The 57,671-nt window shown below is 40.4% G+C and carries 49 protein-coding genes, 3 pseudogenes and 1 riboswitch (1 of these 53 running past the window's edge); of the genes and pseudogenes, 20 read left to right on the forward strand and 32 right to left on the reverse strand.

Annotation, left to right across the window (positions count from 1 at the left end; all coding sequences use genetic code 11):
* Positions 1-33: 33 nt before the first annotated feature.
* The 3 genes from VP97_RS13760 to VP97_RS13765 all read right to left on the reverse strand — a co-directional run bounded on the left by VP97_RS13760 (position 34) and on the right by VP97_RS13765 (position 1,257).
* Positions 34-369, reverse strand: coding sequence for a YflT domain-containing protein (locus tag VP97_RS13760; protein ID WP_050182424.1), 336 nt, complete (start codon positions 367-369; stop codon positions 34-36).
* A 103-nt stretch (positions 370-472) separates the two neighbouring features.
* Positions 473-616, reverse strand: a complete 144-nt coding sequence (locus tag VP97_RS24240; protein ID WP_172656769.1) for a hypothetical protein — start codon at positions 614-616, stop codon at positions 473-475.
* A 161-nt stretch (positions 617-777) separates the two neighbouring features.
* Entirely contained in the window at positions 778-1,257 is a 480-nt protein-coding gene (locus VP97_RS13765) for a site-2 protease family protein (RefSeq protein WP_050182425.1), read from the reverse strand.
* Between the two features lie 375 nt (positions 1,258-1,632).
* Here VP97_RS13765 and VP97_RS13770 point away from each other — a divergent pair, with 375 nt between their 5' ends.
* Positions 1,633-2,049 (forward strand): GTP pyrophosphokinase, encoded by a 417-nt coding sequence (locus VP97_RS13770; protein WP_050182426.1) that lies wholly within the window; start codon positions 1,633-1,635, stop codon positions 2,047-2,049.
* Positions 2,050-2,452: 403 nt separating this feature from the next.
* Here VP97_RS13770 and VP97_RS13775 read toward each other — a convergent pair whose 3' ends face one another.
* Both VP97_RS13775 and VP97_RS24245 read right to left on the reverse strand, forming a co-directional pair.
* Positions 2,453-3,892: a methyl-accepting chemotaxis protein gene (locus VP97_RS13775; RefSeq protein ID WP_050182427.1), complete on the reverse strand. Its 1,440-nt coding sequence runs from the start codon at positions 3,890-3,892 to the stop codon at positions 2,453-2,455.
* Complete coding sequence (locus VP97_RS24245; RefSeq protein ID WP_172656770.1) at positions 3,859-4,068, reverse strand: hypothetical protein; 210 nt, start codon at positions 4,066-4,068, stop codon at positions 3,859-3,861. The genes VP97_RS13775 and VP97_RS24245 overlap by 34 nt, the downstream gene beginning before the upstream one ends.
* Before the next feature lie 379 nt (positions 4,069-4,447).
* Positions 4,448-4,531, forward strand: a riboswitch (cyclic di-GMP riboswitch).
* A 23-nt stretch (positions 4,532-4,554) separates the two neighbouring features.
* Here VP97_RS24245 and VP97_RS13780 point away from each other — a divergent pair.
* Entirely contained in the window at positions 4,555-5,109 is a 555-nt protein-coding gene (locus VP97_RS13780) for a L,D-transpeptidase (RefSeq protein WP_050182474.1), read from the forward strand.
* A gap of 756 nt (positions 5,110-5,865) precedes the next feature.
* Here the strand turns inward: VP97_RS13780 and VP97_RS23890 are convergent.
* Positions 5,866-6,003, reverse strand: a complete 138-nt coding sequence (locus VP97_RS23890; protein ID WP_156153500.1) for a hypothetical protein — start codon at positions 6,001-6,003, stop codon at positions 5,866-5,868.
* Positions 6,004-6,541: 538 nt separating this feature from the next.
* Here VP97_RS23890 and VP97_RS13785 point away from each other — a divergent pair.
* A complete protein-coding gene (locus tag VP97_RS13785) occupies positions 6,542-6,763 on the forward strand; it encodes a hypothetical protein (RefSeq protein ID WP_050182428.1) in 222 nt (73 codons plus the stop codon).
* Positions 6,756-7,004 (forward strand): LexA family protein, encoded by a 249-nt coding sequence (locus tag VP97_RS13790; RefSeq protein WP_050182429.1) that lies wholly within the window; start codon positions 6,756-6,758, stop codon positions 7,002-7,004. Before VP97_RS13785 ends, VP97_RS13790 begins: the two co-directional genes overlap by 8 nt.
* A 579-nt stretch (positions 7,005-7,583) precedes the next feature.
* Here the strand turns inward: VP97_RS13790 and VP97_RS13795 are convergent.
* The 3 genes from VP97_RS13795 to purB form a co-directional block, all read right to left on the reverse strand.
* The gene (locus VP97_RS13795; protein WP_050182430.1) at positions 7,584-8,894 is read right to left on the reverse strand and encodes an NAD-dependent malic enzyme; all 1,311 of its coding nucleotides are present in this window, start codon (positions 8,892-8,894) and stop codon (positions 7,584-7,586) included.
* 249 nt (positions 8,895-9,143) lie between these two features.
* Positions 9,144-10,436, reverse strand: a complete 1,293-nt coding sequence (locus VP97_RS13800; RefSeq protein ID WP_050182431.1) for an SLC13 family permease — start codon at positions 10,434-10,436, stop codon at positions 9,144-9,146.
* Between the two features lie 283 nt (positions 10,437-10,719).
* Positions 10,720-12,087, reverse strand: coding sequence for an adenylosuccinate lyase (gene purB, locus VP97_RS13805; protein ID WP_050182432.1), 1,368 nt, complete (start codon positions 12,085-12,087; stop codon positions 10,720-10,722).
* Positions 12,088-12,430: 343 nt separating this feature from the next.
* Here purB and VP97_RS13810 point away from each other — a divergent pair, with 343 nt between their 5' ends.
* On the forward strand, positions 12,431-13,441 hold the full coding sequence (locus VP97_RS13810; RefSeq protein ID WP_050182433.1) for a LacI family DNA-binding transcriptional regulator: 1,011 nt from the start codon (positions 12,431-12,433) through the stop codon (positions 13,439-13,441).
* 567 nt (positions 13,442-14,008) lie between these two features.
* Here VP97_RS13810 and VP97_RS13815 read toward each other — a convergent pair.
* Positions 14,009-14,404, reverse strand: a complete 396-nt coding sequence (locus VP97_RS13815; protein ID WP_050182434.1) for an EAL domain-containing protein — start codon at positions 14,402-14,404, stop codon at positions 14,009-14,011.
* Between the two features lie 440 nt (positions 14,405-14,844).
* On the opposite strand from VP97_RS13815, the gene VP97_RS13820 reads away from it, so the two are divergent.
* Positions 14,845-15,468 (forward strand): DUF421 domain-containing protein, encoded by a 624-nt coding sequence (locus VP97_RS13820; protein ID WP_050182435.1) that lies wholly within the window; start codon positions 14,845-14,847, stop codon positions 15,466-15,468.
* Between the two features lie 310 nt (positions 15,469-15,778).
* On the opposite strand, the gene VP97_RS13825 is transcribed toward VP97_RS13820, so the two are convergent.
* The gene (locus tag VP97_RS13825; protein WP_050182436.1) at positions 15,779-16,105 is read right to left on the reverse strand and encodes a four-helix bundle copper-binding protein; all 327 of its coding nucleotides are present in this window, start codon (positions 16,103-16,105) and stop codon (positions 15,779-15,781) included.
* Positions 16,106-16,473: 368 nt separating this feature from the next.
* Here VP97_RS13825 and VP97_RS13830 point away from each other — a divergent pair, with 368 nt between their 5' ends.
* The 5 genes from VP97_RS13830 (at position 16,474) to VP97_RS13850 (ending at position 22,432) form a co-directional block, all read left to right on the forward strand.
* Complete coding sequence (locus VP97_RS13830; RefSeq protein WP_050182437.1) at positions 16,474-16,755, forward strand: hypothetical protein; 282 nt, start codon at positions 16,474-16,476, stop codon at positions 16,753-16,755.
* Positions 16,756-17,062: 307 nt separating this feature from the next.
* Positions 17,063-17,587 (forward strand): YetF domain-containing protein, encoded by a 525-nt coding sequence (locus VP97_RS13835; protein WP_050182475.1) that lies wholly within the window; start codon positions 17,063-17,065, stop codon positions 17,585-17,587.
* A 647-nt stretch (positions 17,588-18,234) separates the two neighbouring features.
* Positions 18,235-19,743 carry a glycine betaine uptake BCCT transporter gene (locus VP97_RS13840; protein ID WP_050182438.1) on the forward strand — a complete coding sequence of 503 codons (1,509 nt, stop codon included), beginning with the start codon at positions 18,235-18,237 and terminating at the stop codon, positions 19,741-19,743.
* Positions 19,744-19,962: 219 nt separating this feature from the next.
* Positions 19,963-20,955, forward strand: coding sequence for a sodium:calcium antiporter (locus VP97_RS13845; protein WP_050182439.1), 993 nt, complete (start codon positions 19,963-19,965; stop codon positions 20,953-20,955).
* 94 nt (positions 20,956-21,049) lie between these two features.
* Positions 21,050-22,432: an alanine/glycine:cation symporter family protein gene (locus VP97_RS13850; protein WP_050182440.1), complete on the forward strand. Its 1,383-nt coding sequence runs from the start codon at positions 21,050-21,052 to the stop codon at positions 22,430-22,432.
* A gap of 199 nt (positions 22,433-22,631) precedes the next feature.
* Here the strand turns inward: VP97_RS13850 and VP97_RS13855 are convergent, their stop codons facing one another.
* On the reverse strand, positions 22,632-23,009 hold the full coding sequence (locus VP97_RS13855) for a BCCT family transporter (RefSeq protein ID WP_342667324.1): 378 nt from the start codon (positions 23,007-23,009) through the stop codon (positions 22,632-22,634).
* A gap of 117 nt (positions 23,010-23,126) precedes the next feature.
* Between VP97_RS13855 and VP97_RS13860 the strand changes: the two genes are divergently transcribed.
* A complete protein-coding gene (locus tag VP97_RS13860; RefSeq protein WP_050182442.1) occupies positions 23,127-24,560 on the forward strand; it encodes a carbon starvation CstA family protein in 1,434 nt (477 codons plus the stop codon).
* A 722-nt stretch (positions 24,561-25,282) separates the two neighbouring features.
* Here the strand turns inward: VP97_RS13860 and VP97_RS13865 are convergent.
* Positions 25,283-26,680, reverse strand: a complete 1,398-nt coding sequence (locus VP97_RS13865) for a family 4 glycosyl hydrolase (protein WP_425388473.1) — start codon at positions 26,678-26,680, stop codon at positions 25,283-25,285.
* Between the two features lie 169 nt (positions 26,681-26,849).
* Here VP97_RS13865 and VP97_RS13870 point away from each other — a divergent pair, with 169 nt between their 5' ends.
* From VP97_RS13870 to VP97_RS24925, 4 genes and pseudogenes are all read left to right on the forward strand, one after another.
* Positions 26,850-27,686, forward strand: coding sequence for an AraC family transcriptional regulator (locus VP97_RS13870; protein WP_156153501.1), 837 nt, complete (start codon positions 26,850-26,852; stop codon positions 27,684-27,686).
* A 218-nt stretch (positions 27,687-27,904) separates the two neighbouring features.
* Positions 27,905-28,237 (forward strand): hypothetical protein, encoded by a 333-nt coding sequence (locus VP97_RS13875; RefSeq protein ID WP_050182445.1) that lies wholly within the window; start codon positions 27,905-27,907, stop codon positions 28,235-28,237.
* Positions 28,238-28,791: 554 nt separating this feature from the next.
* Positions 28,792-28,911: pseudogene (locus VP97_RS24920) on the forward strand (DoxX family membrane protein); the annotation flags it as partial.
* Between the two features lie 12 nt (positions 28,912-28,923).
* A pseudogene (locus VP97_RS24925) lies at positions 28,924-29,025 on the forward strand (oxidoreductase); the annotation flags it as partial.
* A 295-nt stretch (positions 29,026-29,320) separates the two neighbouring features.
* On the opposite strand, the gene VP97_RS13890 reads toward VP97_RS24925, so the two are convergent.
* The 4 genes from VP97_RS13890 to VP97_RS24745 all read right to left on the reverse strand — a co-directional run bounded on the left by VP97_RS13890 (position 29,321) and on the right by VP97_RS24745 (position 31,872).
* Entirely contained in the window at positions 29,321-30,118 is a 798-nt protein-coding gene (locus tag VP97_RS13890) for a fumarylacetoacetate hydrolase family protein (RefSeq protein WP_050182448.1), read from the reverse strand.
* A gap of 20 nt (positions 30,119-30,138) precedes the next feature.
* Positions 30,139-30,750, reverse strand: a complete 612-nt coding sequence (gene ttdB, locus VP97_RS13895) for a L(+)-tartrate dehydratase subunit beta (protein ID WP_050182449.1) — start codon at positions 30,748-30,750, stop codon at positions 30,139-30,141.
* Entirely contained in the window at positions 30,747-31,658 is a 912-nt protein-coding gene (ttdA, locus tag VP97_RS13900) for a L(+)-tartrate dehydratase subunit alpha (protein WP_245629893.1), read from the reverse strand. The genes ttdB and ttdA overlap by 4 nt, the downstream gene beginning before the upstream one ends.
* Positions 31,659-31,746: 88 nt before the next feature.
* Entirely contained in the window at positions 31,747-31,872 is a 126-nt protein-coding gene (locus tag VP97_RS24745) for a hypothetical protein (RefSeq protein ID WP_281175100.1), read from the reverse strand.
* Positions 31,873-32,512: 640 nt separating this feature from the next.
* Here VP97_RS24745 and VP97_RS13905 point away from each other — a divergent pair.
* Both VP97_RS13905 and VP97_RS13910 read left to right on the forward strand, forming a co-directional pair.
* Entirely contained in the window at positions 32,513-33,877 is a 1,365-nt protein-coding gene (locus VP97_RS13905) for a citrate:proton symporter (RefSeq protein ID WP_050182450.1), read from the forward strand.
* Positions 33,878-34,203: 326 nt separating this feature from the next.
* Positions 34,204-34,962, forward strand: a complete 759-nt coding sequence (locus VP97_RS13910) for a GntR family transcriptional regulator (protein ID WP_082220356.1) — start codon at positions 34,204-34,206, stop codon at positions 34,960-34,962.
* Between the two features lie 204 nt (positions 34,963-35,166).
* Here VP97_RS13910 and VP97_RS13915 read toward each other — a convergent pair whose 3' ends face one another.
* From VP97_RS13915 to VP97_RS13925, 3 genes are all read right to left on the reverse strand, one after another.
* Entirely contained in the window at positions 35,167-36,276 is a 1,110-nt protein-coding gene (locus VP97_RS13915; RefSeq protein ID WP_050182451.1) for a flavin monoamine oxidase family protein, read from the reverse strand.
* Between the two features lie 65 nt (positions 36,277-36,341).
* Positions 36,342-37,652 carry an MFS transporter gene (locus VP97_RS13920; protein WP_156153502.1) on the reverse strand — a complete coding sequence of 437 codons (1,311 nt, stop codon included), beginning with the start codon at positions 37,650-37,652 and terminating at the stop codon, positions 36,342-36,344.
* Between the two features lie 113 nt (positions 37,653-37,765).
* Positions 37,766-39,154 carry an aminotransferase-like domain-containing protein gene (locus VP97_RS13925; RefSeq protein ID WP_050182453.1) on the reverse strand — a complete coding sequence of 463 codons (1,389 nt, stop codon included), beginning with the start codon at positions 39,152-39,154 and terminating at the stop codon, positions 37,766-37,768.
* Positions 39,155-39,244: 90 nt separating this feature from the next.
* Here VP97_RS13925 and VP97_RS24930 point away from each other — a divergent pair.
* Positions 39,245-39,334: pseudogene (locus VP97_RS24930) on the forward strand (helix-turn-helix transcriptional regulator); the annotation flags it as partial.
* Positions 39,335-40,381: 1,047 nt separating this feature from the next.
* Here the strand turns inward: VP97_RS24930 and VP97_RS13930 are convergent.
* The 12 genes from VP97_RS13930 to VP97_RS13990 all read right to left on the reverse strand — a co-directional run bounded on the left by VP97_RS13930 (position 40,382) and on the right by VP97_RS13990 (position 56,665).
* Positions 40,382-41,809: a sugar porter family MFS transporter gene (locus VP97_RS13930; protein ID WP_082220357.1), complete on the reverse strand. Its 1,428-nt coding sequence runs from the start codon at positions 41,807-41,809 to the stop codon at positions 40,382-40,384.
* Between the two features lie 379 nt (positions 41,810-42,188).
* Entirely contained in the window at positions 42,189-43,334 is a 1,146-nt protein-coding gene (locus VP97_RS13935; RefSeq protein WP_050182454.1) for a Gfo/Idh/MocA family protein, read from the reverse strand.
* A 971-nt stretch (positions 43,335-44,305) separates the two neighbouring features.
* Positions 44,306-45,511, reverse strand: a complete 1,206-nt coding sequence (tnpB, locus tag VP97_RS13945; RefSeq protein ID WP_050182456.1) for an IS200/IS605 family element RNA-guided endonuclease TnpB — start codon at positions 45,509-45,511, stop codon at positions 44,306-44,308.
* 284 nt (positions 45,512-45,795) lie between these two features.
* Positions 45,796-46,824: a LacI family DNA-binding transcriptional regulator gene (locus VP97_RS13950; protein WP_050182457.1), complete on the reverse strand. Its 1,029-nt coding sequence runs from the start codon at positions 46,822-46,824 to the stop codon at positions 45,796-45,798.
* Positions 46,825-46,886: 62 nt separating this feature from the next.
* Positions 46,887-48,053 (reverse strand): MFS transporter, encoded by a 1,167-nt coding sequence (locus VP97_RS13955; protein WP_050182458.1) that lies wholly within the window; start codon positions 48,051-48,053, stop codon positions 46,887-46,889.
* An 84-nt stretch (positions 48,054-48,137) separates the two neighbouring features.
* Positions 48,138-48,989: a class II fructose-1,6-bisphosphate aldolase gene (gene fba, locus VP97_RS13960; RefSeq protein WP_050182459.1), complete on the reverse strand. Its 852-nt coding sequence runs from the start codon at positions 48,987-48,989 to the stop codon at positions 48,138-48,140.
* A gap of 136 nt (positions 48,990-49,125) precedes the next feature.
* On the reverse strand, positions 49,126-51,036 hold the full coding sequence (gene iolD / locus VP97_RS13965) for a 3D-(3,5/4)-trihydroxycyclohexane-1,2-dione acylhydrolase (decyclizing) (protein WP_050182460.1): 1,911 nt from the start codon (positions 51,034-51,036) through the stop codon (positions 49,126-49,128).
* Between the two features lie 29 nt (positions 51,037-51,065).
* Positions 51,066-52,049 (reverse strand): 5-dehydro-2-deoxygluconokinase, encoded by a 984-nt coding sequence (gene iolC / locus VP97_RS13970; protein WP_050182461.1) that lies wholly within the window; start codon positions 52,047-52,049, stop codon positions 51,066-51,068.
* Positions 52,050-52,075: 26 nt separating this feature from the next.
* The gene (gene iolB / locus VP97_RS13975) at positions 52,076-52,891 is read right to left on the reverse strand and encodes a 5-deoxy-glucuronate isomerase (protein ID WP_050182462.1); all 816 of its coding nucleotides are present in this window, start codon (positions 52,889-52,891) and stop codon (positions 52,076-52,078) included.
* A 73-nt stretch (positions 52,892-52,964) separates the two neighbouring features.
* Positions 52,965-54,425: a CoA-acylating methylmalonate-semialdehyde dehydrogenase gene (locus tag VP97_RS13980; protein ID WP_050182463.1), complete on the reverse strand. Its 1,461-nt coding sequence runs from the start codon at positions 54,423-54,425 to the stop codon at positions 52,965-52,967.
* A gap of 104 nt (positions 54,426-54,529) precedes the next feature.
* Positions 54,530-55,420 (reverse strand): sugar phosphate isomerase/epimerase family protein, encoded by an 891-nt coding sequence (locus VP97_RS13985; RefSeq protein ID WP_050182464.1) that lies wholly within the window; start codon positions 55,418-55,420, stop codon positions 54,530-54,532.
* A gap of 99 nt (positions 55,421-55,519) precedes the next feature.
* Positions 55,520-56,665: a Gfo/Idh/MocA family protein gene (locus VP97_RS13990; protein ID WP_050182465.1), complete on the reverse strand. Its 1,146-nt coding sequence runs from the start codon at positions 56,663-56,665 to the stop codon at positions 55,520-55,522.
* 181 nt (positions 56,666-56,846) lie between these two features.
* On the opposite strand from VP97_RS13990, the gene VP97_RS13995 reads away from it, so the two are divergent.
* Positions 56,847-57,671: the 5' portion of an AraC family transcriptional regulator gene (locus VP97_RS13995; protein WP_050182466.1), read on the forward strand. Its footprint extends 6 nt past the window's final position; only the first 825 of its 831 coding nucleotides appear in the window; its start codon is at positions 56,847-56,849; its stop codon lies beyond the right edge, outside the window.

Genomic DNA, 57,671 nt, shown 5'->3' on the forward strand with positions numbered 1-57,671 from the left:
TTCGAAGCGTTTTAGCTATTAGGTATTCACGAATTAAAGAGTAATTGTTTCACTTTTAGAAATTAATAGAATTTTACCTTGATCTAGACGCTGTTCATAAATATCTGCCTCTGCTGAACTTAATCCGATTTCTTCCATCTTAGCTCGAAGTTGATCACCTGTACTTCGAAACATATTTTTCACAGTTGTTCCAAGCCCTGTTTCATCCATACCAATTTTTTCTGCATTTGATCGGTCGGCTATTTCATCCGTAACATCTGAATCGTGAGCCAGCACATATACTTCTTCTTCTGAGATACCACGCGTATACAAGCTGTTTGCTGCTTGAACTGCACCCTCGATTGTTTCATATTCTTTTACTGCTGCCATGCTAATCTCTCCTTTTCATTTGTTTCTATATATTTTTCTCACTCAATAAAAAGAGTTTAAACATAAAAATTGTAAGACGGATTTTATAGAGAAATCATTATTTTTATTGTTCCTCTTCTGCAGGATCATTCTCTGGGTCCACCTGATCATCTACTTCACCATCATCAATGCCGTTATCCTGGTCACCTTCATCTCCACAACCAGCTAATCCACCAATTGTTAATATAGCTGCCATCCCACTGGCCATTAATTTCTTTTTCCATTTGAGATTCGTATATATCTCCGCCTCCCTTAATTTATTCTGGTATTTAGTGTGTGGAATACCCTCGACTCTAAAACTTAAACAAAAAAGACCATTTAAATATTGTATACAGCTACAAGTTATGAACCAGAGAATTACAACTTCTTTTAATTGAATTCTTTATATATTTTCCCATATCTCATTACATCGTAAATAGCTTTTCCGTCGCTTGGATTATTTTCTCCATAATCGATTGGAATGAGCGCAAAAAATACAAGATATACAGAAAAGTAAACAAACTGGTAAAAAAACAAATGTGCAGGCAGTATATTTGCATGAATAAGTCCGTTAACGATTAAAATGGAGGCAATATTAAAAATCGGTCCCCCTGCATAAATCAATGCGTGTTTCCAACGTCTATCTTTTCGCAGCTGATCATAATAGCAGGCTGAATCAATAAAGTAGAACTTCCGAATTTCAATATTTTTCACCTTAAGCAGTTTGCCGCCGCGACCAATTGTTAAAGAAGTTTTTCCGCCAAACAAATAAGCAAAAAAAGCATGTCCGCCTGAATGAATAAGCAGTGTTAAGGGTAATACGATAAAGAAAGCCCAGGCGAACGTTCCCATGTCATCAAAGCTAAACAATCGGTTCACATCCTTTTCCTAAAATTAAAACGCATGCTAAAGATTGCAACCAATAAAAGTGAAGTTCCAAAAGCAGACTGGTTATAAGCAAGTTTTGTACATGCGAACATATTCGGATCAATAGAATGCTCTTTCACTTTCACCTTAACAAGCAAACGATTTAATTTTTAAATGTTGTTTTTGGGTAATCTCAGTCTCTGCCCATTTAAACTATCAACCAATATGTATTTTGCCTATTGGCCTAAAGGATAAACAAGTTTTATTACTCTAATCCAGCGATAAGAATGCTTAAAGGAAAGATAAACATTTCTGCTTAATCCTATTAATCCTAAAACGGGCTGAGAAATTATTATTCTATTAACTGGAGGGAATTAAATGAATATAGAACGGGCAATTACCATTGCAGCTAACAGTCATGCCGGACAATCTCATAAAGGTGTAGAAGCTTTTATTCTGCACCCTTTAAGGGTCATGATGGCTATGCCGAATGATGAATTAAAAACGATTGCTGTTCTTCATGATGTTATCGAAAAAACAAATATAACAATAGAAGATTTGCAGCATGAGGGTTTTTCTGAAAAAGTCATCATTGCACTTGATTCCCTTACGAAACGAGAGAATGAACCATACATGGACTTTATTCGACGGGCTAAAAAGAACGAACTGGCGAAAGTAGTAAAGATTGCAGACATTAAAGACAATAAAGAGGTCACTTTGTCACCTACTCCATCTGAAGAAGATGAAGAGAAAATCAAAAAATATGATCAAGCGCTAGAAGAATTATTGTCATGAAGAAGATAGAAGTAAGCAATCTGGGTTTACATTGGCTAATACTTTAAAAAAACAAAACAAAAAAAGGGTTTATATCGATTAAATTTATTACTTGCAACGTTCTTCATTTTAAGCTGATTATACAAAATTATGTGTTTTCAGCACGGGCAAGCATAAATGTTTTAGTTTTAAATGAATTGATGAGGTTGACACTTCCACGGCTGAAGCCGCAAGCCGTGAGAGTGTCAATTGATTAGTGTAATTAACTCCTTCCTCTATAGAGCCTATTAATTAGAGAAAAAATAATCTAACTCTATTATTCTTACTATCTCAATTTTAGCTATTCAGATAAGTATGTCGGCATTCCTCAGGAAAATAAAAAAGGAAAAAGACTATGCTTTTTCCTTTTTTTATCTGTGTTCACTTACAGTTTAAACTTTCGCACCAAGTCATTCAGTGTTTCAGCATGTTGAGCAAGCAGATCTGCACTTGCTGAAACCTCCTCCATCGAGCTGTTGCTTTGCTGTACGGAAGCGGAGGTTTGCTCAAGCCCTGTCGCTGCTTCCTCAGAAATAGACGCAATATTTTCTACCGACTGGCTGACAGTTACGCTGTTATTTGAAACTTTCTGTAAGACTGTAGAAGTTGCGCTGATCTCATCACCCATAGTTTTAACTGCTTCATTAATTTCATTAAATTTTGCACCTGAAAGATTTATCTGATCTATTCCATTTCTAACCTGATCATACCCCTCATCCAGTATGCTGATTACGGTTCTTGATTCTAATTGGATATTCCCTACAATTTGAGTGATTTCTCCTACAGAAGCAGATACTTGTTCCGCTAGATTCCGGACTTCCTCTGCCACAACAGCAAAACCTTTTCCGTGCTCCCCAGCTCTCGCGGCTTCTATAGCCACGTTTAATGCCAGCAAATTCGTTTGGTTAGCAACATTCTGAATAACATCCACCAGCTTAGATATATCAAGTGATCGTTCGGCAAGACCGTTTACCTTTTCCACAGACTCTTTTACAATACTATCAATCATATTCATTTGATTCATTGAGTTTTCCATCAATGCAACCCCATCATCGGTTAAGTGTAAAACCCCAGCAGACATTTGTTCAATCTGTTCTCCACTTGTTCTAGCACTTTTTATGTCCTCATTTTGACTGGTTACCACTTCAGAAATACTGCTTACTGAGGAAGCCTGCTGTTCTGCTCCAGCCGCGAGTTCTTGAACAGTGGAAGCGACTTGCTCGCTGCCCTGCTGCACTTCTCTGGAAGATTGTGATAATTCCTCACTTTGACTGCTCACGCTGTCTGAAATATACACCATTTCGTTTACCATATCTTTTAAGTTACTGCTCATTTTATTAACAGCTGTAACCAGTTGCCCAATTTCATCATTCCCTCTATAGTCCAGAATATCTACGTTCAAGTTTCCTTCGGAGACTTGTGTTGCCAGATTTACGATATTTTTCAGATTCTTAATGATCAATCTGCTCACTATAATAATCAGAAAACTGCCTAGAAGCATAGAGACAATAATAGAGACGATCAATATTATTTCAGAACTGTGGATAGCATTATTAGCATTTTTAATCGCACGGACTCTCTCGTCATAAGAACCTGTCCGGATTTCCGTCAAATCCGCGACGGTACTATCAAGCATCCTTTGTGTTTGAACCCTAAGTTCTCTAACTTTTTGATGTTCTTCTTTTTCAACGGCCGGCACAATTTGCTCTAAAAACAACTGATTAATTTTATGGTTATTGGCTTTCACCGTTTTAAATAATTCCTTTTGTTTATCGGTAGATAGCTGTGGCTCTAACTTAAACTCCAGCTCCGCGAATTGCTCCATTCGATTTTAAATTCATTGATAGATTTTTCGTCCTGCAGATAAATATAATCGGCAATTCGAATATCCATCCCGCGAATGGTAAACACCATTAGAGTAAAATCAACTGAGCGTGTTGCCTCTCTGTCTATATCATCAATAGAGTGGCTTACACCCTCTAGCCGAAAGAATACAATCAAAACAGACACCACAAATAATAGAAGAGTTATACCGAAAGCAATTCCGTACTTTCTAGCTAATCCTGATGTTTCGCCACTTTATACTATTAAACATCATTTTCTCCTTACTGCATAATACTTTTAAGTCTTTAGTCACAAACAAATCCTTAAAAATCAATTTTATAGGGATTTTTCATTTATAACATGTATATATTTTACCTGTTTTAAAAAGGTAAATCTATTTTTTATTTCAAAAAAAGGAGGCCTTTTTACCTTTTGATTCTGAGTTATCTTCTCGAGATAGTTATTTTTTACATAAATGTAATTATTATTTACAGCGATATTTCGTTACTTTTGAAAAGTTTGTAATATAATTGTAACAATATGTTTTTTAATGTTAAAAAGATAAAGGCAAACCATTCAAAAGATTGGGACGCAAAGCTACAGATCTAAGGTTTTAAACTATGATGGCTGGGTTGCAAAATCATAGGAGTGATATATTTGTTGATGAAGAAGTTATTCAAAAATCTATTTGTGGTATTAACATCATTAGCATTGGGCTTAAGTATTCTATCTGTGAAAACGGAAGCTAGTAATGAAAAAAACCATGACCTTATCATAGTCAACAAAGCCTATAATAAGATGGTGTTTATTAACGATGGGTTTATTGAAATGGTTGCACCAGTAGGAACAGGTCGCACATGGGATCTCACTCCTGTCGGGCGCTTTAAAGTGGTGAATATGGTCAAAAATAGACCTTATTACAAAAAAAATATCTCTGGTGATTCACCAAACAATCCTCTTGGCGCACGATGGATTGGCTTTAGTGTACCGGGAAATTGGGGAACGGAAACAGGAAATGTATTTGCACTCCACGGAACCAATCAACCGGCCTCTATTGGTGGTTACGTTAGTTCTGGATGTATCAGAATGTATAACAACGACATTATTAAGCTATATGATAAAGTTGCTAACGGAACACCCGTAACAATTACTTATTCATACAAATCATTTCAAGAATTGGCAAAAATGTATGGCTATTCGATAAAAGGTTTTAGATAATTCTAGAGCGACTTATATTTAAGTCGCTCTAGACTGTAGACAAATGATTGATAACCGTCACATAAATGGGATAGATTGGCGGCGTCCGAGCAGCTCCGCTTTCCATGGGGCAGGCGCTGAACCCACAGGAGTCTACGCTGCCCTCCTGCCGCCAAGTGGCTTGCAACAAGATTGTATAGGGCTATAAGGTCGTATTTTTTCTTTTTAAAAGAAGAGAAAATCTCTATCTGGTCCCTGGCTGATTGATCCTCAACACCACTTATCGGCTCTTTTTTTTGAAAAAGACAGACTATGTCTACACACTGGAGCGACTTATATTTAAGTTGCTCTTTTTGTACGTTCTTCCTTTATTTTCGGGCGGAGGATGGAATTATTATTCGCTTGCTTTAAGAAATATCGTTTTCTTCCATTGTCTCCTCCGATTCCAACTCTACATTACATTAAGATACTGTGATCACCACATATCTGCCACCTGTGTATCCTCTTCCATCGTGTATAGAACGTTAATCATTTCGATTAGCGTTCTTTATACTGAAATTGGACTAAATTCCAAAACGAACATAAGTTTAATCCTAAGGCTGCGTTAAACTGCACATTAGTTGAAAAAGAAAAGATGGAGTAAAAATAATCCCATTTATACGTACCTTCTGTTTTGTACCTAACCTTTAAAGATAATACATTCCGCTATGTATATTCGTATTGACTTACGTGAATAGTCAGGTGTTCAATTGGAAGGACAGACGCTGCATAATCGTCTTAACGGAAAACAGCCTCATTTGAGGAATGTGTCCGGCGGCGCACAGCCTCTACACTGGCAAAGAAGGATTTTACATTAATGCAAAATACATCCTTGCGCAGCAAGTATTCATCATCAATCGGCCTTACCAAATTCATCGTCTCCCGCCGCAAATGAAATAAACACCATTTCATCTAATCGAAACCTGGAACTGAACCCTTTCAGCTTTACATAGGATTGCTGGCCGGGCAGCCGGCAAAATCCCGAAATAATCCCGTTTATCTATAACAGGTCATGGTCACCGAAGGTATTCAGCTTAAACATTACTTCTCTTTCCAGATGGAGTGAGCTTTGAATAATCCGGTCGAATTACTCCAATTGCTGTTCATCAAATAAAATGTCCGTTTTCACCGGTTTACTTTTGTCTCTTTCCATTATTTCAGCATGCTCGGCTAGGATGAGTCCCTGTCATTTCATCATTCCCCGGTCATTATCCAATTTCTTCATCCAAGATAACTCCTTTCAATGGGAATATACGTTTGTATATGATATATATTTCAGTATAAGAACAAATATTCCTGCTGACAACGAAAGCTTTTTTTATTATTCCTCTTTCCACCGAAAATATGTTCGTTTATTTATTGAATTATGAACATTTGTTCGGTATAATGAGATTGTAAAGAGGAGGCTGTTAAAATGAATGGATTGTTTAACATATCGTTGGAACAAAAAAAGCCAATCTCCATTATGTATATGGCAGATGATTATACCATTACAGACCGAAGTATCATTGTGAGGAAAATAGATGACGTTCACATCCACGCTTACTGCTTGAAGAGACAACAAATGCGGAAATTTAAGCGGTCCAACATTTTAGCAGCAGGAAAACCACAGCGAAGGAGAAAGGCTTATGCTTAAAAAACTGTCTGCACGCCAAGAAAAAATGCTGCAGTTTATAGATGATTATGTCAGTGCAAAAAACTATCCCCCGTCTATCCGCGAAATAGGGGACGCGGTGGAGTTAAAGTCTTCTTCAACCGTAAAGGGCCATCTTGATCGTTTAAAGGCGTCCGGATATGTAACCTGGGAACAGGGAAAGCCGCGGACATTGAATGTAGTGAAAAGAAACAACATACTCTCCATGAAATTAAATGCTTAATATACAAAAGGAGCAAGAACAGCAGGAAAACTGTTATTGCTCCTTCTTTTTACTTTCAATATCCCAAAAGTGGAATTGGCATTTACTTAATTATGAATCCTTTCTATTAATTGTAGAAAGCAATCAAATCAGTTCAGTTTTAGGATTGATAATTCTAACATAACAAAGCTTTCAAGCTTCTTCTTTATTTAATCCATTGGCTTGAATAAATAACCATACCAATTATAAGGCACTGCCATGTTACAAAGAGACTTGAGCAACTGAACATCTTCAAATTTCGTAACCCATTGAAACACAGGTCATTGAACATAGAATAATAAACAGGGTTTTGTTACAGAAAAAGAAATAAAAAAGCGCCCTTTTGAGAACCGAATGGCCATGTTCAGAAAAGGACGGGTTTTTATACACAATAATTGATCAATGATACATAGATTTTAAGCAATCTTTTAAGACAAAAAAATTATAGGATTTGTCTAAAATAAACTATTTATAAAAACGTTTTCAAGACGAGTTAGACGTGAAAAACAGCCTCCAGATTTTTCGAAGACCGCCTTATAAATTTATGTGGGTTAACAAATTTTAACCATTTGTGAAAATCTGTTCAACTGCTTCCGCGACCCGCTTATGTACAATCCGGTCAAGCGGCTGAGGCACAAGATCTCCTGGTTTTGTACATTCGGCAATTGCTTCGGCTGCTGCGACAAGCATTGGATGGGTCACTTCATTTGCGTGCGCATTCAAAATACCTCTGAAAATACCCGGGAACCCAAGGACATTGTTTACCGAACGGCCATCTGCCGCAAAGACCGCCCCGGCTTCAAGCGCATCTGCAGCTTCAATTTCCGGCTTTGGATTCGACAGGGCCAAAATAATTTGTCCTTTGCGTACCCATTTTTTTTGAATCAAGCCTTGAACACCAGTCGTTGCAATGACAATATCACAGCGGTTCATTAAGTCTTCTAACTCATCTACTGGTATACCGCTGTAATTTTGAAGCCGGTCTTTCGCTTCTTGTGAACGGTCTGCTCCCAGTACAGATTTCGCCCCATAGGCCATAAGCATTCTGCAAATGGCAAGACCAGCGGCACCGAGACCGATTTGGCCAACCGTTGCTTCCTTTAAATCCACGCCGGTGCTTTTGCAGGCTGAAATAACCGCTGCAAGGGTAACAACCGCCGTACCGTGCTGGTCATCATGCATGACTGGAATGTTGAGTTCGGCTTTTAGTCGTTCTTCTACTTCAAAACAGTGAGGCGAACCAATATCTTCGAGTAAAATCCCGCTGAAACCTGGTGCAATATGCTTGACCGTTTCAACAATTTCATTTGGATTTTTTGTATCCAGCAAAATTGGAATACCATTAATACCAACAAGCTGGTCAAATAATGCCGCTTTCCCTTCTATTACCGGCATTCCTGCTACCGGCCCGATATCTCCAAGTCCTAAAATTGCTGTGCCATCTGTTACGATCGCAACACTGTTTCCGATATTTGTATAGATTTTTGCTTTTTCCGGCTCCGCCTCGATTACTTTGCACACATCTGCCACACCTGGCGTATAAACGCGGCTTAGGTCGGCGAGGGACTGAATCGGCATTTTACTCTTCATTTGCACCTTTCCACCTTCATGTGCACGAAGCACTTCATCTGAGACAGTCTGTACCCGGAACCCGTCTAAATCGTTAATAGCTTGAATGATCTTGTAAAGCTGATCTTCATTTTCAGTTTGAACCGTAATGTTACGGTGTGTGTATGCTGTGCCCACTTTTATGGTTTGAACTTCTCCAATATCACCGCCACTCAGCCCAATCGCTGATGCAACTTTTCCAAGACTACCTGGCACCGATGGAATTTCAATCATCATTGTTCGAATCAATTTACTATAAGCCATTGGAGAAACTACCCCCGTAAATAAAATTTCTATTTTTTATATGATACTTTTCTAGACAATGGGGTCTTTTTACTTGTTTAATGCCTTTTTCTAGGAATGGCTCTTTTATGCACTAGATGTAAATGAATGAAAATTTTATTCGTATAGAATACTCATCACATCGATAAAGCAATCTGATGATTAAATACTTCAAAATTTATTATTTGAATTCAGAATTCAAAAAAGAGTAAACAGGATTTTTAAATTATTTTAATCATAGAAAGGCCAAAACAATGGAACTAATAGTAAACAAACAATAAGCTGAATCACAATAAAAGGAACACCGCACTTTATATAATCCACAAATCGGTAATTACCCGCTGAGTAAATCATTGTATTTGGCGGAGTACCGATTGGTGAGGCATATGCCGCTGAGGCTCCTACACAAATGGCCATTAAAATTGCCCGGGGATCTGCTCCCATACTATTGGCAATGACAAGACCGATCGGGGCAAGGAGTGTAGCAGCTGCCGTATTAGACATAACGGAAGTCAATACTGTGGTTAATACAAATAACAAGCCTGTTATCAGATAAGGGCCTGCACTATTTCCTACAGATCCGATAATTGTATCTGCAATCATCTGTGCTGCTCCAGTTTCAGATAAGGCTGTTGCCATCGGCATCATACCTGCCACCAAAATGATTGTGGACATATCGAGTGACTTATAAGCTTGTTTTTCTGTCATCGTACGCGTGAGAACAATCAGTAATGCACCAATAATGGAAACAATGTGCAAAGGCACTCCAATTTGCTCTTCAAATACCATAAATACTATCGTCATCAATAATATGCTAAGAGCAATAACCTGTTTCATTACATTATTTGGCTGGTTTCCAGCTACTTCTTGCCCTGCAGCTATTTCATCTGCCTCAACAACTTCTTCGAGTGAATTTTCTCTAGAAGGAATAAGTTTATAACCTATCGTCATCATATAAATAATGCCGACAATTGTTAAAGGGATTCCTACCTTAGCGAATTCGAAAAAGCCAAAAGGCTCTATACTTTCATTTTGCATGACTCCCTGGACGGCAAGATTACTGTTAGTTCCTACAAGAGTAATCATTCCGCCAAGGGCTGTTGCATAAGCAAGAGGCATTAATAATTTTGCACGGGAATAACCTGCGCTTTGTGCAATAAGAATGACAATCGGCATCAGTACAGCTGTTGTACTAGTATTGGATAGAAAGGCTGAAAGTCCTGCTCCTATCACCATAATAGTAAATAGAAGTTGTTTTTCTGTCTTGGCAAACTTCGTAATCAGTGTACCTATCTTTTTAGCCACCCCTGTCTCAAACAAAGATGCACCGATGACAAACATTCCAGTTATGAGAATGACAATGGGATTAATAAACCCTGAAAAAACTGCTTCTGAATCAATAATTCCTGTTAAATACAAAAGAAAAGTTACTAGCAATGCTGTAGCGGCAACAGGAATTACTTCGGTTACAAAAAGAATTGCTGCTAGCAGTAATATAAGAAGTGTAATAGCAGCTGCAGACATGGTTCCTACCTCCTTCATAATTAGCTTTGCTTTCAACCTAGAATAAACAACTTTCTTAGAGTTGATTATCAATTATTAAAGAATTTTCAAAATAAAATTCAACGGATTAACCAGGAAAACGCATACAAAAAACGTAGTCAAAGTATTTATTTGTTGTCTCGTTGGCATGGGCCTTTCCAACAAAGAAAAAACAATCTGTTTTTAGAAGGAGAAAAATAGATTCTCCTTCTAAAACAAGTTAGATAAAGTTTTCTTTCTTTAAAGGATTAAGTTAATTTAGCGTTTATTTTCCACTTAAAATTGTTGAGGACCATTTTTTTTCAACACGATCAACAAATTGCTTACACAAACCAATATAACTCTTAGGATCCAAGTGGGTTCTTACTTCTTCCTCACTCATATGCTCCATTATTTCTTTATTCTCTAAAGTCGTTTCAAGTAATGACCTTTTTTCTTCAAAAGCTTTCATTGAAACTTCATATACTAGATCATGAGCTATCTGCCGCCCAACATATTTACCTAAATTCAACATAAGATTTTCAGAAACAATTAGTCCTTGAAGCAAGTACAAGTTTCTATTCATATTTTCTTTGTGCACAATTAACCCTTCTAATACGCCTTGCATCTGCTGTAATCCACCACTCGTTAAAATACAGATCTGAGGAATGAAAGACCACTCCGTCAGCCAAAAGGTCATGTCTCTTTCATGTTCCTGGATCATCCCGTCGAATCCTAACGAAGCATTTCTTTGGACAAGACGAGTTAACCCAACAACGTATTCGCATACCATTGGATTACGCTTATGAGGCATTGTGCTACTTCCAACCTTGCCCATAGCGAAACCTTCTTCTATTTCACCTAATTCTGATCTTTGGAGATTAATGATTTCGTTTGCAATTTTTCCAACTGTTCCAGAAATCATAGCAATAATACTAGCAAACTCTGCGAAACCATCGCGCTCTACATGCCATGTTATAGTTGGCTGTTCAAGCCCTAAAATTCTGCAGTATCTTTCTTGTACATCTAAACCGTTTTCACTAATGGAGGCAAGAGTGCCAGCAGCGCCAGCAAATTGGCCCATTAGATAACGTTTTTTTCCTTCTTCCAATCGTTCAATATGCCTTCCAATTTCATCAGCCCAGATGGCAATTTTATATCCCAAAGTTACCGGTAAAGCATGCTGTCCATGTGTTCTACCTGGCATAATCGTTTCTTTATGCTCTTCAGCTAATTCTAAGCATGTGTCTAGAAATTTACGTAATTGAATTAAAATTACTTCTTGTGCTTCTTTCATTTGAAGCACAACGGCTGTATCCATAATATCCTGTGTTGTTGCTCCCCAGTGTACATATCCACCTGCGTCACCTTCACACACCTTTTCCAAAGAGCGGATTAAGGTAATTAATGGATGGGAAGTTTCAACAATTCCTTTGCGAATTGTTTGCATGTCCAGATTTTCGAATTTAGCTTTTTCGGCAATTTCTTTTGCTGCCGCTTCGGGAATTAAGCCAACTTCCGCTTCCGCTAATGCCAAAGCGGCCTCAGCATCTAACCATTTTTGTAGAAGTGATTCATCTGAAAATACCTTGTTCATTTCTTCAGATCCGTAAATACCTTTGTACAGTTCGGAATCAATTACATAAGAAGCCATTTGTATTCCCTCCAATAATTTTCTGTCGATTTCATGTAACCGGATTCAAAAAGGAAAACGTTTGTCTATTGATTTTCTCCTAAAAAGAGTTTAAACATATATAGCATCCCTTTTAAAACACTAAATTTTATCCAGTTAATAAAAACAACGGATTAGACAAACGTTTGTCTAATTTGTAACTAAAGAATAAATCCTCATGAGATGTTTGTCAATATATTTTTAATTTTCATATGCCTGCAGGCAGCATAGAAAATATAAGGAAGTTGCTATATAATACCTTTAGCACTCCATAAAAAATGATTTTCAAAAGATGTTTTTACATACAGGTAGGTGTATCTATAAATTGGCCACATTAAAAGAGGTTGCAAAACTAGCTAAAGTAGATCCATCCGTTGTTTCAAGGGTTGTGAATAATGACCCTGCATTAAATATTAAAACAGAGACGCGAAAACGTATTCTTGATGCGATCGAAAAAATGAATTACCGTCCCAACTTGTCAGCTCGGAATTTAAAAAAAGGCCAGAGCAAAATGCTCGGTATGATTATCCCTGATTTTTCGAATCCGGTTTACAGCAGTATGATCCATGGAGCAGAAGATCAAGCTGCACATGAAGGCTATAATTTGCTCGTTTATAGTATGAAACAAAAAGGATTAGAAAAAAGCTATTCCCCACTTCTGGAAGGACAGATTGAAGGATTACTCATAGCCAACTCTGAAATAGACAATAAAGAAATTTTAGAACTCAAAAAAACAAAAAAACCATTTATTCTGGTAAATCGCTTTGTACCTGGTATAGATAATTATGTTGTCGCAAATGATGTGTTAGGAGCTAAACTCGCTACTAAACACCTTATTGATCAAGGTCATCATCTTATTGCTCATATATCAGGACCGCTATTTACAGGAACCGGATTAAACAGATTCCAAGGCTATCGAGAGGGGCTGCAGGAAAAAAATGTTGATTTTTCCCCTGTGTATGTTCAAGAAAGCAAATATACTGTAGAAAGTGGATATGAGTCCATGCAGAGACTTCTAGATCTGCCTACACCTCCTACAGCTGTTTTCGCTTCTAATATTATGATTTGTTTAGGGGCGATGAAAGCAATTCACGATCGTGGACTGTCTGTACCGAAAGATATTTCTATAATAGGTGTTCATGATGTTTTTTTTGCTTCTACGCTTCAGCCACCACTCACAACAATAGAAATGCCCTTATATGATATGGGGAAAGAAGCGGTAAAAAAGCTCATCACAATCATCCAAGGCGACGAAGGAGAAAATGAGCGTGGTATTATGATTGATGGGGCTTCATTAATACTTCGATCGAGCACAAGTCCACCTCCATTTTCTTAACAACATTTTGGCCGTAATTTATAATTATTTTTGCTTAAAAGCGTACTTAACATTATATTTTCCCTTTCTGAAATAAAAAAGGCCTAAAACTTCGTACAATAAAAAAGTACGAGAGTTTTAGGCTTTGCCTGATTAAACAGTAACAAACCTCAATATTCATTAATATCCTTATGTAAATAAGCATGTTTCCTCATGAAATCAACCATCTAAACTAATCTATAATCAGATTAAAATCATAGTCCTTGGCTTAAAACAGATAAAGATTTCTATAATGCCCTCACCTACCAAATAATGGAGCCGTTTTATCAGCAGGTTCCCTTGGCCAATCTATACAATGCATATTCGCCATTAGTCTGTTTATCGTTTGGATTAACCTTGGGCTTCTTCTACTTCTTGAATGACTTCTTCATCTTCACTTTGTATGATTTCAACTGCTTTTACAACACGAACTTTTCATTAAATTGGGCGGAAAGCGCGTATTAGCAATAAATTTCGTCATAAAAGGACAGCCTGTTAACAGGCTGTCCTCATTTAGCTCTATTCCCTTTCATTTAACCAATGTATTACTCACATTAAATTCTTTCTCCATTCTACAATGTTTTTTTCAAATTCATCAATAGGAACTGGAGGTGAATAGTAATATCCTTGCACATCTTCGCATCCTATTTCCTGTAGCAGCTCGACTTGTTTTTCCGTTTCAACACCTTCTGCAATGACCTTCAAATTCAGATTTTTAGCAGGGAAAATGATTGCCGATACAACCTCTTTGTTGTTTTCAATATTTCGAATGAAGGATTGGTCAATTTTTAAAATGTCTACGTTCAGTTTGTCTAAATAGCTTAATGAGCTGTAGCCTGTTCTAAAATCATCAATACTAATCTTGATTCCTTTATCTCTTAATGCTTGTAAAATAGCATTAACATTCTCTTCGTTTTTCATCACCATTCTTTTTGTGATTTCCAAACGCCTTCCATTAAATTGAGCTGTGGTGTGGGCTATAAAGCGGCAGAAACATCACTTCCCATGATCCTTGTTAAGATTAGCAACACTGCAAACGCCAGCGCCATTCTCAGTATTAGTTCTGCAACTGCCCTAATAAATATTGTTCCCCCTTCCCTTTTTTGCATAAAGCAGGATCAGGGCGATCCGTTTTGGCATTATATTGAAATGAAAAAACAAAGCTAGTGACGCTCCCTATCATCAGATTTAGTCGTGATTAGCTTAGTCCATGCATTGTCATCTATTCATCTCACCCTAATTTGTTTAAATATGATTAATTACGCTGTATAAACTGTACTAAATCAGCTCATAATAATTTTTGATCCTGGACCTCTTTCTTGAGAGAGCTAAAACAGCCAAGTTTGCACTTGGCTGTTTTTTATTCCTTATAGGATGGTGATATTTTGGATTGGAATATAGTATGGAAATCCGTACTTATCATTGTGGTTGGTGTTCTGCTGCTTCGACTTGCAGGAAGAAAGTCCATTTCTCAGATGACGATTTCTCAAACTGTTATTATGATTTCGATTGGATCACTTCTCATACAACCTGTGAGTGGTAAAAACCTGTGGGGTACCTTTGCAGTAGCTGCGCTTTTGATTATCACTCTTATCATCCTTGAGTATGTACAGGTAAAATGGGATGCTGTCGAGTCATTTTTGACCGGGCGCTCCAAAGTGGTCATTGAAAATGGCAAACTGAATGAGAAAAATTTAAAAAAGATGCGCTTTTCAGTCGATAAACTGGAAATGCATTTAAGGCAAAGTGGGATTGAAAGTATAAAAGATGTGCAATGGGCCACCCTTGAGCCAAGCGGTCAATTGGGCTATTCTCTTATGCAGGATAAGAAACCTGCCACAAAAGGCGATATAGACAAGCTGAATGAAAAGCTGGATCGCCTGGCTGCACAGTTAAGCATTCACCATGTAGAGAAGCAACAGGATAAGAAAAACATCGATACAAACTCTACGGTCTTTTCCGAAATCGAAAGCGGTCATAAGCCGCCTCCAAGTAAGAAGCTCGAATAAGCCTGCTATTAGCGAACTCATCTATATGTTTTGTCAGCTGTAGTGTTAATAAATAAGCCACACACAGGATTGTATGCATCTTCTTTTATTAACTTAGCTGCCTTGATTAAAATCACAAATGGGCAGGCTAATTTCATTAATAAATGATAAAATTAGCCTTTATGATTTGCTCAAACATAAGTATTAAACATAAGAAATGTTGAAGCTGTCGTCATAACACTGGATTTAATACTTTTATTCACTTTATGTCTCTTTTTCTATAAACAAAAAGAAGACCGGACAAGTATCCGATCTTCCTTGTCATGTAAGACTAAGAGGCCATGCTGCGGCATGCTTCTGCACATTTAAAGCATGCTTTTGCACAGCGCTGGCAATGCTCTACTTCATGTTTTTTGCATTCATTGCCGCACGCTTCACAAATATCTGCACACAGCTGACAAATCTGCTTGGCAAATGGGCTGTTTGTTTGCATAGCCTTCACAGCAAAAGCACAAATGTCTGCGCACTCGCGGTCAAGTCTAATACAATCAGCCATCATTTTTACATTATCTTCAGATAAGCAGCTGTCGAAACAGTAATTGCATGCTTCCATGCATTCCAGACAAGCTCGAATGCATTCATCGTAGTTTGTGTTCATTGTGTTCCCTCCTTTAAATTTCTTTACAACATCTCTCTTCCACAAATAGCAGGATTAAAACGAAAAAAAAATCCTTTAAATACCTCACATTTCGACGATTTAAAGAATCACAGCCAATTACCCAGCTTCCGATTTAAAAGAGACATTTTATAGAGATGCTCCAAGTCTTTTTTTAGAGTTAAAAGCTGTGTTTATTTTTCCTCTCCACAAAAATCGACCCTGACACGGATAAAAAAGATCTATTGTTTAAAACCTTAAAGGAAGGAAATAATACAGTATGACCAGAAACTAGATTCCTGTATTATTTGCTAACCATATAGATAGGTTGTGAAGGTTTGTAGGATGAGTTGTTGTCAGGCGGAAAAAAAGTGATTGATTTTTACGCAATTGGGGGTATTATACTGCTAATTACCGGATTGATAGATTTTATTTGTACGACATTATGGGCAGAAGGTGGAGCGGGCTCTGTAACAGGACACCTATCTAAAGGGATATGGAAAAGCATGTATATTCTTAGCTTGGTAGGCCCTTTACTGCTGGCAAGCACTGTATCAATATGGGTCTGTTTGTTTTGGGGAGGCTGGACTTTATTTTTTGCAGGTGATCTGAGTGCAATGACTAATACACAAGTTAAAACACCCGCTCCATAGATAGATCGTCTTTATTTTTCAGGTTACATATTCCTCACGCTAAGAAACAGCATCATTATACGAAACGGAGTATTTTGGAAAGCTGTTCCTCCAAAAAGGACTACCTGCCTGCTCAGACCAAGACTTTTAAAGAAAATTAAGTGGTTTGGAAAAACGATGCAAAGGATTGTTCGACATTGTTGAAGCAAGTGCCCGAAAGTGGCCTTTACACAATTGAATTTATCAATTTTTTGTGTTGTGTAACTTTCTTATTTTCCGCTTTATTTAATCAGCAGCAGTGGACTCATTCAAAACAGCGAAAAGGGAGGTGGATATATTGTTTTTTAATAGCTGGGAAACGATTGAGCGAACAATTATTGTAGGTATTTTAGCTTACATTGGACTGATTTTCTTTGTAAGAATCTCTGGCAAACGCACCCTTTCAAAGATGAATGCTTTTGATCTTGTCGTTACCGTTGCGCTTGGTTCTACTTTAGCCACTATTCTATTAAGCAAAAAGGTGGCGCTGGCCGAAGGCTTTACTGCCTTTTTGCTTTTGATTGGCATGCAATACCTGATCGCATGGCTTTCTGTCCGGTCAACGTTTGTGAGTCAAATAATTAAATCAACCCCAAAACTTCTTTATTACAAGGGAGAATATTTTAAATATACAATGAAAAAAGAAAGGGTGTTAGAAGTTGAAATTCTCCAGGCAGTCCGATCAAACGGGACCTCCTCTATGTCACAAGTGGAAGCTGTTGTATTGGAGACAGATGGAAGTATTTCTGTTATCAAGAAATCGAATCATACAGAGTACTCTACGTTACGTAATGTTTCAAATAAAGAGGGTTAACTCATTTTTCAGTTTTGTTTAAGTTATTTGTTATTAAAAATTGGTATTTTCCTAGACAAATTAAATATCTATTTTTACGAGAACAATTATAAAAATGTTGAGAAGAAACTAGACAAGATTTATATGCTGAATCTCTAATTATGCTGTTATATTGTTTAACCTTTGTGTGATGAAAGTGAGCAACATTTTTAACACCTCTTTTCCGGTAGAAACAGGCATCCTTTTTTTCTTTTAACTCCCCTGTATATTCGATGTATTTTCGAGATAAAAAAAGGGCATACTTAAATTATAATCAGACAATGATTAGGCATTCTTTTACCACCCAAAACTCCTAGTAAATTCAGCTGCACCCTGCAAATATAATAGTTTTGGTAAAGAACTGTCCAATTAAATTCAAGAAATTTTACTTTAAAACTAATTTTATCTACAATACTTAGTTAAATATTCTTCAACCAAAAGTTAATAATAAATCCTTTTTCCTACACAAAATCTAAAAGTTTTCCAGTAAAAAGGATTAGGCTTTTATTAAAAAGAAAACAGCCTATAAGCCTAATTGGTTAGTGTATAAGCAAAGACCTTTTGATTAATAGGATTGAAATAAAAAAAGTTAATATGGATAAATCAAGGATTGGAGGTTTTCATGTAGAATGAAGAATGTCTCAGTTGTTTTTTATATATCAGCAGCTATAATAGGATTGCTCGTTCTTATAGGAGTGATCATGCCCGAGAAACTTGAAATTGTGACGGGCAGTTTGCAGGCCTTCATTGTAGATGCCTTTGGCTGGTACTATTTAATTGTGGTATTGTTTTTTGTAGTAATTTGTTTATATTTATTGGTAAGTCCAGTTGGGCGAATAAAGCTAGGAAAACCAGAAGACAAACCCGAGTTTTCACGCCCAACCTGGATCGCCATGCTTTTTAGTGCCGGAGTAGGAATCGGGTTAGTATTCTACGGTACTGCTGAGCCAATTAGCCATTATGCCGTCAGTTCTCCAACTGGAGAAACAGGTACAGACCAAGCAATGAAAGATGCGATGAGATTCACCTTTTTTCACTGGGGTATCCACGCATGGGCTATATATGGAATTGTTGCTCTTTGTTTGGCCTATTTTACCTTTAGGAAAGGTGAGCTGTCCATAATTAGCGCTACTTTAAAACCAGTTATTGGAAAACACACAACCGGTGCCCTGGGAACAGTCATTGACGTTGTGGCTGTTATTGCCACGGTGATTGGTGTCGCCACAACACTGGGATTTGGCGCTGTACAAATTAACGGCGGGTTAGCTTACTTATTTGATGTTCCTTCCACTATTACAAATCAGTTCTTTATTATTTTAGTGGTAACTGTTCTGTTTATGATCTCAGCTTTAACAGGCTTGGGAAAAGGAATCAAAATTCTGAGCAACGCTAACATGCTTCTTGCTGGTGCCCTTTTTCTTTTGTTGTTTATATTGGGTCCAACTTTGTTTACATTAAATTTATTTACTGACACAATCGGGCAATATATTCAAGGGCTTGTGAGTATGAGCCTTCGGATTGCTCCACTTAACGAAGAAAACCGCAGCTGGATCAACAGCTGGACGATCTTTTACTGGGCATGGTGGATTGCTTGGTCTCCATTTGTTGGAATCTTTATTGCCCGCGTTTCAAAAGGACGAACGATCCGTGAGTTTGTAACATATGTTTTGCTTGCTCCCTCTCTCATCAGCTTTATATGGTTTTCTGTATTCGGTGGTTCTGCTATGCTTCTTGAGCACGATGGCGTTACTTCCATTTCAAAACTAGCAACCGAGGAGTCTCTCTTTGGTGTATTGGCACATTATCCAATGAGTGGAATCGTATCGATCCTTGCAATCATTCTTATAGGAACTTTCTTTATTACTTCCGCTGACTCTGGAACCTATGTTTTAGGCATGATGACAACGAATGGTTCTCAAAATCCCAGCAACCGCATAAAAATTACTTGGGGTGCCCTGTTGACGATTATGGCTCTTGTTCTTCTATATTCAGGAGGACTGCAAGCTTTGCAAAACACCATGATTGTTGCGGCTTTACCCTTTTCCATCGTAATGGTATTAATGACCATTAGTTTGGTTAAATCGCTTAATAAGGAAGCAAAAGAAATTAGGCTAAAAAATCCATATAAACACAAGTAATGAAATATAATGAGAAAATGGCTGCCAGTTTTTTACTGGCAGCCATTTTTGTTTTTTCACCATACGTGCAGGAAAGGGCTTTTAAATATAACGATCCTAGAATAGATGATGCGTTTACAGAGAAGGGAATAAATGAAGCAGCCTTTTTATATAATGGTGGGACAAGTGTTCATAACTTATTAAATTCTGTTTACTATATGAGTACGAAGGAGGGATTTCATGCTTTTTATTTTATTTGGAACAGCTGGGGCTGCTACTGTACTGGCAGCAATAGCACTATCAAATTACGCGGATGAATTAAGTGAGAAAACGTCACTTGGCGGGCTGCTCGTTGGAACGGTTCTGCTGGCAAGCGCCACTTCCCTTCCAGAAGTAACCACCAGCATTTCTGCTGTTTTCCTTGAAAATCCGGATATTGCAGTAGGAAATATGCTTGGATCAAATATGTTCAATCTCTTTATTATTGCAAGTTTTGATTTATGGTACCGAAAATTACGCTTATACCAATCTGTAAGCAGCGAGCATGTATTCACAGCGGGGCTTGGATTTTTTCTTTCGTTAATGACACTCTTTGCCCTAGTATGGCACCCACACTATGTTGTTTACGGAGTTGGGTTAGATTCTTTATGTATTGCATTTGTTTGCATCCTAGGCATGTTTATTATCAGTAAAGCGTTCCAGGCACCCACTCTTGAACAGGATATGGCTGCAAACAACTCATCCACTTCTTCTGATCAGACGCCTTTTTCACTAAAAAAAACAATAACCGGCTTTTTTATTATGGCTTTACTGATCACTGGGGCAGGAACCATGCTTTCTTTTGTAGGTGATGAAATTGCCAGAGTTACTGGAATTGGATCAAGTTTTGTAGGCAGCTTTTTCCTGGCGGCTACTACCTCTATGCCCGAAGCAATTGCTGTACTTGTGGCCCTTCGATTAAAAAATGTGAATCTAGCTCTTGGTTCAATACTCGGCAGCAATATTTTTAATATGCTAATTCTAACAAGCTCTGATGCCGTTTATCGTAAGGGGCCTATTCTTTCAAACGTCTCCTCTGTCCATCAGGTTTCCGCACTATCCGTATGTGTATTATCTCTTATTTTAATGCTGGCACTTAAGATGAAAAAAGGTTCTTCCGTAAAGTATCTTGTCCCTTCCCTGTTGATTATCGTTGTTTATGTATACTCTTCTTATAGAATTTTTCAAGGCTAAAGGCCGGCATTTCCGTTTCCTTCACCTTTACATTGTTTATTCAATGCTCCATTAGGGAACATGACAAAAAACTATGTTTAGGTGGTGCAATTGCATGGAAAATTTTTTGGAAGGAGTCAGTGCGTTTTCCAGCTGGCTGTGGGGCATTCCCCTTATTACATTGCTTGTCATAACAGGCGTTTATTTAACCGTTCTATTAGGGTTCTTTCAGTTTCGATACCCGCTTTATATGATGAAGCAAACCTTTGGCAGTATATTTAAAGAGCCAAAAGGAAAAGGAAATATTACACCGCTGCAGGCATTAACTTCCGCCTTGTCTTCTACCGTCGGTGCTGCAAACATCATCGGAGTGCCCGCTGCGATTATGTTTGGAGGACCGGGTGCTGTGTTTTGGATGTGGGTAATTGCAGTTATTGGGATGTCCATTAAATTTTCAGAAAGTGTGTTAGCAGTTCATTATAGGGAGAAGAATGAGGCAGGAGAATACGTGGGCGGCCCTGTCTATTATATGACAAAGGGGCTGAAACTTAAGTGGCTGGGAGCCTGGTTCGCTTTTGCTTTAATGATCGAGCTGATTCCAAGTATTATGGTCCAGGGAAATGCTGTATCTTCTGCCGTAAAAGAAACATTTAACGGAAATGAACTGCTATCAGGCCTCATCACAGCTGTTCTGGTCGGACTTGTAATCTTTGGCGGCTTGAAGCGTATTGCAAAAGTAACCGAAATTATCGTGCCGTTTATGGCGCTTCTTTATGTAGGTGCAGGTTTGATCATTGTAGCCATGAATTTCAGCCAATTGCCAGAAGTTATCGATCTTATTTTCTCTTATGCACTTCAGCCTATGTCAGCAGTTGGCGGCTTTGCCGGCGCAGCTGTAGCAGAAACCATCCGCTGGGGATTTGCCCGCGGCTTGTATTCCAATGAAGCAGGACTTGGAACAGCACCGATTGCCCATGCAGCTGCCACGACTGATCATCCAGTCCGACAAGGATTTTGGGCTGTAATGGGAATTGTGATAGATACATTAATTATCTGCAGTACAACAGCTTTTGTTGTTCTTTCATCGGGTGTCTGGACACGTGAAGGTGCAGCGGATAATCCAGCTGCCTTGACGACTATTGCTTTTCAGGAATATTTCGGTTACACGGGAAGCTTAATTGTTACGATCTCGCTTATTTTCTTTGTATTATCAACAATTATTGTTGTCATCTTTTACGGATCAAGACAAGCAGAGTTTTTATTTGGCTTACGAGCGGGTTTTGTAATGAAATTCGTTTATCTGGCTTCTATTGTGGTAGGAGCAATAGGCGGCGCCCAGGTCATTTGGAATTTTCTTGACCTTGCACTTGCCGCTATATTAATCCCAAATGTTATTGCTGTATTGCTACTAAGTAAGGAAGTGAAAAAGCTAAAAACAGAGTTTTTCACTTCCGACCTTTACTATAAAAAAGATATCAAGAAAAAATCGGCTTCGTAAACAAAAAAACGGCGTAATAGTCTAAACCGAAAAGCTCTATGCTTTTCGGTTTTTTGTTTTATTCATTTTCTTCTTTTACAGCTTTTTCAAGCCGTTTAAACCGGTGCACATCAGCTGGCCGCAGAGGAATAGGCTCTTTCCACAATTTAATTAACAACGTCAAAACAGGGAACGGAAGAGCGGAAACAAATGTTGCATTTTATAATGCCGCAAATCTACCGCCAGCAAGTAAACCGGCTGCGATAACTGACATCACGAAACCCCAGATGATCTTTGCCACAAGCCAAAGAGTTAAGCTTCCATTTGTCGTCATGCTTGCGAGAATATATGTAGCTGAATCGACTGATATAACAAGAAACGTAAAGGTTAGCAAAATGGACATCACAAACATACTATCTGTCATTGGTAAATGCTGATATTTTTCAAATAAAGCAAGTGTCATATCAGCATTAACCACTTTGGCAATGCCGGTATTATTGTTGAACCTCTCTCTAAATTGATGGTTATAAAACCTGCTTCTACAAACGACTAAAACAGGTTTTATGGTTGCTATTGTAAAATAAAATGCAAAAATAATTTTCTAAATAAAAAAATCGACATAAATAAACAGATTATTTTAAAAAAAGGTTGTATTTTAATTTTTCAGAATATAGAATAATAAAATAGTTCTTGTTTACATCAGGAGGTTTCATCAATGATTACATTTTTATCATCTATTGTTCTACTTTTATGCGGGTATCTTTTTTATGCAAAATTCGTTGAGCGTGTGTTTGTGATTAATGATTCACAGCAAACGCCGGCTTATGAAAAAACGGATGGTCTTGATTACGTTCCAATGGCATGGTGGAAAGGCTGGTTTATTCAGCTGTTAAATATCGCCGGACTCGGACCCATTTTCGGTGCAGTATCAGGCGCATTATATGGCCCGGTCGCTTTTATCTGGATCGTAGCCGGCTGTATTTTTGCCGGAGCCGTGCACGATTACTTTTCAGGTATGCTGTCATTACGCCACGGTGGTGCTCAATTTCCAGCTTTAGTAGCAAAATATTTGGGCAATGCTGTCAAATCAGCGGTTAACGTTATCTCTCTCATTTTAATGATTTTAGTAGCGGCTGCTTTTACAGCCGGACCGGCGCAGCTGCTAACACAATTAACACCGCTTAGTTTTATGACTGCTCTTATTCTTGTTTTTGCATACTTTTTATTAGCAGCTGTGCTGCCAGTTAATCAAATCATAGGAAAGATTTATCCGATTTTTGGTGTTGTTTTAGTTGTCATGGCTGTGGCGATTGGTGTAGCGCTGTTATTTGGCGGCAAACCTATTCCTGAGCTGACTCTTGCGAATCTTCATCCGGCTGAACTGCCTATTTGGCCTCTGATTATGGTGACCATTTCATGCGGTGCCATTTCTGGATTCCATTCTACACAAAGTCCAATTATTTCACGGACATTGAAAAAGGAGTCTGAAGGGCGCAAAGTGTTTTACGGAGCAATGATTGGTGAAGGTGTAATTGCCCTCATTTGGGCAGCGGCCGGCATGACATTCTTTGGCGGTACAGTGGGTCTACAAGAAGCACTAGCTGCCGGCGGCCCTGCTGGGGTTGTAAATGAAATTTCTGTTTCACTTCTTGGCACATTCGGCGGCATTCTAGCGATTCTTGGTGTTATTATTCTGCCTATTACAACAGGCGACACGGCACTCCGTTCATCCCGGATGATTTTATCTGACTGGCTTTCTGGTTTTGTCAATATGGACCGGAAAGGAATGGTACTGATCATGACGCTTGTGGTTAGCATGCCTACTTTTTACTTATCAACAATTGACTATTCGTTCTTATGGCGGTATGTCGGCTGGAGCAATCAAGTTGTGGCGGCCGTAATGCTTTGGACGGCGGTTTCATATTTGCTGAAAGAAGGGAAAAACCATTGGATTGCCGGCGTGCCCGCTGTGTTTATGACTGGGGTTGTCTGCACGTATATTTTTTACGCGCCAGAAGGATTCGGTTTAGCATATGGAGTTTCAATGGCTATCGGTTTTACGCTTGCTGCGGTTGTAGTTGCTTTGTATATAAGACAGATTTTGCGATATAAGCGAATGGAAGCAGATTTTCACATTTCAGCTTCATAAAACGAAAAAGCATTCTGCATCTGCAGAATGCTTTTTTCTTAGTGTTGAAAAACAAAGAGGTCAAGAGGAAATTCGTTTTTTCAAAAAGTATATGTAGCATGTTTCTTTTTTAGCTTGCCCAAAAGTCTCCCCTTTTGAAAAACAGCGAGGTTGAAAAAGTTTTTCTGTTTTTTTCAGCTAAGAAAGGAAAACACACTGGGTTTCACTGGCTCTCTTTCCTCCTCACAAGAGCGGCAGGCGCGGGGCGGAGACTCCTAAGGGACTAGCGGGACAGGTGAGATTGGCTTCGCCATGAAGCGGTGAAAACGAGCTCACCGCCTGCCCCTTGGAAAGCGGAGCCCCGCGAATGCTGCTTTTTCTATGCTCCGGCTAAGAACGGTCACACATAGGGGATCAAGCCAGACCGAAAATGTCCCTAAACAGTCGGATTCTGAGGATGATACAACTGGACAACATCCTATTCCAACAGTATGAAAAAGCATTTGACAAATAAACCATAAACCAATTGGAACTGCTTTCTATTTTTGAGACAGGGATCAAAAACAACTTTTAAAACAGCAAGCTGCCGATAATTGGACCCGCAGCTATTTTTTCAATGTTATAATCAATTAAAAAATTTTTTTGAATCCATACCTAATTGCTTTCAATGAACGGGTTATTTAGTATACGCTTTTCAATACACGTTTCAGTTTAAAATAAAAAACATTCACTGCAAGGCTAGGCTATATAAGATCCTTGGCATACCAATGCTCAGGAATAATATCCTTTTCCAACGCTAAAAGTTCTTCAATGATTTGATCGGCATCCGCAATAGAGTTAACGAGAGGATCAGTAAGCATAGCTCTTCTAAGTTTCTTACGGTCACCTTCCACAACGGCTTCCACTGTTAATTCATGTGTATCCAGGACTAGCTCCTGCATGCCGCGAATTCCACGAGGCATCTCACCAACAGGTAAAGGCTTTACTCCATCCATAGTGACCTCACATAACAGTTCAAGGAATGAATCATCGTTCATATTCGTTACTGCACCTTGATTAAGAGTATTAATGTAGAACGGCTTCCCTAATCCGCCCACCATATTTTCAATAATGTCTGTCGCATGATCCGGACCAAATGTATTCATATACTCACTGATGGGTATTTCACCGCTTAGGAAACCATCAACTTGCCGCCACATCTCATCATGGCGCTTATAACGGTCTTCCGTTTCCCAAATTGATAATGGCGGTATCATATCTTCCAGCTTGCCCAGCCCTTGCCAATAAGGAACATACTCCTTTGTATGAGCAGTACAAGTTGGAATATGGCCAAAAATGTCATACAGTTGATGGCTGATTGCATCATTATAAAGAGCCTTGGCACCTGTGTCACCACCTACTGTTTCCGTTTCCGCTGAACGCTTCAATGATTCAGCAATAATAGGAAGGACATCTTTTCTCTGATATTCCGCTTTTAACAGCCAGGTGAAGTGATTTACTCCGGCAATGCGCAAATTGAATTTACGGTCGATTTCTTCAGAATACTCACTTTTATCATTGATAATCCCTGCTCGTTCAGCATAGATCATTTTCTTATGCGGCATATGATGCGAATCACATAAAGCAAAAGTCTTTAAATTCGGTGCATATCTTTTTAACGCCATTCCATTGACCGTCGACGGATTAATATAATTAATGACCCAAGCTTTGGGACAAATGTTTTCAATATCCTTTGCACACTCCATAATCATAGGAAGCTCGCGCATCGCTCGAAAAATCCCGCCTGGTCCGATAGTGTCACCAGAGCACATTCTTATTCCATACTTCTCGGATATCTCACAGTCTATTCCCCTGTACTGTACCGTATCCTTAGCAAAACTAAGTACGACAAAGTCCGCATCTTGAAGAACTTGCTTGCGGTCAACTGACCCCTCAATCTTCAAATCGACTTGATTAGCATCGACTACCATTTTGGCTAAATCGACCAGCTTGTTTAACCGTTCTTCATTTGTATCAACTAAAGCTAAAGTACCTTTGTTTAGATGTTTAGAATGTACCATTTGCCAAATACACTGGCGACCGAAAAACAAACTCCCTGCTCCTAACACGACTACCTTAGGCTTCTGAATCGTAATAGAAATCTCCTCCAATTCATTTGTTATCTGTAATTATAGAAAACGAATACAAAAGTGGAAATGCAAGAGAGTAAGCATTACATGTCAAATAGTAATATTTTATAATTCATATAAATTTATATAAAATAATAGATAAACAAGAATATGTCTAAAAGTATGAGGAGTGGTCTCACCGATGGATAGTTTAGATATTTTTAACGAACTTTCAGAACTCATCAAGATCCGACTAAATTCTTGTAGTGAAGTTGCACATCCCAAAAGTTGGATTGAGAGAAGACAACATAAGGATTATGACTTATGGTGCATTCAAGAAGGACGGATTGAAATTCGTATTCAAGAAAAGGTATATCTCGCTTCTGAAGGAGATTTGATTCTTTTCACTCCAAAGATTTCCTATACTGCTACAACCCTGAGTACCGGTTGCAAATTTATATTCACACACTTTGATCTTAGCCTCGGGGATCACTTTCAAATACTAGACAATTTTCAGCTGTCTGGCATTATTAGTAGGACGCTTGTTGAAGAGGAGATTCGCCTTTTTTTGGATACGTATGACCAATATAAGCATAGTGCTCCAATGTCAGGAATTCGTTTGAAAGGATGTTTGACGATTTTAATCGCCAGGATTATGGAACAGTACAGTCGCAAACAATATCGAGGGGAATTCATGCATGATCCAACTAATCAGAAGTTGACCATGGATTTGGTTAAGCTTCAGCCTGTATTTGATTTTATCCATGAACGCATTCATCAAACCATTCGAGTTGAAGAGATCGCTGCAGTAGCGGGTATGTCGGAGAAGTATTTTATCTTTTATTTTAAGAAAGTTCTTGGTCTGACACCAGGACGCTACATTTATCAATTGAAAATGAACCGGGCTCGAGAATTATTGTACCTTAAACGCTATTCAATCCAGCAAATTGCAAGTATGCTCGGATACCCTGATCCTTATACTTTCTCTAAAGCGTTTAAGAAATATTATAAAGTGCCGCCTTCTAAGTTTGTTTGGTAAGTTTAAATATTCTATTTATGGACATTATTACCTACCTTTCTACAACTGTAAGTCTCTGAAAAGATCTATCGATGAATGAAACTAAAGGAATCCAGTCAGCGCCGAGTTTCCTTAAAGGAAGTCGCAAAAATAATTGGCCGCTCTGTTTCTACAGTCCATGCGTATGGTAAGTTAGGAGGCCATCAAGGTCTGCTTTTTTCTTAAGAAGAAATTGAACATTGATTGAAATCATGCCTGAAATAACGCAAGCCTTAACCTTAAACCAGGTGGCAGAGTACCTGCAGACGAGCCGGAATTTCATTGCGGCTTATAGTAAAGAAGGACCCGCTTCTAAAGGACAAGTGAAAGGCCGTACCATTCCCCTTATGCAAGAAAGTAATTTAAAAAAATTCAGTGAACTGCACGAAAAGAAAATTTGCAAAGACCGGCTTTTACAGCGGCAATATTACAATAAAAAAGCCAAAGAATCCGTGTGCCAGCGCTTTTCTTTCCCCTTCTATCCCGAAAGGAAAGCAACTGGGATGCAAACGTTTAAGGGACTGGTACTTTAAGGATCGATGGATGATTCACATGAAAGATGCCCGATTAAATGGTGCCTCGGTTGAGTTAGCGGACTTTGTTAAACGGTCGACTAAACAAGGTTGTGTGCGGTATATTCGGGAATATGAGACGCTTAGTATTGAATCCGAGGAGGAATTGCCTTCGGTTTTCCTGTCCCTCGATATTAAGGATTGGCTACGTAGATCGTTGAACAAGTATATAAATGTGAGCAAGGCCGTATTAATCATTTTCTGACAAGCAGATATGACTTTCCAAAACAAGCATTCATTCATTTAAAGAAAAATATACTGATTTATGGGTATTATATAAAAAACAACTGGAAAGTCTACAAACCACCACAAGCCATTTGACTATTAGCTTCATCTTGTACAGGTCGATTTCGGCGGGAGGCTAATTGATAAAAAATATTTTAATCCTTAAGGGCTTTACATAGGCAGTTGATCACGAGAAGTGATCTTTATATATAGAAGAAATTTTATACCTGCACTGCGCTTGATTTAGGCACAGTAAATATTTATAAAATAACAGAAAGGGGATGCTTCTATTGGCAGACTTAGGCTTATTACTTATTCGTGCTATGATTGGCTTTGCCTTTATCTTTTATGGAACACAGAAATTATTTGGATGGTTTGGAGGCTATAGGATAAAAGAAACTGGGGGATGGTTAATTTCGACGGAAATCCTTTTTATTCTTGGTTTCTTCTTACCGCTTGGTGCAGCACTGATTACGATCATGGCGATGAGCTCTATCGTAAAAATACATGGTCAAAAAGGCTTTTAAAAGACAGTAGGAGAACATTCTATACCAGCGATGTACAATATATGAACGCTGGCTGTGCAGCTAGACATGCTGAAGAAACAGTAACAGAACAAAATATATAGTGAATGCAATTAATTAATAACATGATCGTGATTAACAAAAAAGCTGTAGAGATTTCTCAGAAATCAACTACAGCTTTTTTTGTTAGACAGTCGTGCTTACTATTGATAAATTATTTATGAAAAGATGTTTATTACCATAATAAGCTAACCCATTGTTAAATAGTAGCCCTTAGCTCGTGATACAGTGTTTTCTATTTTACGTAGTTACAAAGCTTGCCGATTTGCTCTACCTCAACCACTACAGTATCTCCCGACTTCATTGGGCAACTGCCAGAAGGTGAACCAGTAGCCAAAACATCCCCCGGCTCCAGTGTCATAACCTGTGAAATCCAACTGATAAGGAAAGGAATTGAAAGTGACATCTGATTCGTATTACCGTCTTGTACGATTTTATCATTTAATGTTGTAATGATTCGTAAATTAGTCGGATCTATACCTTTTACAATACACGGACCCAAAGGGCCAAAGGTATCAAAGCCTTTACCACGAGTAAACTGGGGATCGCTTTTTGTTAGATCTCTTGCCGTTACATCATTAAATATTGTACAGCCAAAAACATAATCCAACGCCTCTTCTACTTTTACATTTTTACCGCGCTTCCCAATAACGAGAGCCACTTCCCCTTCCATTTCCACCTGTTTGGTTAAGTCAATCGAGGGAAGAATAATTTCTCCTTGATCTGGAATGATGGAAGAGGCAGGCTTTAAAAACAAAAATGGTTCTTCAAGATTGGCTGTCCCGCCCGTTTCTTTTGCGTGTTCAACATATGTCCAGCCAAAATTAACGATTTTCGAGGGTACTACCGGCTCTAAAATCTTCACATCATTGTATTTAACTCTTGACCCATCATACTTTAATTCGCCGTTTACAACTTCAGTGAAACTACTGGATAGTTGTAAAATGACTCCATCCTCAACAATGCCGTAATATATTTTTCCGTTATGTTGCTGGTAGCGAACTATCGTTTGTGTTTTTTGCAGTACCTGCATGGATATACCAACTCCATAACTTATTTGATGAATCTTACCTGCTGACTGATTAACTCATATTGTTCTTCCTTCTTTTTATTGAACTCTATCTTATTTTCTTCGAAGATGTTATTTCCTTCTGTATCAATGGAAACAATAAGAGGACCGAACTCATTCACTTCACATACCCAAAGAGATTCAGGCATTCCAAGGTCTTTCCAGTGCACTTCTTTGATTTGTTTAACACTTGTTGCAGCATAAACAGCATTTCCTGCTGGAAAGACGAGATGCAGAGCTTTATGAGTCTTGCATCCTTCTTCGGTGTTCTTCCCCATTCCGCCTTTTCCAACAATGAGTTTTACGCCTGTTTCTTCGATAAATTCCTTTTCGAACTTTTCCATTCTCATACTGGTTGTCGGACCAATAGAAACAATCTCATACTCTTCATTGCCAAGGTCTCTAACAATGGGACCCGCATGGAAAATAGCGTTACCCTTAAGATCTACAGGCAATGGCATTTTTTCTTCAATAAGTCTTCTGTGCGCAACATCCCTACAAGTAACCAGTGTACCGGTTAGGTAGATAATGTCCCCAATTTGTATATCCTTAAGATCTTCATCTTTTATAGGCGTTGTTAATACCTTCTTGCTCATAGTGTTACCCCCTCGTGAGTATTAATTTCATAATTCAAATTACTATCAAATGTAATTTTTCCTCGTCTATGGGACCAGCATCCTGTGTTAACGGCAACTCCAATAGTGGAAGGATGTCTAGCTGTATTGACCACATTCACACCCATAACAGATTTAGATCCCTTAAGTCCCTGAGGTCCAAGACCAATCGCGTTAATTCCATCCTCAAGAAGCCTTTCCATCGTAGCAGCATTTTCATTTTCGTTACGACTTCCAACAGATCTCATAAGAGCTTTTTTAGAATTCATAGCGGCTGTTTCTACAGAGGTACCGACGCCTACACCCACAAGCAGTGGAGGACAGGCGTTAATTCCATAACTGGTCATCCGATCGAGCACAAATTTTACAACGCCTTCATAGCCTTCACCCGGCATTAAAACGGTCGCGACTCCAGGAAGAGTACAGCCGCCGCCTGCCATATAAGTATAAATTTCCACCTTATCACTGTTTTCTTCAATCTCCCAGAAGATACTCGGTGAACCGTCACCGACATTCTTTCCTGTATTGTACTCATCAAATGTTTCTACAGAATTGTGTCGCAATGGCGTTTCTTGAGTTGACTTATACACACTATTCTTTAGAATACTATCTAACTGCCCAATCAGAGGGAAATTCTCTCCGCACTTAACAAAAAACTGGAGAACACCTGTGTCCTGGCATGAAGGTCTTTTTAATTCAGAAGCTAGTTTCTGATTCTCAAACATTGTTTTGTAAATAATTTTAGCAAGGCGGTTATCTTCCTCCTCACTCAATTCCCTTAATTTATTTTCTACATCATCAGGAAGTTTGTAGCTGACAAGCGAAATAAATTTTGACATCAAATCAGTCATCTTTTCTTTTTGCTGCACCTTATCCATAGTAACGCTCATAATAACTCTCCTTTTTATCTTTAATTTTTTGTATAAAAACGGAAGTAACAGGGATATATTTACATAACCCAAAAAAAAGAAAGCGTTTTCACAATAGACTTTCCTGCCTGATGCTTAAGCTAAATGAGCCAGTACATATAATAATACTTTTTATTTCTTTTCGAATTCCTTCATCAGGCATAACAGCTAGATATAAACCACGTTTTTCACTCATCAATAAATCTCCTACACACCTCTTTTCTATAAATCAATTTAATATGAATATCTTATGAGCTAATTATTAAATAATGAATACATTAAAGTCAATAGTTTAATTTATTTTAACAAAAAATATTTTTTAAGCAAACATACTCAACCCCTTCTATTCATTGAAAAATCAGTAATATATACATGTTTTCTTTATCTATTTATATCTCCACCTATAAAAAAATGAAATATTCTAAAAGTTCTGTTGACATCAACGTATACATTAACATACAATTTGATCAATGGTACTCTATTGGTTTATTTTATTGCACCATTGATTTAGGGATAAAGGGGTGATATTGTTGAATACGCTTTCAAATAAATAATTTTCATTTGTGAGCTTCCTTAAGCCCGATAGGTTGGATATCAGGGAAATGGTCTATCACACAAAACAGAGGTACAAGGCCAAGGAAATCATTTGAGCAAAATTTCTCTTCCAGTTTATTCCCCTACATGGTACAACTTTTTTCGTATATCATAAGGGATGAACGTTTTTGTATGCGCTACCATTTCTATTTTTGCAGACTATTGTTTCTACATAAAACAACAGCTTAGAAATTAAAATGATAGATCATTTTGTTTCATCATTTCTATAGGAGGTGGTTTGTATGTTAACAGTCTTAGCATTATTAATGATCACTGTATTCATTGTACTTCTCTCAAAAAATAAATTAACGGTATTCGGGGCGCTAACCATTGTTCCATTTATTTTTGGAGCCATTGCTACCTTCGCAACGGGTGCTTCGTTTTGGGATCTCTTCGAATGGATTAAAGAAGGTATTTTATTTAGTGTAGATGAAGAAACGGGAGAGGTTTCTACCGGGGTTATTTCACCCGCTATTGTGATTTTATTTGCGGTTTTGTACTTCGGTGTTATGCTTAACGTCGGTTTGTTCGACCCTTTATGCGAATTTTTTATAAAAAAAGCAAAAGGAGACCCATTGAAAGTGACGATGGCCACTGTTTTAACAGCGACAGTCGTCACAATGAATGGAGATACGACTACCACGATTATTATTTGTGTGGCTGCTTTCCTTCAACTGTATAAACAAATGAATATAAAGCTCGTTTATTTAGCTGTCATTATTGTAACCCCTATCGGCATTTTTAATCAGCTGCCATGGGGTGGCCCAACGATTGCTGCAGCTACAGCCATGGATGTAAGTATCAGCGAATTATTTGCAGACCTGTTGCCAGGTATGCTGGTTGCTGAGGTGTTCGCCATTTCTATGGCTTATTTTATCGGTATAAAAGAAAGAAAGCGTTTAAAATTCGATCCTAAGACGGCTAAAGATATTTCGCCAGAACAAATGGAAAGCATGTTAAACGCTATTCGATTAAAAGATCCTGAATTAAAGCGACCTAAACTATATGCGTTTAATTTGATTTTAACGCTTGTTATTCTAGCTATGCTGGTGATGGATATTGCACATGGCGGTGTTTTATTTGGGATAGGTGCCGCCATTGCCCTTACGGTAAACTACCGGTCTGCAAGTCTTATTAATGAACGGCTTGATGACCTGGCAGCAGATTCCTTAGCACCCGCTCTGGCCACTTTGGCTGCCGGGGTTTTCTCTGGCGTTCTAACGGGCAGCGGGATGTCAACTGCTTTAGCCACATCCATCACCGCTATGATCCCAGAATCTTTAGGCTCAAATATGGCACCCATCTACGCGTTAATTTCAGCACCTGCCATTACATTTTTGCCGCAGGATGCTTTCTATTTTGGGATTGCCGGCGTTATGGCAGATGTTATGGGGCAATACGGAATTTCTCCAAGCGAAGCGGCTGTAGCTTCCATGGTGGGGCAGGCATTCCGTCTTATTTCACCCGTTATTCCAGCTCTATATATGTTAGTGGCTTCTACAGAGACAAATTTTATAAACTTCCAAAAAACGTATATTATGTATGCCTGGCCCATTGTGTTTATATACCTGGGGGTTTATGTATTAACCGGGGCATTACCGATCTAGAAAAAATTCTTTTTAAGAATTATGTGTGGGCCGCTATGATAGAAAATCTGTTCAAAGTTAAAGCAGAAGTATAAAAAGAAGGCTGGGGGTTTTCAAAAAACTCCCCAGCCTCTTTCCTTTATAAGAGATTTTTAACATTTGAAAATAATGTTTTAGCAATAAGAATCCAGTTCTTATGTTGCTCAATTCACTTATTTGACATTGTTCACTTTAGTTTACAAACTGAAAAGGGACGCCTTTATTCTTTATAGATCCGTAAAATAGTGATAGAACCGTCATTGATTAAATGATAACTTGATGAATAAAAAATGGATTAGGTGATAGAAATGCAAAAAAATATAATTGAAAAGGATAATGAAAAAAATTTTTCTCTAAACGAAGTAAGCATGAAGAAAGAAATTCTGTTCTTTATCGATAACCTAGTAGGTTTTGAGGAATACCGTCTGCCGCAGCGAGCATATCAAATTATCCGGCTGGCTATCCGTGATTTGATTCTTCCTCCCGGGAAAACGATATTAGAGAGAGAAATGGCTGAAGTGCTACAAATGAGCCGTACTCCCGTACGAGAAGCCCTCGTGCGTTTAGAGACGGAAGGAATGGTTCGGCTTATTCCTAGACGAGGATTTATTGTGGAGCCGATCGAGAAAGAAGATTTGAAACAAGTTTATGAAATTGCTGAAACACTTGATGGCCTTGCTGTAGGTCTCGCCACTTCAAAGGTTGGAGAAGAAGAGTTAGGCAAACTCGAATCGTTAATTGAGCTTCAGGAAGAAGCACTTGGGCAAAATGATTTAAAAAAATGGGCTATTCTAGATGACCAGTTTCATCACCTCATTATTGATTATGCAGGAAATAAGCGTCTTAGAGCAGTGATAGACAGCCATTCAGACCAATTATATCGAGCTCGATTATTTACAATTAATCACCGCCCAATTCCTTTTCACTCTATAGTGGAGCATAAGGCAATTATTTCATGTATGAAAGCTAAAGACTGTAAGGCTGCCAGTATTTTAATACAGTCACATCGAAATCGTGGACATAATGAAATCCTTGCAGCGGTTGAAAAGATCACTGTAACTGATTAACATATTTTTAGTAGGAAACTTTATGTTTAGACTCATGCATTTACTCCAAGTCGACGGGATCCTGTTGATGCAAGTTTTTACACTTTTGAACAGAAAATTAGCGCCTCCCTCCCCACTAAATCAAAGATTTCGTAGGGAATGCGGCGCTATTTTTTGTTCAAGTTCTGTTAGCTTTCCTATACGATGCTCATTAAAAAGATCGTATTATATAGGCTTGTTATTTCTATTAATGATTTCAAAAACTGCCTGTTCAGCTGACTGAAGTGCGCCTTCAAGATGTCCGCCATATTGTGAATTTGTCTCAGTACCAGAAAAAATAATTTTGTTTTCCCATACACCTGCTTTTGGCGGCTGACCATAGCTTGGAAAATCTCTAAGCGGATCGAAATCTTCCTCAACAGCCGTTTCGAAATCTCTAGACCAATCTTTATAAAGGATGGCACTTACATTTTGGGCGGAAGTTCCAAAGATCCTAACCAATTGGTCACTAACCAGCTTTGAAACTTTATCCTTCCCCAGTTCCCGGCGCATTTTTGCTGGTATTCCAAAGAAACCAAATAATGCACCAGAGCCTGTTTCAGGAGAAGCATCATGGATTTCTTGTAAGGGTCCAACCCAGCTCGATACAAATCCAGAGAGTCCTGATTCCCTCCAAAAAGGCCGATCATAGATTGCAACTGCCTTGGCCTGTCCTGCCATCCAGGTAGGTTTATTTACAAGGTCAGCAATAAGAGCTGGAGTGAGAGCAGGAGAAAATTCAATATGACGCGCCACAATCCGAGGCGGCAATGCTAGGATAACAGCACTTGCAGAAACGTTTTTTCGCTTTCCATCAGCAAGAACCGCTTCAACGGTAATAATACCGGCTTCATCTAGTCGAATAGCCGTAACTCGTGTTTCTAACTCGACTATTTCCGAGGGGATAGTATCTGCTACAGCATCAATAAGAGACTGCACACCTCCCCTGAATCGAACTGATATTGGACCGGAATTTTCCGGCAGTTCATAACGCTCTGGTGGTTCGTTTGGGAATCGTTCTGAAAGCATTGCTCCTTTGGTGTACTGGACGAAAGTTTCTACATTCAGTTCTGTAACAAGATTGGCAATCGTACTTTCATACTGCGGCCAGAACCATGTCGGTCCAAGGTCAAAGTTTCCTAGGTCAGGTCTGTTTGGATCAGCAGCGGTCAAGATCCTGCCGCCAGTCCTATCTCTTGCCTCTAGAACCCTACAATTGATGCCATGTGCAGTAAGTAAAGACGCAGCCCGCAGGCCACTTAAACCAGCTCCAACAATAACTACAGAATTGTTCACATTCTTTCCTCTTTTCTATTGTGTATGCTGTATAAATGTACTTGTGAAAGAGCTGTTTCTTTTTATCAAACCTTACTCTGTTTGTTAATACCAGCCCAAATAACAATTGGAATAAGCAGTAATGAAAGCAAGGCACCAGCAATTGAAAGAGCTGCATAACTAGAATGTGCCACAACCATTCCAGATAATCCTCCTCCTAATGCTCCTGACAAAGCAATCCAAACATCTACAGAACCCTGCGTCTTGGCTCGAGTGAAGGGCTGAGTTGCATCTACAAGGATTGCTGTGCCACTAATTAAACCGAAATTCCAGCCAAGCCCAAGCAATGCAAGTGATACAATAAGTACCGCCATCGAATCAGCAGGTCCCATAGCGGCTAGAATGCCAGAAACAAGCAGCGTAACGGCAGAAGCAGCAGCCATCACGGCACGGCCCATTTTATCAACAAGAAAACCCGTTACTAACGAAGGCAAAAACATAGCACCGATATGAAAGCCAATGACAAGCCCTACTTCATTCAAGCCATGTCCATGATGCCCCATATGTATAGGTGTCATCGTCATAATGGCCGTCATCACAAATTGAGTTAGAATCATTACGGCAGCTCCGGCAAAAATGCCTCGCTTGTTTATCGATAACAAATTTGTATTTTCCTCTGAAAGTAAATCACCGGTTGTTCTTTGAGCATCTGTTATCGCTTTTGCTACTATATAAGGATCGGGACGAAGTGAAATGAATAGAACTAAACCAGCAAGCAGGTAAGCTGCTGCAGCTAATATAAATGGACCAGCTAAAGCAGGAATTCCTATCGATACAGCAAACTCACCCATAACATCCACCAGGTTTGGCCCTGCAACAGCACCGAATGTGGTGGAAACCATAGCCATACTCACAGCCTTGGCCCTTTGTGTTGGATTTGCCAGGTCAGTTCCTGCATAGCGTGCTTGTAAGTTTGTAGCCGATCCAGCCCCGTAGATAAGAAGTGAAATAAATAAAAGCAGAATGCTATTTGTTAATGCCGAAACGACTACGCCAATGGCACCGATCCCTCCAGCCAAAAATCCAGTCGAAAGCCCGGAACGCCGTCCAAATCGCTGAGAAAGTCGTCCCACAAGTAGTGCAGCCCCTGCTGACCCTAAAGTAAATAATGCCGTAGGAATTCCCGTTACACTATCTGTACCTAACATATCCTGGGCTAGAAGTGCCCCCACTGTTATTCCCGCTGCAAGTCCTGCTCCTCCAAAAATCTGAGATATGACGATAACAATTAATGTTCTTTTAAATAATTGTTGTTGTTTTTCTGCAGAGCCAATGTAGCTTTGTAACCAAGCTGATTGAACGTCTAATGCTTTTACAGTAGCTTTGTGTGTCATCATTTAACCTCCTTTTTAAAAGTTAATCCTATTTTTTATACTCCTTCAACTAGATTTAAATGATCATAACATGCATAAAAAAGCCATACAATATTATAATTGTATGGCGAACAATATTAGGTAAGATCGTTTAATAAGCGTTTAAGGATTATCAGTCCCTGCTCAAGCTCTTCCAGTGTTGCTGGTGCACAGACAGCAACCCTTACAGCCCGCTCTGGACAACTATTTCCAACTACAAAACGTTCAGCTGCGTAGACTTGTACTCCCTGCTGTGCAGCTAACGTTTCAAATTCAGCACCTGTCATCCTTCCTGGTAATAGCAGCCAGCGAAAGATACCTGTTTCAACACCTAAACACGTATAATCACCCAAGTACTGATTTACGACTTGATTTCTGCGAATGGTTTGTTCCCGATGACTCTCAATTAAGAATTCAAATTGATTGGATACAATTGTACGTGCTGTTAGTTCTGCTAATAAGGGGGATACTGTTATATTTAAGTTATAAAGTGCTTTTGAAATTGGCTCCTTGAATTGACTCGGCACTGCTACATAGGCTAGTCGTAAGCCCGGTGCTAACGATTTGGATAAACTCGCAATATAGATAACCTGTTCTGGTGCAAATGATGCGATCGCTGGCAGGGGCTTTTCGTTAAGAAGATGGTACGCCCCATCTTCAATAATGAATTGATTATACTTTTTGGCAATTGCTGCAATCATTTTTCGATTCTCGACCGACATAAAGGAAGCTGTCGGATTATGATAATCTGGAATCAAGTAAATGCCTTTAATATTTTCATTTTTACATGCATATTCAAAAGACGCTGGACTCATCTCATAATTCTCTGATTTTATCGGTACTATTTGCACATTAAGCATCGCTGCAACAGTTTTTAAGCCAGGGTACGTATGCTGGTCAACACCAATACGGTCTCCAGGCTGACAAAGACTCGCCAGCGTAGCAGCAATCGCATTTTGGCCCCCATTCGCAAATAAAATGTGATCAACGGTTGTTTCAAACCCACTTCTTTGGATTAGCTTTATAGCGGCATCCTTTTGCCAAAGACTTTCGCCTGCCCGACCGTAACCAAACCATTTTTCATAATCCGCCTCTTGCAGCATACTTTTTAGTTGAATTAGCAGCGGCTCATAAGAACCACTGTCTGGTAGTGTTGCTCCCATTTCAATTAAATGTTTTGGCTTTGTATCTTCAAGCAAATACGCATTCGATAACGCGTCATACGATACAAATGTGCCACTTCCAACAGAGGCACTCAATAAACCCTTTAGCTCACACACTTTAAATGCTTTTGAAATGGTACTCAAATTTAAATCCAAATAGTCAGCCAGCTCTCGCTGTGGAGGAAGCTTTGTTCCAGGTAATAAAACTCCGTTTAAAATATCTTCTTTTAATTGTCCTGCGAGTGCTTGATAAATAGGCTTTTGGGTTTTATCAATCGATGGCTTCCAGCTCATCGGGTAGTTTTCAAAAGAATTAATCGGCATGGTTCGCATCCTTTTTCATACAATTTATTATTTTGTAGTTAGCAAAACTATTATAACGAGTATCTACACCAAGAGAAATACTATTCAACAAAGGAAGTCGCCGAAATAATTGGCTGCTCTGTTTCTATGATCTATGCGTATGTTCAGGAAGGAAAGCTAAAATCTGTGGATGGTCCTTGAGACGGTCAGCAAGGACTATTTTTTTCTAGAGAAGAATTGAACAGCTTATCAAAATTATATCTAAAACGCTGAAAGGTTTAACTTTAAACCAATTGGCAGAGTAACTACAGACACATCGGAACTTTATTGCTGCTTATATTAATAAAGGAATTCTTCCCGCTTCTGAAGGATAAATGGAAGGGCGAGCCATTCCCCTTATTCAAGAAAGTGATCTAAAAAAATTCAGTGAGTAAACGAAAAGAAAATGTGGGAAGACCGGCTTTCACAGCACCAATACTACAATAAAAAAAGCCAAAGAAGCCATGTACCAGCGCTTTTCCTCCCCTTCCCTGCAAGAAGCAAGGCTTATGGCAATATTTTAGAGGACCGGTACTCTATTGTGCACGAAACCGATGCTACGTTCAGTTATGCGGAAGAGAGCTATACACATCGGTTAATACCTGAATATGCTGTACTCAATCTGCCGGCAACCTATTCCCTAACCTATATATAAAAGATGCCGGACTAAATGGTGTTTCGGTTGAGTTAGCAGCGGACTTTATATTAAACGCTCAGCTAAACAAGGGCACATGCGTTATGTTCTGGAGTATGAGGCGCTTAGTATTGAATCACAGGAGAAATTGCTGTCGATTTCCCTCTCAGTTGATATTAAAGGTTGAATTTGAGAAAAGGAGAACAGACTGGTAAGTGTATGCAGGATATTATAACGGAAATCCTTGAAGAAACTGTATAAACACGAGTAAGGCCAAAGCAGGGATAATATCAATCACTTTCAAGAATTCAAGCGAAAATTAAAGCTGTTAAAATCATTTTTTCTCTTCTTGCAAATGATTTTTTGTCTCAATATCACTCTTCAAGTCATTTGTTGGTGATGAAAAGTCTAGACAGAGATACAACTTTCATAAGTAATTTAGCATTAAATTATCTAAACAGTTACAAGGTTCCTCACGGATGTAGAAGCCTTGTAACTGTTTATGTTGTATGCTAGCACCGACAAAATTAAACTACAACTTTTTTACGATTTCAATTCCAACCATTTTCTAATTTTTATTTACTTCCTTGTTTAAAGTTAGCTTCTATTTGCTCCAAAGAAAGTCCTCTCGTCTCTGGCAAGTATTTCGCTAAATAGACGAGTCCTCCGATACTAAATACAGCGAATATGAAAAATGTGTTTGAAAGTCCGATTCCATCCAGAAGAACAGGAAAGAATAACCCCACTAAGAAGTTGCAAATCCATAAAAACAAAACAGCCGTCCCCATACCTATACCACGCAGGCGGGCAGGGAAGATTTCAGCAAGCAGGAGCCATGTTAATGGACCAACAGCACCTTGGAAAAACGCTAGATATAGGACTGTCATTGATAATACTACGTATGGTAATGCTGGAGACTCCGTAAGCACTGTAGCAGAAATACCAATTGCGATAAGAGCAACTGTTACCCCTGTTAAGCCTGTAAGCATCATTGTTCTCCTATTTACCTTATGGAGCAGGGACATACCCACGATAACCGCCACAACGGCGATTACTCCGTTGGCTACATTTGCAATTAATGCTGTTTTTGTTCCAAAACCTGAGCTTTCAAGAATTTGTGTTCCGTAGTACATAATAGAATTTATACCTACTAATTGGGATGTAGCTCCAATAGAAATACCGAGAATGACAATGCGCCGAACCCAAGGCGTCCGTAAATCTTTGAAACTCATTTTTTCTGTATTTTGCTCTTTTGCAATATGTCCTTGAATTTCCTTTAACTCTTGTTGGGCGATGCTTTCACTGCGAATCTGTTGAAGTATTTTAAATGCTTCACCTATTTTTCCTTTTGATGCTAACCATCGAGGGCTTTCCGGTAAAATCAATACGCCGATCCAAAGCGCTATAGCCGGCAATGTCGCGATAACTAACATATAGCGCCACGCATGCCCCGCATCTTCAAAAGTGCTCCCAATTGCAGCATTACTGACGTAAGCAAGAAACTGTCCAGTCACAATCATCAATTCATTTTGAGTAACTAAGACACCGCGCCTGTCTGAGGGAGCCATTTCAGCAAGGTATGATGGAATAACGACGGAAGCACCGCCAACAGCAAGTCCCAAGAGAAAACGGAAACCAACCATTACCGTTGTATTTGGCGCTATAGCACAGCCAATTGATGCAAAGAAAAATAACATCGCAAGATACAAAATAACCTTTCTGCGCCCTTTATTATCCGCTAAGCGTCCTCCAAATAGTGAACCAAACGCAGCACCTAATACTAAAGAACTTGCTACTACACCTTCAGTGAAAGGAGTTAAATTTAATTGATCAGGTCTAGCCATAAATGGAAGCGCACCATTAATAACCCCTGTATCATATCCAAATAACAGCCCACCAAAAGTTGATACAATAGTAACTAACTTCAAAAACTTTTTCGGATCCTTTTCCTTGCCAGGTTCTATTTGAACGGAAGGATCATTAGATAGCTTGACGTTTTCCACGTTAAATTCCTCCTTTTTGATCTTAGATGTTTTAACAAAGAACTGTTAAGCTCCTTGTTAAACATGATTGCAAAGGAATGATAGAATAAACTCTTATCCCCTCTACAGAAACTTTAAATTAAAGTTTATTCACTTTTATGATCACGCTTACAAAAATACTAGAAATAGAAATTACATAAAATAGAATTTACTTATATATCGTTACAAAAAAACTTACCTTTAATAATTCTTATGAAAGAAAACCATGTTAGAATTTGAAATTGACTGATTGTTTGCTCATTTAAAGAATAAAATGAAACGAAAAATTAGGAGAGTATTCATTTCATTTTATTCAAATGAGTCAAAGACTTTTAAATCAGTTGCTGTGCTAATCTTAATTTTAGATAGTCACTCTTCCCTTGTTCTGCACATTCACCCATTGCTGCTTCGCTGCTGATTCCAGGATTGCATCCACCGTCTGGTCAATCTGGGCACCGAATTCAAAGTTGCAAGTGTACGCCGTGCCTTTTGAAACAGCTGACAACAGTTCATGTGCTTCCAGCACTTTCATATCGTTATAGCCAATCGCGATGCCGGCTGCTGGATAAAAAGCACTGTATCCTTTATGATCTGGGCCTAAGAATACTGTCCGGAACCCTCTGTCTGCACTGTCATCTGACGTAAAGTACACATTGACTTCATTCATGCGCTCCAGTGAATAATGAACCGTTCCTTCTGTTCCCTGGATTTCAAACGCCAGGTAATTTTTTCTTCCAGCCGCTACACGGCTCGATGAGATGGTGCCGACTGCGCCATTTTCATAGTTTGCGAGTATTGTAATCACATCGTCATTTTCAACGTCTGCCAGCTCTGTCGATCCAGGTGACACTGGGCGTTGCTTAATCACCGTCTTGGACAACGCGTTAACGCTTTCAATGTTTCCAAGCGCAAACTGCGAAATGCTTAGCAGGTGAGAGCCAAGGTCTCCCAGGGAGCCTGACCCGGAAAATTTGTTGATATGGCGCCATGTAATCGGCAGGCTTGGGTCAAGCAGGCTGTCTTGTGCGTATGTGCCGGAGAAGCTGATAATCTGGCCGAGTTGTCCGGACTGAACCAGGTCTTTGATATACGCATTAGCCGGGTTCATCACATTATTGTAGCCGACGTAATTGACAACGCCTTTTTGTTTAGCGAGCTCAGCCAATTCTGCAGACTGTTCAGCAGACAGCGTAAGCGGTTTCTCGCAGTACACATGCTTTCCGTTTTCCAGTGCCGCTTTTGCTACTTCATAGTGAAACGCGTTTGGCGTGGCGACATCGATGATATCTACATTCTCATCCTGCACAACTTCTTTCCAATCCGTAGTCCATCTGGCAAAACCAAGCTGCTCAGATGCATTTTTTGCGGCTTCTTCACTCACATCAGACACGACTTCAAAAACCGGCTTTCCGGCTTCAGGACCAAAGGTCATCAAAGCGTTTACAAAAGCATTCGTATGAGCCTTGCCCATCCATCCAGCGCCAACTAATCCAATTCTAAGTTCCATTCTATTACCCTCTTTATTTTTAATTATATTGCTTAAGATAAATTTAGTTTATTATAGTAGGCACGCGATGTAATTATTAAATATTGCTAAAGAATATAGGATTCTTGCTTTATTGATTTTTCAGAAAAAATCCGAGGACAGTAAGGTGCTTTTTTTCTAAAATCGTTTTCTTTAATTGTTAAACCACCAAGCAGCACAGTCCTTTTCTCCTTTATCAATAAATCATCCTCGAACTCAAATCATATAGCATAATATATTAAATTATTTATATTATTGTTATTTATTTCCACTCCAACGCCTTAAGTCCTAATTTTCTGTAATCCACTAAGATCTCTCCTTTTGTAAAATAAAAAGAACCTAAATAAGATGTACATTCCCGTTTCAAAAAAGTACATTATTATTTAGGTCCTGCCTGTATAGCTAGTAACTGTCTACAAGAAGATAAGAGTTACTGAGTCGAAATTAATACGTCATCAACAAATTAGAAGTATAAGTATTTTTTTCTCAAAACAAAATATTAAAAGGACAACCACTACCACCCTACCGTTTAACCTTTAATTCTTTCTACAACGTGAAAGCGTAGTGATGGCCTTTTATTCTTTCGTTACTTTTATTTATTGTAATACTTTATCCACTCGTCCCAAATTCCTTCACTTTTGTCTTGCTCCTTGCATTTTGCCGAACGCTCACTGATGCGCCGCTCCCAGCAATTCCTAGCAAAAACGGAATTTGTGCTCTCCTTTATCCTCACCTGTTTGCTTTTATTTCTCCCATGTAAATTAACAAATACGGCACTTGCTTTTGTCCCGAAGTCTCTTGGCAGTGCTTCTTTCGGTACATCCATATTATAGGACAAGAATTGAACTACCGCCCACTTACCTGACGGTTGAAGTGGGGGATTCCTGGGCAAGGGGATCTTCGACCCCCAGTAATCAGGCTAACTCCGTATTCCAACGGTTTTATGACCAACCTTAACCAGACAGAAGCCGAAGGGCTTCTCTTTTGATATTCAAGCTCGCATTCAGGTCCCGATCGTGACGCACACCGCAGGACGGACATTCCCACACCCGGACAGCGAGATTTTTTACATCTTTATGCTGGTGGCCACACCTAGAACAGAGCTGGCTTGATGGGAAGAACGGATCGACTTTTATAACCGTCCGTCCGTACCACTTCGCTTTGTAAGCGAGCATTTCATTGAACCTCGACCATGACGCATCGTGAATCCCCTTGCTTAGTTTATTGTTTTGGACGAGATTCTTCACTGACAAATTCTCCACTGCGATCACTTGGTTTTCATGAACGAGCCTGGTCGTCAGCTTGTGAAGAAAATCTTCTCTTGTGTGTTTGATTTTTTCGTGCAGTTTAGCAATCTGGGCTTTATTTTTTTCCCGCGATTTCGAGCCTTCTTTTTTACGTGCAAACGCACGCTGAAGAAAGGCTAACCGCTTTTCATATTTCTGGTAGTATTTCGGGTTGGCAATGGATTCACCATTGGAGAGCACGGCAAACTCTTTTAATCCCAGATTAATGCCAATGGCATCGCTGGTGCTTGGTTTGTACGGTGAATAAGGCATCTCGCAAATGACCGAGATAGAATACCGGCCAGTACTGCTGCGGCGCACAGTGACACGCTTAATGTCGCCTTCGATGTTTCGGGACTTGGAAAAACGAATCCAGCCGAGTTTCGGCAGCTGAATGCGGTTATCTATCATTTTAATATTGTGATTTGTCATTTTGGTTGTGTAGCTTTGAACCGGTTTTTTCTTGCTTTTGAATGTTGGATGGCCTTTGAAATCATACGCCGTCGGCGTATAACCTTCTGCACATTTTTTAGCGGCTCGTTTTTTTAATTCTTTTTTCGGCTGTTCCTTATATTTTTTGAATCCTTCGTACTGATATTCGATGCTTGCCTGAAGCGCAATACTGTCAGAACCAGACAACCATTTGAATGTTTCTTTTAGCCCAGGGAGGAGCTTTTTAGCAGCTGTTTCTGTATACCGTTTTTTTGTTTTTTCGAAACTCTTGATGTTTTCATTTAAAATATAATTGTAGACAAACCGGCAGCAGCCGATCGTCTGGTTAATCAGTTGTTTTTGCTCGTCACTTGGATGGATTTTAAACCGAAAGGCTTTAAAATGAAGTTTCTTTGTTTCATCTGTTTTGGTTTTCCTCATTTTCCTCATCCCCTGAACGTTTGTTCTGTACCTAATTATACCATTTTAACAATAGAGCGTTCAAGGAAGAAGAATGACTGAAAGAGCAGCGATTCATCCCCCACTTAGCAAGCTTGAAGTGGGGGTGTTCTCGCCAAAATGATAAAGTATGCGTTTGTATTATAAGGTCTTTTATTTGTACTTTAGGACATTTTTATTGAGCCTCTTCATAGACTCGGTGACTATGTATCCTTTCGAAAGACCGAAAACACAATCCTCTGATTACCGGAGTAAAACCAACTAAATTAAACCTTTTCCGCTTCCCCAAACAATTGCTCTTTTTGATAAAATCCACATGATTCTCGAATGATTAATTCATCTTTCATAACGATTTTTTTCCGCTTAATGAATATCCCTTTTAACAGCCGTAGAAGTAAATCTGCGGCTTTTTGGCCAATCTCATATTTCGGCTGGTCAATCGTTGTCATATACGGACTGAAAAATGACGCCATCGGGAGGTTATCAAAACCAACAATCGCAATGTCTTCCGGCACTCGAAGACCATGATCCTTTACTGCCTTGATTGAACCAAGGGCCATCTCATCATTAAATACAAACACAGCCGTCGGGCGATCTTCCAGTGCCAGCAGCTTCACCATTTGTTTGTATCCAGAATCTATATCATAATCTCCTTCCTGCACCCAAGATGGATTAATAGGCAAATCATGGCTCATCATGGCCTGCTGATAGCCGCGCTGGCGGTCCTTTCCTAGAATTACGTCCGTTCCTTTAGAAATATGTGCAATTTTTCTGTGTCCAACGTTGATTAAGTGCTCGGTCACTTTGCGAGCACTGCTGATATTGTCAATCGAAACCGTTGGAATATCCAGACCGTCCATATATTCACATGCTAGAACGACAGGAAACTGGGATGATAATTCTTTTAGACTGTCTCGATCCATACGTGCTGTTAACAGCACGGCGCCCTCTGCCTGCTTTCTATATAAAAGTTCAATGTATTCTTTTTCTCGTTCAATCCGGTTTTCTGTATCCCCTAAAATCACCTGATAACCGTTTTGAAGCGCTGTATGCTCAATGCCGCGCAGCACTTCGGAAAAAAACGGACGGGTGATATCTGGCACTACTACTAAAATCGTTTTTGTTTCACGTGTACGAAACTGGCTGGCGATCATATTGGGTTTATAATTCAGTTCGTTGATAATCTGAATCACTTTTTCTTTCGTTTCTTTTTTGACCAAATCGGGCTGGCGAAGCACCCTGGATACAGTCGCTGGCGATACATTCGCCCGCTTGGCTACATCCCTCATTTGCATTAGTTTTCCACCTGCCTTTCCAGTCCTGATTGGAATATTTCTTAATATAGCTGATTCGTATGCTAAAATACTGATTCCGCTTTCATTCTTTCTTGCCATTTTACGCTGCACCACACCCCTAATACGCTGATAAAGCCTGAAAAGTAAAAGCTTGCCTCCAGACCAAAATACGTATTTAAAATACCAGCCAGAAAAGGACCAACGAACATGCCAATCGCGTAAAGAGCCTGGTACGCTCCCATAGCTGTTGCCCGTTTGGCGTGAGGCATTTCTTCCACCGCCATACCAAGAAAAAGCGGAAATACAAGTCCGAGGGCAAATCCATTTACCAGCTGCAAAGCGATCAAGGCTGCTTTTGTATCCGCGAACGGCATAAGAAAAGTAAAGATGGCTGCGGCAGAAAAAGCAATTTGCAGTGTACCCCATTTGCCAAACTTCGGGACAAACCAGCTGCCGCTTAACAGAGTAGAAACCGCATGCGGGATCATAAACGCAAACACAAGAAGTGTAATTTCGCTTGCCCGCAGGCCGGCTGACAATGCATAGTCTGTTGTGAAACCAAATATCGTGGTAAACATGACACTGTGCGCTAATATGGACAGCAGCGATACTTTTAGCAGCATCGGTTCCTTAAGCGTTGTTCCAAGCTCCTTCAGCTGAACTGGTTCTCGTTTTGCTTCTGAGCTTCCTTCCTTTATGAACAGCGAAAGCAGCAGACCTGTAGCGCCAGTCATAATACCGATCCAATACGGTGCATGCCAGCCCCACTCTTCCACGATCCATGCACTGAGCGCCATCCCAAGCAGCTGGGCAAACACGACCGCAAACGATAAATGGCCCATCGCCCGGTGCAGATCCCGCCCCGCTGCGTAGCTTGAAAAAAGAATGGTAAAAGCCACCCAGGTGGCGGCAGCGATGCCCGCCAGTGAACGAGACAGAAGCACCCAGCCAAGGCTTTCGGTCAGCGCAAAAGCTAAACAGCTGAGCAGACTTACGGCCATCCCAGCCACAACAAAGCCTTTTCGCTTATTCCAAAGATCGGACCCGATACCGATCGGAAGGCGAAATAAAAACTGCATCAGCCCGTAGCTTGCCAGAACGATCCCGATAAAGGTATATGTGCCCCCTATCTGCTCGATGTAAGGAGAGAGCATCGGAATATAAATAAAGTGCGAAAACCAAAAAAGAAAAGAAATCAGTAAAAACAACCTTTGACTGTGTTTGTTCATATGCTCACATCCTGCTCTTACTCTTTGAGAAAAAGGAGCCGCCCTTACGGACCAGCTCCTCTCTCTTGATACCAGACAAGCGTATTAGGCTTTGCCGCTCGTATTAAATTCTCTCATTTTCCCTTTTACGGCGTCCTTTACTGCTTCAATGGCCGGCAGTAAAATCAGCCGCGGCTCGTATACATCCGAGTTTTGGTTTAATGTTTTACGGACAGAGGCGGTCCATGCCTGGATGCTTTCTGTGTTGACATTAATTTTTGCGTGGCCAAGCTCTATGGCGCGCTGAAGCTGATGAAGCGGAATGCCGGAGCCGCCGTGCAGGACAAGCGGCACATCCGTTTTCTCCGAAATTTCTTTCATTTCATCAAAGCCAAGCTGCGGCTCACCCTGATACGGGCCGTGAACCGAACCAAGTGCCGCGGCCAGTGCATCAATGCCGGCTTCCTCAACGATTCGGATGCATTCATCCAGATTCGCATATTGAATACCGCCGACCATGCCATCTTCCTGCCCGCCGACTGTACCAACTTCTGCTTCAACCGTGACCCCTTTTTCCCTTGCATACGCGACGACTTCCTTCGTCATCGCAATATTTTCGCCGATTGGGCTGTGAGAGCCGTCGATCATCACAGACGTATAGCCTGCATCAATCGCTTTCTTACAGCGCTCGACGCTCATGCCGTGGTCTAAATGAAGCGCAACCGGCACGGTAATATTTAATTCCTCCATCAGCGCCTTGACCATCTCGGCAATCGTTGTAAAACCGCCTAGATAATCAACTAGCCGATCGGACGAGGCCAGAATAATGGGCGCCCGTTCTTCTTCTGCTGCCTGCAAAAACGCCTGAGCAAATTCCAGACCATTAATGTTATACTGTCCAACGGCGTAGCCGCCCTGCTTTGCTTTTTGCAGCATGTCTTTCATCGATACTAACATACAATCAGCCCTCTACTTTCTCTGTTAACCCAAGGCCTTACTTCATTTTTTTGAAGCATTAACTTGCTTGACCAGTCTACTTTGGCTTTCCAAGCAAATACGGCGTTCGTTGCCCTGCACTCTGTGTGATCTCCGCTTAGTACGTTTTCGCCGTTTCTAGTTTTTCCGCTCTTGCAGCATAGGCTTTTTGAACGCTTTCAGACTCGGATACTTCAGCTACTCCAACATTCCACCAGCCGTCATAGCCATCCGACATCGTTTTCGGAAGCACTTTCATGTCAATCAATGTGGAAACGGACTGCTTTTTCGCATCTTCAAGCGCTGCTTTCAGTTCTTCTACTGTGTTGGCTTTGTATGATTTTGCTCCGTAAGCTTCCGCCACTTTCGCATAATCGATGTTCATAATCTTGTTGTCATGTGTACGGAACTCACAGAAGTATGTTCCGCTTCCATTACCCATCTGCAGGTTATTAATACATCCATAACCAGAGTTATCAAACAGAAGAATATTGATTTTTTTGCCATACTGAAGCGCTGTTACAAGCTCGGTATGAAGCATTAGGAAGCTCCCATCGCCGACGGCCGCATATACTTCGCGGTCCGGGTGAGCGAGTTTCGCACCCAGTGCACCGGCTACTTCATATCCCATACAGGAATAGCCATATTCAAGGTGGTAGGTATTCGGCACATTAGAATGCCATAAGCGCTGCAGGTCGCCCGGAAGGGATCCAGCTGAACCAATGATGACGCTGTCCGGTGCGACTGCTTCATTAGCCGCAACCAAAGCGGCCGTTTGGGTGAATTCAGTACCTAGCACATCGGCATATTCATTCATTGTTTCCTGAGAAAATTGATCCTTGATTTCCGGCGTAAAGCTTTCGCGATTAAACGTTACGTTCGCCAGCCGGTCGCGTTCTGCCAGCCATTCTTCTTTCCAGGCTGAAAGCAGGCCGCCAAATGCGGTTTCATAATCTCCCAAAAGAGATGCCAGCTGTTCAAGCGCCGTTTTTGCATCGGCGACTACCTGGAATGCGTCCAGCTTATACGCCTGCATGCGGCTAATATTAATGTTTAAGAATGATGTTTTTTCAAAATCAAACTGTGTTTTGGATGAAGTAGTAAAGTCGGTATAGCGTGTGCCGACACCGATCACAAGGTCTGTATCACGGGCCACTTTATTTGCAGCCGACGTACCAAGGATGCCTAAGCCGCCCAGGTTATTTGGAAACGACACTTCCACCGTTGATTTCCCGGCCTGTGTTTCCACAAGCGGGATATTATGTTTTTCAGAGATTTGTTTTAAGATGTCACGGGCACCTGAATAACGGGCACCACCGCCGACAATAATAACAGGCTTTTTGCTTGCTTTGATTCGTTCCGCTGCACCCTGCAGTTCGCGTTCAACAGCCGGCTTGCGGTCCAAATAATGAACGCGTTTTTCGAAGAAACGCTCGTCGTAGTCAAACGCTTCCCCTTCGACATCCTGTGCGATGCAGATCGTTGCCGGACCGGCTTTGGCCGGGTCTGTCATCACTTCAAAGGCGCGGATCAGTGCGGACATGAGCTGTTCCGGGCGCGTTACGCGGTCCCAGTAGCGGGAAACTGCCATAAACGCTTCGTTTGTCGTCACGGCTGTGCTGTGTTCATGCTCCAGCTGCTGCAGCACCGGGTCAGGCTGGCGCGAGGCAAAGGTATCCGCTGGAAGCAGGAGAACCGGAATATTATTCGCAAACGCTGTTCCCGCTGCGGCGATTAAATTCGCAGAACCAGGTCCGGCAGATGTCGTGACCGCATAGATTTTGCGGCGGAGCATTTCACGGCTATAGGCGATTGCGGCATGCGCCATGCCCTGCTCATTCTTTCCCTGGTAGACTTTCAAATGGCCGGCATCCTGCTCAAGCGCCTGGCCGATCCCTAACACGTTTCCGTGACCAAAAATGTTAAAAATGCCTTCGACGAAGGGTGTTTCTTCGCCATCAACGTGAATGTACTGCTGATTTAAAAATGTAATTAACGCTTGCGCGGTTGTTAGTCGAATGGTTCCCATCTCTTATTCACCTCTTACCGAGTCATTTTTTATACGTGGACAGCAGCGGCAATTAGCTGCTCAATCTCAGAAGCTACCGGCATCGCATCAGACGAGCTGTGCTTGCTGACCACGATGGATGCAGAAGCACTGCCGTATTTTAAAGCCGTTTCAATATCCTTTCCGCTGACAAGTGCGTAAAGGAAAGCAGATGCATAGGAATCACCGGCACCAAATGTTTTCAGTACGTTTGTTTTGTACGCCTGTGCCCGGAATACTTCTCCTGATTTTGCGTACGCGTATGACCCTTCTACTCCATGCTTGATGACCACAAGATCAGCTGAATGCTTGAATAAGTTTTGAATGGTTTCGTTGTTGTCGCCGCCCTGAATGTTTTCCATTACATCAAACTCATCGCGTGTGCCAATGATGATATCGGACTGTTCCGCTACAAGTGAGTAGTAAACGGCTGTTTCTTCTGACGACTGCCATGTGTACGGACGGTAGTCCAGTTCAAAGACAATTTTCACGCCGTGCTTTTTCGCCAGGCTGACCGATTTCAAAACGGCTTCCCGTGACGGGCTTTTTGCCAGGGCTGTACCGGATACAAGCAGGATTTTTGCTTTCTGAATGTAGTTTTCGCTGACTTCAGACGGCTCCAGGTATAAGTCTGCCACATCGTCACGGTACATTAAGATGCTGCACTCATCCGGGCTTAAAATTTCCGTAAACGCAAGACCTGTTTTATGCCCTTCTTTGTCTGTGACCATGTTCGATGTATCCACACCGACTTCACGCATGTATTTTTCAATGAATCTTCCATGCTGGTCATCAGCTAATTTGCCGATAAAGCCGACCTTCAAGCCAAGCTTTGCGCTGCCGATGGCAACGTTTGCAGGCGAGCCGCCCACGTATTTCGTAAACGTCATCGTCTCTTCCATTGGCATGTTGTATTCGTTTGCATTTAAATCGATGCAGGCACGTCCAATGGCGATCACATCAAGTTCTTTTTCGTTGTTAAATGTATAGTTCATCTGAGTTCACCGCTCCTTTAATTTGGTTAACGTTTTAGAATCCACTCATGGTCTGGATCATTGTAAAACTTCCAGATACGTGTCGGGCCGGCCATGACATTTAAGTAGTAGGATTCGTATCCATCCGGCACGCCGACTGGATGGTAGCCTGCTGGCACCAGTACAACATCACTGTTTTCAACAGTCATCGTTTCGTCGATCGAGCGGTCATCAGTATACACACGCTGGAACACGAAGCCCTGCGGCGGATTCATTTCATGGTAGTAAGATTCTTCTAAGAATGACTCATCCGGCAGGTTATCCTGGTCATGTTTGTGCGGCGGGTAGCTCGTCCAGTTGCCGCTTTCTGTGTACACTTCTACGACAAGCAGGCTGTTTGCGCGCGGGTCGGAATCCGGCAGGATATTGTGAACCATCCGTTTATTGCTTAAAATGCCGCGGTTTTCAACCCCTACCTCTGATGCTTTTATCAAGCATGTTGGAAGCTGCTCGGCAGACGGTGAGTAGCAAAGCGCGACACGGGCAGCCGTTACGCCTTCCACTCGGAATGTTTTATCGTTGGAAATATACACACTGTCTGTCGGCACTTTCTCAAATACATTTTCACGTGTGCCAAGGTTACAGAATTCTTCGCTTCCCTCGGTAACGTTTATCTTGCCTGTCAGGGCGACAATGCAGCATTCTGTTTGGTTTAATGATTCGGTGTACGTGGCGCCGGGAGCCAGGTCAATGACTTTAAATCCGACATATTCGAGAGGGGAATTTTCTTGTGTGACGTCATGAACGAGTGTGATACCTTCTGACTGTTCGTTTTTCATTGGTTTTTGAAGCAAGCGGCTCATCTTATGTACCTCCTGATTTTTGCTTGAATGGCCTGCTGTCCGGATTGTACCGGACAGCGAAGCGGATTCAAGATTACTTCACGTAGCGTGCTGTGACCATTTTCTTGCGTGTAAAGAATTCAACGCCGTCTTTGCCATTTGCATGAAGATCGCCGTAGAATGAATTTTTATAGCCCGAGAATGGGAAGAAGGCCATTGGCGCCGGTACACCGACGTTAATGCCAAGCATTCCTGCATCAATCGTTTCGCGGAACTGGCGTACCGCTGCGGCGCTGTCTGTGTACAGGCAGGCACCATTCGCAAGAGTGGAAGCATTCGCTGTTTGAACACCTTCCGCCAAATCTTTTACGCGGACGATGGAAAGAACCGGTGCAAAAATTTCATCCTGCCAGATTGTCATCTCCTGTGTCACATTGTCAAAGATTGTGGCACCAAGGAAGTAGCCGTCTCCTTTTGAGGCTGCGTCTTCGCGGCCGTCACGCACAAGCGTTGCACCCTGCTCGATACCGGCTTCAATGTAGCCAATTGTGCGCTCTTTTGCATTTTCGCGGATGATTGGGCCAAGGAATACGCCGTCATCCAGGCCGTTGCCGATTTGAATGTTGTCGGCTGCTTCTTTTAATTTCGCGATAAACTCATCGGCGATGCTGTCTTCTACCGCCACAACAGCTGCGGCCATGCAGCGCTCGCCCGCTGAACCAAAAGCTGCGGCGGTTACTTCTTTTGCGGCCAGGTCAAGGTTTGCATCTGCCAGCACGATCGAGTGGTTTTTCGCTCCTGCAAGTGCCTGTACGCGCTTCAAGTTGGCTGCGCCTGTTTTGTATACGTATTCTGCCACTGGCTGCGACCCTACGAATGAAATAGCTTTCACTTCTGGATGCTCAAGCAGGCCGTTTACGACATCATGCGCTCCGTTTACGATGTTTAGTACGCCGTCTGGAAGGCCGGCTTCTTTAAACAAATCTACAAGTTTGGCTGCCAACAGAGGCGTGCGCTCAGACGGCTTCAATACAAATGTGTTACCGCAGGCAATCGCCAGTGGATACATCCAGCAAGGAACCATCATTGGGAAGTTAAATGGTGTGATACCGCCAACAACGCCAACCGGGTAACGGTACATGCCTGACTCGATGTTTGTGGCGATGTCTGGAAGCTGGCTGCCCATCATCAAGGTTGGTGCACCGGCTGCAAATTCTACGCATTCAATCCCACGCTGTACTTCACCCATGGCTTCTGACAGGCTTTTTCCGTTTTCAATCGTGATCAGCTTCGCCAGCTCTTCCCAGTTGTCTACAAGAAGCTGCTGGTATTTAAAGAGGACACGTGAACGTTTCGGAACGGCTGTCTGTGACCACTTTTCAAACGCCTTGCTTGCGGCCTGTACGGCATGGTCTACATCTTCTTTTGTAGAAAGCGGCACCTGGGCGATTTCTTCGCCTGTTGCTGGATTTACAACCGTTTCAGTCTGGCTGGACAGGGAATCTACCCATTCTCCATTTATATAGTTTTGCAGTTTTTGCACTTTAGTTATCACTGTATTTCCTCCTTGAAAATTCTATTTTATATAATTTCCAATACAAATCTAGATAAGAGAACAGCCACTCATGAAGGCTGCCATTATCTCATCATTCGTTGAGTTTAAACTTCAACTGTTTTATTGATTTTATCTAAGTATTCTTTTGTTCTTTTAGCAATTGGAAACGGCTTATCAAATGGTGCCGGATACATATCCTGTTCCACAATCGCCCAGCCATTAAAGTTGATCTCTTTCAAGACTTCAAAGAATGCTTCCATATCTACTACGCCCAATTCAGGTTCACACATGACATCTTCACTTACTGCTTTGGCAAAAGACCAGCCTTCTTGCTGCATCTGTTCTCTTACCTTCAGGTCACAGCTCTTAATATGAAGATACGGAATGCGGGCATGGTGCTTGCGCATAAAAGCAACCGGATCTCCATCTGCATATGCATGGTGGCCTGTATCCAGGCAGAGGTCGATGTCCGTGTCATTTAATAGCTTTTCAATCTGCTCTTCTGTTTCAATATGGCTTTGTGCATGCGGGTGGAACACCACTTGAAGTCCATATTTGGCTTTTGCATGGTTTTTGATTCGATTAATGTTCCCAATGAACTGGGCCCACTGTTCATCATTTAATACTTCAGGCCGGATCAGTTCACCGGTAAACAGATCTGTATAACAGTCATCAATTAATACCACATATTTTGCTGTCGGGAATCTTAGCTGGAGATCAGCCATTTCGTCTAGCAGTGCAATCATTTCATCTGTTTTCTCATCTGACATAAGATCACCGACAAGCGTGGTAGCCGTTAGTTTTAAGTTTCTTTTCTCAAGCTCTTCTCTCAATTGCTCGTACTGATTCGGAAGATAGCCCCAGGGTCCAAGCTCGATCCCTTCATAGCCGGACTCTGCCATTTCATTCATGCAGCGCTCCCATGGAGTTTGTTTCTCGTTTTGTGGGAACCATACTCCCCAGGAATCAGGTGCTGTACCAATCTTTACATTCATAATAATGACGTCTCCTTTTCTTTTTCATATTAATTTAATTATTATTTATGAGGGGGAGACTTTTCTCCCCCTCAACACAGTGCTGTCCAGCCTTTATTTTCAGATAGTGACTTTCCCTTGATTTTTTACATTTACCCATTGCTGTTTCGCTGCCGATTCCAGGATCGCATCCACCGTCTGGTCAATTTGGGCACCAAACTCAAAGTCACATGTATACGAAGTGCCTTTTGAAACAGCTGACAACAGTTCATGTGCTTCCAGCACTTTCATATCGTTATAGCCAATCGCGATGCCGGCTGCTGGATAAAAAGCACTGTATCCTTTATGATCTGGGCCTAAGAATACCGTCCGGAACCCTCTGTCTGCACTGTCATCTGATGTAAAGTACACATTGACTTCATTCATGCGCTCCAGTGAGTAATGAACCGTTCCTTCTGTTCCCTGGATTTCAAACGCCAGGTAATTTTTTCTTCCAGCCGCTACACGGCTCGATGAGATAGTGCCGACTGCGCCATTTTCATAGTTTGCCAGAATTGTAATCACATCGTCATTTTCAACATTGGCTAGTTCTGTGGAGCCGGGTGATACAGGACGCTGCTTAATCACCGTCTTAGACAACGCGTTAACGCTTTCAATGTTTCCAAGCACAAACTGCGAAATGCTTAGCAGGTGAGAGCCAAGGTCGCCCAGGGAGCCTGATCCGGAAAATTTGTTGATATGGCGCCATGTAATCGGAAGGCTTGGGTCAAGCAGGCTGTCCTGCGCGTATGTGCCGGAGAAGCTGATAATCTGGCCCAGTTTGCCGGAATCAACCAGGTCTTTGATATAGGCATTAGCCGGATTCATCACATTATTGTAGCCGACGTAATTGACAACGCCTTTTTGTTTAGCGAGCTCGGCCAGTTCTTCAGACTGTTCAGCTGAAAGCGTAAGCGGTTTCTCGCAGTACACATGTTTTCCATTTTCCAGTGCCGCTTTCGCTACTTCATAATGGAAGGCGTTTGGCGTAGCCACATCAACGATATCCACATTCTCATCCTGTACAACTTCTTTCCAGTCAGTCGTCCATCTTGCAAAACCAAGCTGCTCAGCTGCATTTTTTGCGGCTTCTTCACTCACATCAGACACGACTTCAAAAACTGGCTTTCCAGCTTCAGGACCGAAGGTCATCAAAGCGTTTACAAAAGCATTCGTATGAGCCTTGCCCATCCATCCTGCGCCTACTAATCCAATTCTAAGTTCCATTTTTCTATCCCCTTTAGTTATTATTTTTTATTAATTATTGCTTTCTGAAACCTATTTTATTAAACTACATATAAAATTTCATTACTGAAAACTGCCAAAAAATATAAGATTCTTGCTGTATTGAATTTTCTAATAAATTATTGTGATTTTATGATATCTTTATAGAAAGGAGGCGATAGTATTGGTTGAAAAAGGGGTATTATCACATTCAAAAATGTTTTTCCATACGCCAAGTGAATTTTCTAAAAAAGCACTTTTTCACTTGATTTACTCTGGGACTTTTTATTGCACAGATAAGTACCTCATTAAGCGGGATAATTGGAATAGTTACCTGTTTATGCATATTAGAAAAGGAAAAGTGAAAATTCAATATGAAGATAAAGAGTTTCTCGCTCCTGAAAATACATTTGTCTTCCTAAATTGTCATAAACCACACTTATACCAGGCGGAAGAACAAACGGTTTTTGACTGGTTTCATTTTTCAGGAAACGCAAGTGAGGATTATTTTGAATACCTCTTTAGTAAAAATGGGTGCGTGTATTCAATTGATAACAATTTTCTGATTTGCGATAGCATAGAAAGTATTTTAAACATGGCTGAAAGCGACAGAATAGATGAAGATGCTGCGTCTATTATGATCCATAAAATTCTGTATGAATTAAAGCAGCTTGTGAATCGGGAAGAGGAATTTCATCTTAAAACACTTAGGAGCGTTATCAAATACCTTGAAGGTCATTACAAAGAACAAATAACAATTACAGATCTCGCGAATTGCGCTAACTTAAGCCCTTACCATTTTTCAAGGATCTTTAAAAAACACATGAACTGTTCACCTTATCAATACTTAACCATCTATCGTATTAATAATGCAAAAAAGCTTTTGCATAACACAAATTTGTCCGTTCAGGAAATTGCCTATTCCAGCGGATTTAACAGCGTTTCTAATTTCATAACGGTATTTAAGAAGCATACTAGTCTATCACCTAAAAAATTTAGAGAAATACAG

The organism is Domibacillus robiginosus (assembly GCF_000966195.1).
Taxonomy (GTDB): Bacteria; Bacillota; Bacilli; order Bacillales; family Domibacillaceae; genus Domibacillus; species Domibacillus robiginosus.

What these genes read in the sequence shown, in the direction of transcription:
- VP97_RS13935 (WP_050182454.1), bottom strand. Translation starts at nt 43,334, where the DNA reads ATGGAACTTAGAATTGGATTAGTTGGCGCTGGATGGATGGGCAAGGCT.
- VP97_RS13785 (WP_050182428.1), top strand. Translation starts at nt 6,542, where the DNA reads ATGAATGGATTGTTTAACATATCGTTGGAACAAAAAAAGCCAATCTCC.
- VP97_RS13840 (WP_050182438.1), top strand. Translation starts at nt 18,235, where the DNA reads ATGAAGAATGTCTCAGTTGTTTTTTATATATCAGCAGCTATAATAGGA.
- VP97_RS13845 (WP_050182439.1), top strand. Translation starts at nt 19,963, where the DNA reads ATGCTTTTTATTTTATTTGGAACAGCTGGGGCTGCTACTGTACTGGCA.
- VP97_RS13910 (WP_082220356.1), top strand. Translation starts at nt 34,204, where the DNA reads ATGCAAAAAAATATAATTGAAAAGGATAATGAAAAAAATTTTTCTCTA.
- VP97_RS13780 (WP_050182474.1), top strand. Translation starts at nt 4,555, where the DNA reads ATGAAGAAGTTATTCAAAAATCTATTTGTGGTATTAACATCATTAGCA.
- ttdB (WP_050182449.1), bottom strand. Translation starts at nt 30,750, where the DNA reads ATGAGCAAGAAGGTATTAACAACGCCTATAAAAGATGAAGATCTTAAG.
- VP97_RS13795 (WP_050182430.1), bottom strand. Translation starts at nt 8,894, where the DNA reads ATGGCTTATAGTAAATTGATTCGAACAATGATGATTGAAATTCCATCG.
- VP97_RS13860 (WP_050182442.1), top strand. Translation starts at nt 23,127, where the DNA reads ATGATTACATTTTTATCATCTATTGTTCTACTTTTATGCGGGTATCTT.
- VP97_RS13760 (WP_050182424.1), bottom strand. Translation starts at nt 369, where the DNA reads ATGGCAGCAGTAAAAGAATATGAAACAATCGAGGGTGCAGTTCAAGCA.
- VP97_RS13870 (WP_156153501.1), top strand. Translation starts at nt 26,850, where the DNA reads ATGGATAGTTTAGATATTTTTAACGAACTTTCAGAACTCATCAAGATC.
- VP97_RS13850 (WP_050182440.1), top strand. Translation starts at nt 21,050, where the DNA reads ATGGAAAATTTTTTGGAAGGAGTCAGTGCGTTTTCCAGCTGGCTGTGG.
- purB (WP_050182432.1), bottom strand. Translation starts at nt 12,087, where the DNA reads ATGGCTTCTTATGTAATTGATTCCGAACTGTACAAAGGTATTTACGGA.
- VP97_RS13775 (WP_050182427.1), bottom strand. Translation starts at nt 3,892, where the DNA reads ATGGAGCAATTCGCGGAGCTGGAGTTTAAGTTAGAGCCACAGCTATCT.
- fba (WP_050182459.1), bottom strand. Translation starts at nt 48,989, where the DNA reads ATGTTAGTATCGATGAAAGACATGCTGCAAAAAGCAAAGCAGGGCGGC.
- VP97_RS13955 (WP_050182458.1), bottom strand. Translation starts at nt 48,053, where the DNA reads ATGAACAAACACAGTCAAAGGTTGTTTTTACTGATTTCTTTTCTTTTT.
- iolC (WP_050182461.1), bottom strand. Translation starts at nt 52,049, where the DNA reads ATGAACTATACATTTAACAACGAAAAAGAACTTGATGTGATCGCCATT.
- VP97_RS13905 (WP_050182450.1), top strand. Translation starts at nt 32,513, where the DNA reads ATGTTAACAGTCTTAGCATTATTAATGATCACTGTATTCATTGTACTT.
- VP97_RS13825 (WP_050182436.1), bottom strand. Translation starts at nt 16,105, where the DNA reads ATGAACACAAACTACGATGAATGCATTCGAGCTTGTCTGGAATGCATG.
- ttdA (WP_245629893.1), bottom strand. Translation starts at nt 31,658, where the DNA reads ATGAGCGTTACTATGGATAAGGTGCAGCAAAAAGAAAAGATGACTGAT.
- VP97_RS13770 (WP_050182426.1), top strand. Translation starts at nt 1,633, where the DNA reads ATGAATATAGAACGGGCAATTACCATTGCAGCTAACAGTCATGCCGGA.
- VP97_RS24240 (WP_172656769.1), bottom strand. Translation starts at nt 616, where the DNA reads ATGGCCAGTGGGATGGCAGCTATATTAACAATTGGTGGATTAGCTGGT.
- VP97_RS13920 (WP_156153502.1), bottom strand. Translation starts at nt 37,652, where the DNA reads ATGATGACACACAAAGCTACTGTAAAAGCATTAGACGTTCAATCAGCT.
- VP97_RS13985 (WP_050182464.1), bottom strand. Translation starts at nt 55,420, where the DNA reads ATGAATGTAAAGATTGGTACAGCACCTGATTCCTGGGGAGTATGGTTC.
- VP97_RS13800 (WP_050182431.1), bottom strand. Translation starts at nt 10,436, where the DNA reads ATGTCTGCAGCTGCTATTACACTTCTTATATTACTGCTAGCAGCAATT.
- VP97_RS13950 (WP_050182457.1), bottom strand. Translation starts at nt 46,824, where the DNA reads ATGCAAATGAGGGATGTAGCCAAGCGGGCGAATGTATCGCCAGCGACT.
- VP97_RS13990 (WP_050182465.1), bottom strand. Translation starts at nt 56,665, where the DNA reads ATGGAACTTAGAATTGGATTAGTAGGCGCAGGATGGATGGGCAAGGCT.
- VP97_RS13925 (WP_050182453.1), bottom strand. Translation starts at nt 39,154, where the DNA reads ATGCCGATTAATTCTTTTGAAAACTACCCGATGAGCTGGAAGCCATCG.
- tnpB (WP_050182456.1), bottom strand. Translation starts at nt 45,511, where the DNA reads ATGAGGAAAACCAAAACAGATGAAACAAAGAAACTTCATTTTAAAGCC.
- VP97_RS13890 (WP_050182448.1), bottom strand. Translation starts at nt 30,118, where the DNA reads ATGCAGGTACTGCAAAAAACACAAACGATAGTTCGCTACCAGCAACAT.
- iolB (WP_050182462.1), bottom strand. Translation starts at nt 52,891, where the DNA reads ATGAGCCGCTTGCTTCAAAAACCAATGAAAAACGAACAGTCAGAAGGT.
- VP97_RS23890 (WP_156153500.1), bottom strand. Translation starts at nt 6,003, where the DNA reads ATGAATTTGGTAAGGCCGATTGATGATGAATACTTGCTGCGCAAGGAT.
- VP97_RS13790 (WP_050182429.1), top strand. Translation starts at nt 6,756, where the DNA reads ATGCTTAAAAAACTGTCTGCACGCCAAGAAAAAATGCTGCAGTTTATA.
- VP97_RS24745 (WP_281175100.1), bottom strand. Translation starts at nt 31,872, where the DNA reads ATGAGTGAAAAACGTGGTTTATATCTAGCTGTTATGCCTGATGAAGGA.
- iolD (WP_050182460.1), bottom strand. Translation starts at nt 51,036, where the DNA reads ATGGGAACCATTCGACTAACAACCGCGCAAGCGTTAATTACATTTTTA.